Consider the following 57,671-nt stretch of genomic DNA (forward strand, 5'->3'; position numbering starts at 1 on the left):
GCAGGCCACGGGCGACAAGATCTCCCGCAAGAGCAGCATCGCCCAGTACGCGCTTCCGCCTGACCAGCAGGGTGGCGAGCAGGGCGGGGGTGCGGGCTGATGGGGTGGGATCTGGTCCCGGATGTCATCGAGGACAAGGTCGAGGACGGTGTCGAGGCACTCGGGAATGTCGTCGAGGCCGGGGGTAACAAGCTCGCGGAAGGGCTGGACAAGGTCGGCTGGGAGAGCGGAGCGGACTGGCTGCGTGACAAGTCCCGTTCGGCGGCGAACACGCTGGGCGCGGATGTCGCCGAGATGCAGCTGGACGAGACCGAGAACCCCAAGAAGCTGATCTATGGCAGTGCGAGCAAGATCCGCTCGACGGCGAGCCATCTGCGGGACTTCAAGAAGGCGTTCACGGATGTCGGGGATGGTCTGAAGCGGCTGGACTCGGCGCACTGGAAGGGCAAGGCGGCGGACGCGTTCCGCGAGGAGGTGGCGGTCGAGCCGAAGAAGTGGTTCAAGGCCGCCGACGCGTGCGAGAAGGCCGCCACCGCGATGGACACCTTCGCGGGCACGGTGGAGTGGGCGCAGACCCAGGCGCAGGAGGCCATCGACGCCTATAAGGCAGCGAAGAAGGCCTCGCAGGAGGCGAGAACGGCCTACAACGAGCAGGTCGACGCGTACAACGCCGCTATCAAGGACGGCAAGGACGCCTGTAAGCCGGGGAAGTTCACCGACCCGGGCCCGGGCAAGGCCAAGGCGGCGCAGGAGAAGCTGGACGAGGCCCGCCGCCAGCGCAACGAAGCGGCGGATACGGCCCGCACCGCGGTCAAGGCCGCCCGGGACGCCGCGCCGCCCAAGCCGTCGTACTTCGAGCAGGCGGAGGACGGCCTGACCGGCCTGAAACTCGACGCCACGCACTTCACGGCGGGCGTGATCAAGGGCGGCGCGGGGGTCATCGGCTTCGCGCGCAGCCTCAACCCGCTGGACCCGTACAACATCCTGCACCCGGCCGAGTACGCGACGGGCCTGAACAACACGGCGGCGGGGCTGGTCACCCTGGCCAGCGACCCCTTCGGCGCGGGCAAGCAGATGCTGGAGGGGTTCGCCAAGGACCCCGCCGAGGGCGCGGGCAGGCTCCTCCCCGAGGTGGTGGGTGCCAAGGGGATCGGCGCGGCGCGCAAGGGCGCCACGGCGGGCAAGTACGGTCGGCGTGGGCGGAGCGGCGCGCGCAAGTCCCTGGACAAGGACGGACCGAACGCCCACGGCACGCAGGACGCCAAGAAGACCACCGATGGCACAGACCCGGTCGATCTGGCGACAGGCAAGATGTTCCTGCCCCAGACGGACGTGACCCTGCCGGGCGTGCTTCCGCTGATCTTCCGTCGCCGGGTGGAGTCGGGCTACCCGGCGGGACGCTGGTTCGGCCCGTCGTGGTCGAGCACGGCGGACCAGCGACTGGAGGTCGACGCCGAAGGGGTCGTCTTCATCAGCGAGGACGGCCTGCTGCTGTCCTACCCCCACCCCGCACCCGACCTGCCCACGCTCCCGAACGCAGGCCCCCGCTGGCCGCTGGAGCGGGACGCACACGGCGACTACACCCTCACCGACCCGTCCACCGGCCACACCCGCCACTTCACCGGCCCGAACGACGAGGCTGACGGGGTCGCGCGGCTGGAGCAGATATCGGACCGCTCCGGCAACTTCATCACCTTTGAATACGACCCCGACGGCACCCCCCTCGGGATCATCCACTCGGCTGGCTACCACCTGAAGCTGACCACCCAGGACGGCCGGATCACCGCCCTCCACCTGGCAGGTGCCGCCTCCGACGGAACCGACCAGGAACTGCTCGGCTACGGCTACACCGAGGGCAACCTCACCGAGGTCATCAACTCCTCCGGTCTGCCGCTGAGGTTCGAGTACGACGACGAGCGCCGTGTCATCTCCTGGACCGACACCAACGACCGCCGTTACGACTACGTCTACGACAACCGCGACCGCTGCATTGCCGAAGGCGGCGAAGCGGGCCACATATCGATCCGCATCGACTACGACCGCATCGACCAGGCCACCGGCCACCGCATCACCACCGTCACCACCCCCGACGGCCACGCCACCCGCTACCTGGTCAATGACGCCGGCCAGATCGTCGCCGTCACCGACCCGCTCGGTCACACCACCCGCACCACCTACGACCGCCACGACCGCCCCCTGACTCATGCCGACCCGCTCGGACACATCACCGCCTACACGTACGACGAGGCAGGCCACCTCACAAAGATCACGGGCCCGGACGGCCATGAGACCAGCGCCGCGTACAACGCCCTGGGTCTGCCGACGTCCGTGACCGGCCCGGACGGCGCCACATGGAGCCAGACCTACGACGAGTCGGGCCACCGCACCAGCGTCACCGATCCGACCGGCCACACCACCCGCTACGCCTATGACGACCGTGGCCACTTGATCGCCATCACTGATGCGCTAGGGCAAACCACAGGCGTGATGTGTGACCCGGCGGGGCTACCGGTGGAGATCACCGATCCCCTCGGCGCCGCCACCCGCTACCAGCGTGACCCCTTCGGCCGACCGGTGGTCCTCACCGACCCCCTGGGCCACACCGCACACCTGCGGTGGACGGTCGAGGGCAAACTCGCTGCCCGCACCGGCCCGGACGGGACGACGGAGAGCTGGACGTACGACGGCGAGGGCAACTGCACGCGAAGCGTTGACGCGGCGGGTGGGGTGACCTCGTACGAGTACACTCACTTCGACCTGCTGGCCGCCCGAACCGGACCGGATGGCGTGCGCTATGAGTTCACGCATGACGCTCACCTGCGGCTGACCCAGGTCACCAACCCTCAGGGCCTGACCTGGTCGTACACCTATGACCCGGCCGGCCGCCTGGTCGCGGAGACGGACTTCGACGACCGCACCCTGACCTACACCCACGATGCGGCAGGCCGCCTCGCCGAGCACACCAATCCGCTCGGCCAGACGCTCCACTACGAGCACGACGCTGCGGGGCGCATTGTCAGCAAGGCTGCCGACGGTCGCGTCACCCGGTACACCTACGATCCGGCAGGCCGCCTCCTCCAGGCCACCGGCCCAGATTCAGAAGTGGTGTACCAGCGCGACCGTATGGGCCGCGTCAAGGCCGAAATGATCAACGGCCGGGTCCTCACCCACGCCTATGACGCCTTGGGACGCCGCATCCGTCGCACCACGCCCACCGGCGCCACCACCACGTACACCTTTGACGCGACAGGCAACCGCACCACACTCACCACCTCCGGCCATACCGTCGCCTTCGACTACGACGCCGCAGGCCGCGAGGTCACTCGTCGCATTGGGGACGAACTGTCCCTCTCCCATATGTGGGACCGGGCTGGCCGCCTCACCGAACAGGCCCTGACGGGACCGACCCTCGGACTGGTCCAGCGCCGCACCTACACCTACCGCGCCGACGGCTATGTCACCGCGATCGACGACCAACTCTCCGGCCGTCGCACTTTCGACCTTGATGGGGCAGGTCGGGTCACCACCGTTCAGGCGCTGGACTGGACCGAGAGGTATGCGTACGACGAGGCGGGCAACCAGACCCAGGCCAGCTGGCCCAGCGCCCATCCTGCTCAGGAAGCAACCGGCACCCGCACCTACATCGGCACCCAGATCACCGGCGCGGGCAACATCCGCTACGAGCATGATGCCGCGGGCCGCCTCACCCTCCGACAGAAGACCCGGCTGTCTACGAAGCCCGACACTTGGCGCTACACCTGGGATGCCGAAGACCGGCTTACTTCCGTCATCACTCCCGACGGCAGGTTGTGGCGCTACCTATACGACTCCTTCGGCCGTCGCACCGCCAAGCAGCGGCTGGGGGCGGACCGTGAAACTGTCCTGGAGCGGGTGGACTTCACCTGGGACGGCTCCACTCTCGTCGAACAGACCACCACCACAGCCGAACTCCCTTACCCGGTCACCCTCACCTGGGACCACGATGGCCTGCACCCCATCGCCCAGACGGAGCGCATCACCGAGGCCACCACCCAGCAGGAGATCGACCGGCGTTTCTTCGCCGTCGTCACGGACCTCGTCGGCACTCCCACGGAACTCATCGACGAGTCTGGCGGGATCGCCTGGCACACCCGCACTACCCTCTGGGGGGCGACCACCTGGGCCACCACCAGCACTACCTACACCCCTCTTCGCTTCCCTGGCCAGTACTACGACCCGGAAACTGGCCTCCATTACAACCACCACCGCTACTACGACCCCACCACCGCCCGCTACCTCACCCCTGACCCCCTAGGCCTTACTCCAGCCCCCAATCCCGCCACCTACATCCACAACCCTCACACCTGGACTGACCCCTTCGGACTTGCGCCTTGCCCTGCTGCCAGAGAAGGCGCTGGGAAGGGCCTGGAACGGCGAACATCGAATACGGGACCGTTCAGCGACCTTCCGATAGCGATGCAGAAGCGTGTCGTTAATCAGGTAGCGAAGGAGGCCGGGGTCGGACTCGAAGGTGTGAAAGTGAGAATTGACCGAGACCCGGATCTGATCGGCCGAGATCTATACGGACACACGGCACCAGACAGGACGATCACTCTGTATCCAGACGCCTTCTCGTCGAAGGAGAATTTGGTGAAGACCATCGGACACGAACGAATGCATGTCATGCAGATCGATCTATATGGCCCATCGAAGTCGCTTGAACAGGAACACGCTTGGGAGCGTGCTGCCTATGCCTCGGAATACCAGTTCTGGAACTATCACAATGGGACCCTGGCCAGTGAGTAACAGGGAGGCATGGCTAAAGACGCTCTTGCAGGTAAGTAATACAGGGTCAAGCGAGACCGCGTGTCCAAATTGCGGACGCCGGCGGATCGATTTTCGATATATTGCAAACTTGCAAACCCGTGTAGGCTATGCTCTGGTCTGGTGCGAATCGTGCTTGCATGGAGCTTCTGTGTCACGAGTAAAAGTGCCTGAGGGAATCGATGCACGTTCGTTCGATGATCCAGAGGCGCTAATCGGCATCCCTGAATTCGTGCGTTCTGACTGACGAGCCGGGTCACTCGGTTTGCGCCGAGTCACTCCGCGATGGGCCCGCCCGGGATTTCAGGGACGGCTGTCAGCGGGCAGTCAGACTGTATCGGGCAGTGCTGCCCCGCAGCTCGATTCGGATAAGCGGAGTTCCCTGGATTTCGACTCCCAAGTTGTTTCCGCCTTGGGTTATTCCAAGGTCTATGACCCGAACAGCGCTCTTCCTCTCTGCCAGGTCCGGGTAACTCTTGAGGAGTTCTGTCATGAGGGCATGGGCAACACGTCCCAAGACGTTCGATGGGTTGCGGGCGAGATAGGCAGGCAACGGCACGACATCGCCATCAACTTAGGTTCCTCCCTGCGGGTGGGAGTGAGCGAGTCAGTTGCTGTACAGGTGGTCGAATCGGCCTTTCTTGGCCGCGCGTATGAAGACGCCGAGAGTGGCGGGGGTGGTGGTGAGGGTGATGTCGGGGTCGTCGCTCTCGCGGATTTTGACGGCGTCGGGGGTGGGGGTGGCGACGTTTACGCAGCTGTTTCCCTCGCCGCAGTAGGAGGACGATTGCCAGTCAATCGGCAATCTGGCTACGTAGAGGCAGTTGGATCCTTCGTGGCTGTAGGACGACTTTCGCCAAGAGGTCAGGGCAGGCAAGGCCCCTCCTTGTCAGATGTTTTGTGCGATGTGGTGGATGAGGCTGCGGGATGCATCTTGCTTGAGCGCGTAGCTCTCGAACCGTTCCAGGACACTCCGGTATTTCATGAGATGTGCCTCCGCGTCGAGTAGTTGTGCGCCGAGATCTGTGTCAAGTGAGACGGTGTCGAGCTGAGGGGCGGAACCGCCGAAGTAGTCAATGGGCTGACCGGAACCGGGCAGGGGTCCCGCCCCGAATGGGATCACCAGCACATTGATGTTGTCCTGTTCGCCCATGTCGATGAGATGTTGAAGTTGAGCGCGGGCGACGGTGGGACCTCCGTACCCCAATCGCAGGGCCGCTTCGTGGATGATCGCTGTAAACGGTGTCGGCTCCGCCCCGTGAAGGATGCCCTGCCGTTTGATCCTGTATGACAGGCGGTGTTCTACCTCGTGTGGCGGGGGCGGTGGCACAGTGGAGTCGAACAGTGCGCGGGCGTGGTCCCTGGTCTGGAGCAACCCTGGGATATGAACCATGGTGGCGACACGCACGAACGTGGCGTGATACTCAAGCTCGGCCAGGTCGAGTAGCCCTGCCGGTAGCACTTCCCGGTCCTGCTCCCACCAGCCCCGGGTCTGTCTCCCGGTCAACTCCGTGAGCGCTTCGATCAGCTCCTGATCCCCGCAGTTGTACAGACTGGCCAGCGCCCGGACCCGGTCTGCGCTCACCGCGTAACGCCCTGCCTCGATGCTGCTGACGCGTGACTGGCTGGCGCCGAAGTGCGTACCGGCCTCGGTGGCGGACATGTCTGTGCGTTCGCGGAGCCTGCGCAACTCGGCGCCAAGGCGTCGTTGTCGCACGGTTGGTGGGCGGCTGGTCGAGGCCATGGGCGATCTCTCCATGATCGGTCGAGGCGTGCGTGTCACCCTAACGGGCGTACTTGGGCTCCATCTGCAAGAAGTGTGGGATGCAGCCCACAATTCACGCTACGGTGTGACGCAAGCCACTTCGGCTGGCGATGTCGCGCCACCGTATGTGCACGGCTTCGCCTTGGTCCAATTCCCCTCCGGATCGGGAGACTTCCATGGCCAATGAACCCCCGCTCGACATCGACAAAGAGCTGTGTGAACTCGCCCTGGACAACGCCCCGCGCGTCTTCGCCGTCACCGTCCAGTACGAGGCGGCCCCAGGCGAGCCGGACGGCGAGATCGCCGCCTGGGGACTGGCGTACGACGACGGAAGCGCCCACGTCGTCACCGTGGACGGCCGACACCGCCTCAGCCTCAAGTCACCCGAGCGGGCCACCTGGTGGTTCGGGCGCCGTGGCGACATCACAGCCCGGTTGCTCTGGTTCGCCGCGCCCTCCGTGCCCAGCTTCGAGGCGGCCGAGGCGGCCTGAGACGCACACGGGCCGCGCCACCCCCGCGGGGACGACGCGGCCCGTGCCGAGCGCAAACCAACTACGCCAGCAGCTCCACCTCCGCCAGCGTCGCCTTGCCGCCGTCCGGCACCAGCCGGTACTGCTCATACGACCCCGGCGAGCTGACCGAGAAGACCCGCGTCTGCTTGTCCCATGCGAAGGACTCGCCCGACCGCCGGTCCACGTCCGTCCACTTCTCGCCGTCGCGGGAGCCCTGGAGCACCCACCCCGATGGGGCCTTCGCCTTGTCCGCCGAGGACGTCAGCGTGTACTGGACCACCCGGGTGCGCTCGGCCAACGGAAGGTCCAGCGACTCGAACGACGCCTCCGTCTTCGACGTGTCGTCCAGCAGCGCGGAACCCCCGCTCGGCGGCACCGTCACATCGCGGCGCGGCGCAGGCACCTTGTCGTCCGTTGTAATCGACGAGGGCGCCGCGCCCTTCCCCGTGCCCCACTTGGAGGGTTTGGCGCCCATGTCGAACTCCAGCGTCCCGCCGCGCGCGAGCACGTCATGCGGCAACGCAGTCGAGCCCCACGGCTTGCCGTTGACCCTCAGCCCCTGGACGTACACATTCCGCGCGCTGTTCTTCGGCGCCTTGATGACCAGGTCGCGGCCGTTCTCCAGGTGCACCGTGGCCTTGGTGAACAGCGGCGAACCCACCGCGTACTCGGAGCCGCCCATGACCAGCGGGTAGAAGCCCAGGGCGCTGAAGACGTACCACCCGGACTGCTCGCCGTTGTCCTCGTCGCCGTGGTAGCCCTGGCCGATCTCGCTGCCGGTGTAGAGGCGGGAGAGGACCTCGCGGACCTTCTCCTGGGTCTTCCAGGGTTGGCCGGCCGCGTCGTACATGTATGCCGCGTGGTGGGCGACCTGGTTGCTGTGGCCGTACATGCCCATGCGGACGTCCCGGGCCTCGGTCATCTCGTGGATGACGCCGCCGTAGGAGCCGACGAAGTCGGGGGAGGCGGTCTCGGGGGTGGAGAAGTAGGTGTCGAGCTTCTTCGCGAGGCCGGAACGCCCGCCGTACAGGTTGGCGAGGCCCCGGCTGTCCTGGGGGGCGGTGAAGGCGTAGCCCCAGCCGTTGGTCTCGGTGTAGTCGTAGCCCCAGACCCGGGGGTCGTACTTCCCGGACTCGACGCGCCATTGGCCGTCCGCGTCCTTGCCCTGGAAGAAGCCCGCCTTGTCGTCGAAGAGCTTCACGTAGTTCTGGGCGCGGCGCAGGAAGTAGTCGGACTCCTCCTTGTAGCGGGCCTTCTTGGTCTTCGCGTAGAGCGCCTTGCCCATCTTCGCGAGGCCGAAGTCGTTGAGGTAGCCCTCCAGCGCCCAGGACAGGCCCTCGTGGGTGTCGGTGGTGGTGTAGCCGAGGAAGGGCGACCGGTCCATGCCCTTGCGGCCCACGCCGCCGGAGGTCGGGACGGTGGTGGCGTTCCTCAGAGCGGCCTCGTACGCGGCCTCGGCGTCGAAGTCGACGCCCTTGAGGTAGGCGTCGGCGAAGGCGACGTCCGAGCTGGTGCCGGTCATCAGGTCGGCGTAGCCGGGGGAGGACCAGCGGGAGATCCAGCCGCCGTCCTTGTACTGCTGGACGAAGCCGTCGACCATCTCACCGGCCCGCTTCGGGGTGAGCAGGGAGTACGCGGGCCAGGTGGTGCGGTAGGTGTCCCAGAAGCCGTTGTTGACGTAGACCCGGCCGTCGACGATTTTGGCGCCGGTGTGGGTCGGGGTGTTCTCGCCGGTCGGCTTGGAGAAGGCGCTCGCGTATTGGTATCGAGGCTTCTCGACGGTCCCCGTGTTCTCGAAAGCGGAATTGGGATACAGGTACAGCCGGTAGAGGCTGGAGTAGAGGGTGGTGAGCTGGTCGCGGGTCGCGCCCTCTACCTCGATCCGGCCCAGGATGTTGTCCCAGGCCGCCTGCGCGCGGGACTTGACCTGCGTAAATGAAGCCGATGTCGGGATCTCGCGGTCCAGGTTCGTCTTCGCCTGGTCGAGGCTGATCAGGGACGTGGCGATCCGCAGGGTGACCGTACGATCCGCGCCGGGCTTGAAGCGGAAGTATCCGGTGACGTCCTTGCCGCCCCCGCCCGACAGCTTGCCGCCCGCGCTGACGGGCGCGTCGAAGACGCCGTAGACGAACATGCGGCCCGCGCCCGTGCTGAGGCCGCTCTTGACGTCGGAGTAGCCGGTGACGACGCCGTTCTCGGCGTCCAGGGTCAGCCCGCCGTCGCCGTTGACGTTGTCGAAGATGACGCTGGCGTCGTCGCCGGGGTAGGTGAAGCGCAGCAGCGCGGCGTGGTCGGTGGGGGTGACCTCGGCCTTGAGGCCGTTCTCGAAGGTCACGCCGTAGTAGTGCGGCCGGGCGGTCTCGTTGCTGTGGCGGAAGGGGAGGGCGCGGGCGGTGCGCCCGGCGTCGGGCACGTCGGACGCGACCGAGGGCATGATCTGGAAGGTCTGCCGGTCGCCCATCCAGGGGCTCGGCTCATGGCTCGCGCTGAACGCCTGGACGGTGGGGAGGTTGTCGGCGTTGTTGCCGCGGGCGTACTCGTACAGCCAGCTGGTCGAGCCCGCGTTGGTCACCGGGGTCCAGAAGTTGAAGCCGTTGGGGACGGCGGTGGCCGGGAAGTTGTTGCCGCGGGAGAAGCTGCCGCTGGAGTTGGTGCCGCGGGTGGTGACCGCGTAGTCGGACAGATGCTTCAGGCGCTTCTCGGGGGCCTTGGGCGCAATGGAGATGTCGTCGACCCAGCCGCGGAACTTCGCGGCGCCCTTGGGCGAGTCGTACGCGACCAGGACGCGGTCGATCGTCTTGCCCGCCGCGACCGCGCCGATCCGCGACTCCTTGTGGTTCCACTGGTTGACGTACAGCGTCTTGGAGGCGCCCTGGCCCTGGGGGCTCAGTCGGGCGCCGTGCTGGTCGACCGCGCCGGGCAGGTCGCTCAGATAGGTGCCGTCGGTGAAGGCGAGGTCGACGGAGACATGGGTGGCCGGGTAGTTGAGGTCGGTCTCCGGCATCGAGGGGAAGATCCGGTACGAGAGCAGGGTGTCGCGGGTGACGGCCGTGTTCACGTCGAAGATCTTGTTGTACGAGTACGCCCGGCCGTCCGGCTTGTGCGTGCCCGCGTACAGCAGGGCGCGGGTGCCGGTGAAGCCGGCGTTCGCCTTGGCGGTGGGGGAGCCGGCCGGGCCGCGGTCGGCCTGGGTGCGCATATCGGCGGGGGCGGGCGGGGTGGTGTCGGCGGTCGCGAACTGCACCTCGGCCAGTTGCACGATGTCGTCGCCCGCGTTGCGGGAGATCTCCAGCCGGTAGTGCCGGTAGGCCGTCTCGTTGTCGAAGGTGAACTCGCGGGTCTGGAAGCGCGAGGCGAAGGACTGGTTCTCGCGGGTGTCGAGGGTCTTCCAGTCGGAGCCGTCGGCGGAGCCCTTGAGGGTCCAGTCGGCGGGGTCGCGGCCGGGGGCGTCGTTGGCTGAGGTGAGGGCGTAGCGAACGGCCTTGACCGGATCGCTGAGGTCGAATTCCAGCCAGGCGGTCTTCTCGAAGACGAGCCACTTGGTGCTGGACTCGCCGTCGGCGAGGTTCTCCTTCACCTCGCCGCCGCCGGTGTTCTCCCCGTTGGCCCGGATCGCGGTGACCTTGTCGGTGACATTACCGGGGATGCCGCTGCTGTATCCGCCGTCGACCCCGGAGGCCTTCTTCTCGCCGTCGGGGCCGGTCTCGACCGTGTTGCGCCAGTCCGGTTGTGGGTCGTTCGGTTCGAAGGACGACTCGAAGGGCGAGGCGAGGGCGGGGGCGGCGGGCTCACCGCGCGAGGCGGCCGCCGCCGCGCCTTGCGCCGTCAGGGTCAACACAACGGCCGCCACCAGGGCGGCCGGTCGTCGGGGTGCGTGCCATGGTCTGGGGCTGGGGCGTCTCAGTCGCATGCTCCGCGTCTCCACGAGCTAGACAACGTTGTCTGTTCCGTAGCGCAGAGTTAAGTAGGGAGGGGCCGCCCCGGTGGTGTCAAGGATGTGTAGGGGATTTCGGAGCCGGGTGAGCGAACGGGCCGGATGGGTGGGACCGGCCGCGGTGGGGGTGTGGCCGCTCCCTGGGGCCGCTCCCGCACCCGGGTCCTCATCGATGGCTCAGGCGGCGGTCTTGGACTTGGTGCCGAGGGAGACCCGGCACTTTGTGGCCTTCTTGGAGGAGTCCGCCTCGAGCGCGACCACCTTGACGGTCTTGCTGGCGTTTCCGGCCACCTCGGCGTCCGACTCGAAGGCCGTGGTCACCACTTCGCCCTTGCTGTCGACGAAGCCGACCATCAGCGTGTAGTAGGACGTGGTCGAGTCGGAGTTGGTTATCTTCACATTGGCGTACGGAATGCCGGTCGAGCCCCATCCGCAGTTGCCCATCTTGATGTCCGGGCTGACCAGTCCACCGCCGCCGGTCGGGGTGTCCGTGGGGTCCTCGGTCGGGTCCTCGGTGGGGGTGGGCGACTCGGTCGGCTCCACCGGCAGCTCGGCCATGCCCTTCCCGATCGCCGCGCCGCCCTTGGCGTCACCGGCGGAGGATCCGCCCCCGCCGCTGGAGCCGCACGCCGAAATCGACGCGAGTGTCGCGACCACGACAAGCGTGGAGGCGAAGGGGAATTGCTTCCGGACCACAGGGGCCGCCTTTCTTGTTGGTTCACGCGCACGGCGGCGTGCCGCACGGGCTGCGTCCCCTACGGTATGTCGGACAGGTCTCAACTCGGGAAAGACTGCGACCCAATGACCATTCGATCTTGCCCACTTGAGGCCAAGTGGACTATACCTGTCGCCCCGGGGGGAGGCCGTCATGCGGCCCCACGTCGCGCCCGCCTCTGCGGGCCTCCGTGCTCCCCGGAGCACACTCAGCAATACTCCGAATCACGCTTCAACTGACCCGCGGTGTCGGGCCCCTCGCCGGTGGCGAGTATGTACGGGAAACCGTTACACCGCCTGAGTCCTGACGAAGGCGAGGACTTGAGCATGGGATCCACCCCAGATTTCGGCCGTCGCGACCTGATCAAGCGGTCCGCGGCGCTCGGACTGGTAGCCGTGCCGTCCATCAGCATGCTGACTGCCTGTGCGAGCGGCGGTGACGACGACGGAAACAAGGTCGACAAGGGCAAGAAGAGCGACAAGAACCCGCTTGCCGTCAATGAGAGCGCCGCGCTCGACGTCGTCATTTTCGACGGTGGTTTCGGACAGAAGTACGCGAAGGACGCCGAGGCCGAGTACGCGAAGGCGTACCCGAAGACCGATGGCAAGATCAAGCACTCGGCCACCCAGAAGATCCAGACCGTGCTCCAGCCGCGGTTCAACGGTGGCACCCCGCCGGACCTGATCGACAACTCCGGCGCCGAGCAGATGGACTTCGGGACCCTGGTCGCCAAGAACCAGCTGACCGACCTGACGCCGCTGCTGGACGCCCCCTCCGTGGACGACCCCAGCAAGAAGGTGCGCGACACGCTGCGCCCCGGCGTCGTGGAGATGGGCCAGTTCGACGGCAAGCCGGTGTGGATCCTGTACTACGCCTACACCGTCTACGGCGTGTGGTACTCCAAGACCAACCTGGAGAAGCTGGACGCGGAGTACCCGGAGACCTGGGACGACATGCTCAAGGTCTGCGAGAAGGCGAAGAAGAAGGGCGTCGCCGGCTGGACCTACCCGGGCAAGTTCCCGTACTACATGCCGTTCAGCCTCTACCCCTTCATCGCGAAGATCGGCGGCCCCGAGACGCTGACCGCGATCGACAACCTGGAGCCGAACGCCTGGAAGCACCCGGCCGTCAAGGCCGCCTTCGAGGCGTACTACGAGCTCTACAAGAAGGGCTACATCCTCAAGGGCAGCCCGGGCCTGACCCACATCGAGTCGCAGACCGCGTGGACCGAGGGCAAGGCGCTGTTCATCCCGAACGGCTCCTGGGTCGAGAACGAGGCGAAGAAGACCACGCCCGACAACTTCCAGATGGCCGTCAGCGCGCCGTCCAGCCTGGACAGCGGCGACAAGATGCCGTTCGGCACCATCTGGGCCTCCGGCGGTGAGCCCTTCATCGTGCCGAAGGCGGCCAAGAACCCCGAGGGCGGCATGGAGCTGCTCCGCATCATGCTCGGCGAGAAGTCCACCAAGAACTTCGTCAAGCAGGTCTCCTCGCTCACCTCGCTCAACGGCGGCACCGACGGCCTGACCCTGCCCCCGGGCCTGGCGTCCGCCCAGGAAGCGCTGAAGAAGGCCGGGGACAACGTCGTCAACCCGCGTCTCCAGGACTGGTACGTGGCGCTCCAGAAGCAGCAGATCGGCGTGGGCGCGCTGGGCGAGATGATGGCGGGCCGGATGACCCCGGCCGAGGCGATCAAGAAGATCCAGAAGTTCGCCGACGACACGGCCAAGGACGACGCCGTCAAGAAGTACAAGCACGCCTGATGAGGTCCGAGCGTCACCAGCGGCCCTGTCCGCAGGGAAAGACCGAGGTCGGTAGAGATGCAGCACGATAAGCGCCAGTCGGCGGCGGCGACGGCCACGGCGGCGGTCGCGAAGGGCCCGGGCGTTGGGCAGCCAGTGGTCAAAACCCCGGGTGTCATGCCCCCGCGCGTCAAGCTGTCCACGCGGCAGAAGATTCAGCGCGCGTACCGGCAGTACGGATTCCCGCTGGGATTCCTGTCCGTGCCGGTGGTCGTTTATGCGATCTTCGTGATCTCGCCGTTCGTCCAGTCCATTTATTACTCGTTCACGGACTGGACCGGCCTGAGCTCCGACTTCAAGATGGTCGGGTTCAAGAACTACGACTGGATGCTGCACGACGACCTCTTCTGGAAAGCCGTCGGGCACAACCTGCTTCTGCTGCTGGTCGTGCCGCTGGTGACGCTCGGCCTGGGACTGTTCTTCGCCTTCATGCTCAATGTCGGCGGCCGCGGAAAGAAGAACGGGGCCGTCTCCGGGGTGGCCGGGTCGAGCTTCTACAAGATCGTGTACTTCTTCCCGCAGGTGCTCTCGATCGCCATCGTCGCCCTGCTGTTCCAGTTCACGTACAACCCGCGGAACGGCGCGCTCAACGCGCTTCTGGGGGGCATCGGGCTGGATGCGCTGGAGCAGGAGTGGCTGGCCGATCCGAAGCTCGCGCTGTGGTGCCTCATGGTCGTCATGGTCTGGTCCAACGTCGGCTTCTACGTCGTGCTGTTCTCCGCCGGAATGAGCGCCATTCCCAAGGACTTCTACGAGGCGGCGCTGTTGGACGGCGCCAACCGCATCACGACCTTCTTCAGGATCACCCTGCCGCTGCTGTGGGACACGGTCCAGTCCGGCTGGATCTATATGGGCATCCTCGCCTGCGACGCGTTCGCCGTGGTGCAGATCATGACCGTGGGGCCGGGGGGACCCGCGGACTCCACCCAGGTCCTGGGCTACATGGTCTACACCAAGACGTTCCGCGACGGGCAGGCCGGGCGTGCGACGGCCATAGGTGTCGCGATGCTGATCGTGACCCTGATCTTCGCGGTCATCGTGGGCAAACTCGGTCGGCGCGAACGGCTGGAGTACTGATGGCCAGGCCCGCTTCCGTACACCGGATCCGCCGTATCTCCGCCCATCTGGGGGTAGCACAGTGACCGCGCAAGCACAGCCCTCGGAGCTCCCGGGCGCCACCAAGGAAGCCCAGGCGCCGGGCGCGACGTCCCCGATGGGCAAGGTCCCGCCGGGCTCCGCGCCCGGGGGCCGGGCCGGCGGCGAGGGGAAGGTCCTCAACGTCTTCTCGCACGGCATGCTGGTGATCTGGGCGCTGCTGGTCACCCTGCCGCTGCTGTGGGCGGTGATGAGCTCGCTCAAGACCGACAAGGAGATCTTCACCTCTCCCTGGGGCCTGCCGTCCACACTGCACTTCGACAACTGGGCGCGGGCCTGGAACAAGTCGAACATCGGCGACTTCTTCCTCAACACCGTCCTGGTGGTGGGGTGCTCGCTGATCGGGACGATGCTGCTGGGGTCGATGGCGGCGTACATCCTGGCCCGCTTCGAATTCCCGGGCAAGCGTTTCATCTACTACTTGTTCGTGGGCGGAATGAGCTTCCCGGTCATTCTGGCGCTTGTCCCGCTGTTCTTCGTCATGCGGAACATGAGCCTGCTGAACACCTTTCACGGGCTGATTCTGGTCTATATCGCCTATTCGCTGCCGTTCACCGTCTTCTTCCTGACGTCCTTCTTCAAGACGCTGCCGACGTCGGTGGCCGAAGCGGCGCTGATCGACGGGGCCTCGCAGACCCGGACGTTCTTCCAGGTCATGCTGCCGATGGCCAAGCCGGGCCTGATCAGCGTCGGCATCTTCAACTTCCTCGGGCAGTGGAACCAGTACATGCTGCCGACCGTGCTCAACACGGAGGAGGACAAGCGGGTGCTGACGCAGGGCCTGGTGCAGCTGGCGGCCAGCCAGCAGTACAAGGGCGACTGGTCCGCGCTGTTCGCGGGGCTGGTGCTGGCGATGCTGCCGGTGCTCGGGGTGTACATCGTCTTCCAGCGTCAGGTGCAGGCCGGCCTGACGGCGGGGGCGCTCAAGTAGCAGCGCCGGGTAGCGCCACGACGCTGCCATAGCGGCGCGACACGGACCACGACCGGGCCCCGCCTTTCCGTTTGACGCGGAAGGGCGGGGCCCGGCTCTTACTCATTCGGCGATGATGTTGCCGTCAATCCCTCTCACCCGCGCGGTACGCGCCTGTAAGGTGCCCGTAGTTTCCCGGCGACAACCCGGGAGACAAGTCGCTGTTTCCGAACGGCAATTCCTCCATGACGGAATTGGGCGTCCGGTGGTGGAATTCCCGGCCGGGCGCCACACGGCGGCGAGGCTGACAACGGGGAGGAGCCGCGGTGTCCACGGGGCTGTGCGAGGGGGTCGCGAGCAGGATCGCCGATCCGGGCCGCGTCGTCGTCAAAGAGCAGGCCGGTCACACCTGGAGCTGGGATGGGCTGCTGGCGGCGGCCGAGGATCTGGCCGGGCAGCTGAGGCGGCGGGGGCCGCTGCGGCTGGCGGCGGTGCGGACCGGCCGGCCCGTGCTGACCCTCGTCGCGACGCTCGCCTGCGATCTGCTCGAAGTGCCCCTGATGCAACTGGACTCCGGCCAGAAGGAGGCGGAGTACGAGCGCGTCACCGCCGCCTTCGGGCCGCATCTGCTGCTGTCCGATCCCGGTTCCGACCCCAGTCCCGACCCTGGCTCCGGCTCTGAGCGCGATGCCGTGTGGGAGCGTCATGGGCTCTCGCTCGCCGTCTCCACGAGCGGGGGCGAAGGCGGCGGCACGGAGGACCCCGCCGCCTTGGGCTCCCGGCGTTCGGGGATCTTCCTCACCTCGGGCTCGACGGGCGAGCCCGCCGGCGTCGTACGGTCGGCGCGCGCACAGCTCGCCGACTCGCTGCGCTGCGCCGCCGCCGTGGGCTACGGCCCCGAGGCGCCCGTGGTGTGCGCGGCGCCGGTCTTCCACATGTACGGCCACACCGTGGGCCTGCTCGGCCCGCTGCTCGTCGGCGCGCCGGTGACGCTCTGCGGATCGCGCCTGGTGCCCTCGCAGCTCGCGGCCGCCGTCCGGGACAGCGGGGCGCGGGTCCTGGTCGCCCTGCCCTTCCACTACCGGCTCATGGCGGCCGACACGACATCGCGCTTCGACGGCCTGGAGCGCGCGGTGTCCGCCGGGGCCCCGCTCCCCGAAGGCGCCGCGGCGGCGGTGACGGAGGCCCACGACTTCGCGCTGCTGAACATCTACGGCTCCTCCGAGACCGGGATGATCGCCATCAAGCGGGTGGATCCCGACAAGGACCGCGCGGGGGACGTCGGGCGCCCGGTCCCGGGCGTCGTGGCGACCCTGCGGGAGACCGGCGACGAGGACGGCGCGGGCGAACTCCAGCTGGCCACGGACTCGCTGGCCGACGGCTACGCCCATGTGGACGGACTGCGCCCGCTGTCCATGAACGGGGACCTGCGGCGCACCGGGGACCTGGCGACGCTGGGCCCCGACGGTTCCATCAGGCTGGTCGGCCGGCTGGCCCGGATGATCAACGTCGGGGGGAAGAAGGTCAACCCGGTGGAGGTGGAGCGGGTGCTCGCCGAGCATCCCGCCGTCACCGAGGCGCAGGTCTTCGCGGCGGCGGACGGCGGCCGGGGCCAGGTGCCGGTGGCACGGGTGGCCGCCCCCGGGCCGGTGACGGCGGACGAGCTGATCGTCTGGTGCCAGGAGCGGCTGGCGGAGCACAAGATCCCCCGCCGGATCCAGGTGACCGCCGAACTGCCCCGCTCGACGACCGGCAAGGTCCTCCACCCGCGTTCGGCCGAGTCAGAGCACGAGAAGGAAGGAAGCGCGTGATGGACCGCGAGAGCCTGGTCGAGGAGATCGCCCAGCATGTCACCGTGGTGGTGCCCGCGCTGGCCGAGGCCCCGCCCGGCCCCGACGCCAACCTGCTGGAGATCGCCGACTTCGACTCGATGGCCATGCTGGAGCTGCTGGTCTGGCTCCAGGGGAACTACGGGATCGACGTCCCCGACGAGGAGGTCTCGCCGGAGAACCTCTCGACCGTCGGCCGGATGGCGGACTTCGTGCTGAGGCAGCGTTGACCGGCCCGCGGGAGACGGGCGTCGAGGTCGTCGAGGTCGTCGAGGTGAGCGGGGAGCGCACCGTACGGGCCCCGCTGACCTGGGGCCAGCAGTTCATCTACCGCGCTCTTCAGCGCCGGGCCGACCGGGCCCACTACGACTACAACCAGCGGGTGTCGCTGCCGGTGCCCGAGGGCCGCACGCTGCGCGAGGTGATCGGCGCGATACGGGCGCTGGTCACCGCCCACGAGAGCCTGCGCACCGTGTACCGGGACGGGACCGCCGACTCCACCCCGTACCAGGAGGTGCGCGGGGAGGGGCGGCTGACGGTCCGGGTGGTCCGGGGCGACGACCCGGCCGCGGCGCTGGACGCCCTGGCCGGGACGGACTTCGACCTGTCCCGGGAGTGGGGCATCCGGGCGGCGGTGCTGACGGGGCCCGACGGCGAGGCCCGCCATCTCGCGCTGTATGTGTCGCATGTGGCGGTGGACGGCTGGGCGATGGGGCTGGTCGTGCGCGAGTTGAAGGCTCACCTGGCCGATGGCGCCCTCGTATCCGCCGGGGCCGTACGCGCCGAGCCCGTACCGCAGCCCGCCGACCTCGCCGAGACCGAGCGGTCCGAGGCCGGGCGCACCATGGACCGCCGCGCCGACGCGTACCAGCGCTCGCTGCTGCGCCGTGCGCCCCGGAGCATGTTCCCCGAGCCCGCCGACCCCGCGGGGCCGCCGGAGTGGGCCCACGGGGAGTTCCGCTCGGGGCGGCTGGAGGAGGCGGCTCGGGAGGTGGCGGCGCGCTGCCGGGCCGGTGAGGAGACCGTGTATCTGGCGGCCGTCGGCACGCTGCTCGCGCGCCGCGCGGGCCTCTCCCACTGCGCGCTCACGACGATCTTCGCGAACCGGATCGGCGCCGCGCGGCAGGCGATGGTGACCCCGCTGGCCGCGGATGTGCTGCTGTGCTTCGATGTCTCGGGGCCCTCGTTCGACGACTGCGTCCGCGCCGCTCACCTCGCCAAGCTGCGCGGATACGCCCGCGCCCAGTACGACCCGGTCCGCCTGGGGCGGCTGGTGGCGGAGGTCGGCCGGGAGCGCGGCGAGCAGCTGGACCTGTCGGTGCTGCACAACGACCTCGGTGCCCTCACACCCCCCGAGGAGGGTGAGGGCGCGCGTGGCCCCAGCGGCGTGGAGACCTCCTTCCGCTGGGCCGAGCCGTTCCGGCTGCCCTCGGTCAAGCTCTACTGCGCCGTGCGCACCGCGGAGCACGGCGAGCGGGTGATCGCGATGGCCGCCGACACCCGGTATCTGCCCGCGTCGGACCTCCGCGAGCTGCTCTACGGCGTGGAGGAGCTGGTGGTGACGGAGCGACGGGGGCCGCAGGGCCCGGAAGGCCCGCAGGAAAGCGACGAGCGGCTGCCGGCCCATGTCTCGTGACACCGTCGGTGTGGTGATCGCCGCGATGAACTCCGCGGCGTTCATCGACCAGGCGCTCGGCTCCCTGGCCATGCAGACCACCCACGCCGACCAGGTGGTGGTGGTCGACGACCACTCGGATGACGACACCGTACGGCTCGTCGAGCGCTGGCGCGCCATCCTCCCGCTGACCCTGCTGCGCAACCGCGGCCCGCGCCGGCTGGGCGTGTGGGGCGCGCGGCGGGCCGCGATCGAGGTGCTGGAGACGGACCTGGTGCTCCAGCTGGACGGCGACGACCTCGTACTGCCGCACCATGTGGCCGCGATGAGCGAGACCTACGCGGCCTCGCCCGGCCTGATCAGCCCGCGCCCGCTCACCTGGACGGGCCAGGGCCCCTTCCGCCCCGCCACCTACACCAAGGGCGGGCTGCCGCTCCCGGGCGACCAGCTGGTCCAGCTGCTGGCGCAGAACTATGTGGTGGTGGGCTCGCTGTACGCGCGCGAGCTGTACGAGCGGATCGGCGGCTACCGCCAGGTGGCGTACGGCGAGGAGTGGGACCTGTGGCTGCGGCTGGTGGCGGCGGGCGCGCGGGTGAGCAAGCCGGACGAGCCGTCGTATGTCTACCGGGTGCGGGCCTCCAGCTACGCGGGCGGGTTCGCCCGGAACGAGGCGGAGACCGAGGTGCTGAACCGGTTCCTCGGGGGCAGCGACCACCCCGTCCACCGGCGGGCCGCGAAGGTGGCCCTGCTCCAGCGGACGGGCATCGCCGCGCTCGGTCCGCTCGCCCCGGTGGACGGCCCGCTGCCCGAGCCCGTACGGGCCTTCGCCGCCGGTCACGACCGCGCCCTGACACGGGCTCACCATGACCCGGACCTGGGCTGGGTCCTCTCCTTCGACTCCGGCGGCGCGGTGGCCGTGACCGACGACGCGGCGCGGGTGATCGTGCACGTGGTCGAGAAGGACGGGAACCACGAGGCCGTGGAGATCGCCGATCCGCTGATGCGGCGCGACGCGTCCTCGCTGCGCGACATCCTGCGGGGGGAGATATGAGCCGCGAGCGGGCGATCGAGGGGGCGATCGAGGCGGCGCTGGAGCGGGCCGCGCGGGTCCCGCGCCGCTTCCGGCGGTTCGAGGTGAGCGCCGGGACGGCGGCCCGGGTGCACCGGATCGGCGAGGCGCTGCTGGGCGAGGCGCTGGACCTCGGCCTCGCGTACGAAGGGAGCGGCGCGGACCGCCGCTTCGACGACTTCGACCTGAAGAACCTCGGTCTCGCGCTGCGCATCCCGTCCCCCGCCTGGCTCCAGGTGCGGCTGTCGGCCCAGCCCTTCAACACGGCCGTGGTCGCCACGACGACGTACCGGGCGCGGTTCCAGGGGCGGGAGGCCGGGGTGCGGGAAGCCGGGGTGCCGGAGGCCGGGGTGCTGGAGCCCTCGCCGCGGCTCGCCTCCGGCGTGCTGGACGGCACCCTGCGGCGGCTGGGGCCCGATGTCTTCGAGGCGGACCTCCGGGTGTCCGCCGGGGAGAACGCGGCCGACGCGGACCAGGGCGCTGCCGACTGCGCGCGCGAACTGGGCCCGCTGCCGGCGGAAGCCGCGCGGCTCGAATACCACCTCGTGCCCGACGAACTGTGCGACGACGCCGGGTTCGTGCGGGAGACCCGGCTGGCCGACTGCCGCGCGGGCACCACCTACCTGGTGCACGTCGCGGCGGCGGCCGGGATGCCCGTACGCCGGGCCGGCGGGCTGCTGCTGGCCGGTGCGTTTCCGCTGCCGCACCACTGGATCGAGGTGCGCCGCGGCGACCGCTGGCTGCCCGCCGATCCCCTCTATCTGACCATCCTGGCCGCATACGGGCTGGTCGACGCCGATCGCTGGCCGTCGCACCGGTCGGTGGTCGGGACGGTGTGGAAGATCTGCGACTCCTACGCCGGTCTGCGCTTCCTGACGGACGCCGACGGCCGGCGCGTGAAGACCTCCGTCAGGATTCTGCGGCGATGGCCCTGAGTGCTTTGCGGTCCGTCTTGCCGTGTCCGGTGAGGGGCAGCTCCGGAACCACCACACAGCGGGCGGGGATCTTGTACGGCTCGATCTCCTCCTTCAGCGCGGCCAGCACCTCGCCCGCGCCCAGCGAGCCCGCCACGCACAGCACCGCCTCCTCGCCGTCCCCCGACGGCGGCAGAACGGCCGCGCCGCGGACGCCCGGCACCCGGCGGGCGGCGGTCTCCACCTCCTCCGCGCTCACCCGGAACCCGCGCTGCTTGTACAGATCGTCGCGGCGCCCGGAGAAGTACAGATAGCCGTCCTCGTCCAGATGGCCGAAGTCCCCGGTGCACAGCTCGGGGAACAGCCCCTCGGCGCGCGGGAACCGCAGCGCGGTCTGCTCCGGCCGCCGCCAGTAACCCGCCATCACATGCGGGCCGCGCACCACGATCTCCCCGACGGTGCGCGGCGCCACCCGCCGCCCCCGGTCGTCCACGACGAAGACCTCCGTGCCGGGCAGCGCCCGGCCGCACGCGCCCGGCCTGCGCAGATCCTCGTCCGGCGGCATGATGGCCACGCGCTTGCACTCCGTCAGCCCGAACATGAGCTGGACCCGCAGCCCGGGCAGCGCGGCGCGCAGCCCGGCCAGCACCTCCGGGGGCATCGCCGAGCCGGTGTTGGTGAGCAGCCGCAGCCGCAGGCCGTCGGCGCCGTAGCGCGGCAGCATCCGGGCCAGGCCCTGGGCGAGCGACGGGACGACGGGCAGCACGGTGGCCCCGGAGCGCCGGAGGTTCTTCAGCAGGATCAGGCCCATGTCCGAGGCGCCGCCGAGCCATAGATGGGCGCCCGCGAGGGTGCTGAGGAAGAGCTGGTAGAGGCCGTAGTCGAAGGAGAGCGGCAGCGCGCCGTAGACGATGTCCTCGGCGGTGTACGCCAGTTCGCCGTGGATCGCTTGCGCCGCGAACAGCAGCTGGGCGTGGGTGGACACCACGGCCTTCGGCGGGCCGGTGGAGCCCGAGGTGTAGATGAGGCAGACGGGGTCCACGGACAGCGGGCCGGTCGTCCCGTACCTGTATTCGTCCGCGGGCTCCGGGGGGTCCTCGTCCAGGAGCGGTGGGCCGTCGTCCGCGGTGACCAGGAGGACGGCCTCGCTGTCCTCGCGGACATGGGCGAGGGCCGGGCCGCGCACCTGCTCGTGCAGCACGCAGAACGCCGCCCCCACCCGCGAACAGCCGTACACCAGGGCCGCCGTGGCCAGACCGGGCGGCAGGGGGTGCTTCCCGGCGGCGGCGGAGGACGGGAGAGCGAGCAGGACCCGGTCGCCGCGCCCGGCGCCCCGCGCGCGCAGCCACGCCGCCGCGCGCAACGAGGCCGTGCGCAGCCGGGCGTAGGCCCAGGTCACCCCGGCCTGGGTAAGCGCCGGGCGGGCCGGGTGGCGGCGGGCCGCCGTGTCCAGCAGGTCGTGCAGCACGGACGCCGGCCCGAACCCGGGGTCACCGGACGGCATGTCGCTCCGCCTCCTGAGCCAGCGCCTTGCGGTCGATCTTGCCGTTTCCGTTCAGCGGGAACCGGGTCACCCGCTGGAGGACGCGCGGAATCGCCGCCCGGGGGAGCAGCTTGCCGAGTTCCCCGACGACCGGGGCCCGCTCGGTGGCGGTCCCGGTGTAGAAGGCGTGCAGGGCATGGCTGTTGCCCGCGGGCACCGCCACCACCACCGCCTCGTCCACGCCCGGACAGCGCCGCAGCGCCCACTCCACCTCGGGGATCTCCACCCGTACGCCCCGGATCTGCACCTGGTGGTCGAGCCGGCCCGAGTACAGCAGGGTGCCGTCGGGGGCCGTGGCGACCAGGTCGCCGGTGCGGTACCAGCGCTCGCCGTCGAGTTCGAGGAAGCGCCCGGCGCCGTCCGCCGGGTCCAGGTAGCCCGCGAACATCTGCGGCCCGGTGACGCACAGTTCGCCCCGCTCCGGGTGGCGGTCGCCCTCCGCGTCGAGGAGCACGCCCCGCAGCCCGGGGTGGAGCCGGCCCATGGGCACGCCGCCGTGCGCCTCGGGGTGCCGGGCGTCCGCCGCGCGCCATGCGTGGGCGGTACAGCTCACGGTGAGTTCCGTGGGCCCGTACAGGTTCACCACGGTGGACCCGGGGGCGGCCCGCTGCCAGTCGGCCGCGTCGTGTTCCATGAGCGCCTCGCCGGCGAACAGGCTCCAGTGCAGCCCGGGCATGGCCCCGTCGGTGAGCCGCCGCGTCCTGCGGACGACGGAGATCGCGCTGGGGGCCGAGAACCAGACCGTAATGCCGAGCTCGTTCACCAGCGCGGGGAGATCGGCATAGCCGAAGCCGGGGACGTGGGCGACGCTCGCCCCCGCGCTCCAGGCGCAGAACAGATCGAAGATCAGCACGTCGAAGGTGACGTCGAAAGTCTGCGAGAAGACGTCCTGAGGCCCGAAGTCGTAGCGGTCTCGCACACACCGCAGATAGTGCTCCGCATTCCCGTGCGAGATGGGCACGCCTTTCGGGCGGCCGGTGGAGCCGGAGGTGAACATGATGTACGCGCGATCGTCGGGTTCCACGGACCATGGCTCGAACGGATCGGCCTCGTCCGCGTTTTCCCCGGGGCCATTTTCCTCAGGGTGCCGCGGCGTCTCCGGGGCGCTTTCGCCGCCCTCCGCGCCGAGCCCGGTATTCACGCCGCCGGAATTCACTCCTCCGGCATGCACAACGGGCGGCTGATCGGGCAGCCGGGCAATGATCCGCGCCCCCTGGTCGTCCGCGATGACCACGGCCGGACGGGCGGCCCGCAGCATGGCGTCGGTGCGCGCCGCGGGGAATTCCACATTCAGCGGCACCGCGGCGGCGCCCGCGTACAGCGCGGCCAACAGGCCGACGTACGCCACCTCGCCGCGCGCCGCGAGGACCCCGACCGCGGCCGGCCGGCCCCCGGCCGCGGCCACGACGGACGAGGCCAACGACCGTGCGGCGCGGTGTACTTCGGAATAGGTCCAGGTCCGCTTCCCCACCCGCAGCGCGATCCGGTCCGGGTGGGCCCGGGCCGAGGCCAGGAAGTGGCCGTGCAGGCCCTGTTGGGCGCCCGGGCCCGCCCCGTCAGCCATGTGTGCTCACGAACTCCGTGAGCGTTCCGACGGTGGCGAAATGCTCCAGTTCCAGGCTTTCCGTATCGAATTCGGCGCCGGTCTGGGTCTCGATGAGCATGAGCAGCTCGATAACCGAGGTGGAATCGAGACCGAGGTCCTCGAAGAGCCGGGTGCCGGAGTCGACATCGGTCAGCTCGCCGCGCCCCAATACTTGTCGCAGCGCTGCCAGAACGCTCTGCTCTGCGGAGGACTTTCGCATGGTCCGGATCGAAGTGGAAACGGCATCGGGTGTCAAGGTCTTGACGTGGATCTTGGTGACTCCTAGGGTCGTGCTCCACGATTGGCCATCACGGGACCGTGGGATATGGGGCTGGGGGATATGGCGGCAAAAGCTGCGGAATTGTCCTCTGTGGACCCCGGAGCCGAGCCCCTCACCGCCGCCCTCGACGTCTTGCGTACAGCCCGCGAGAGCGGCTTCTCGGCGGCTTTGGCCGACGCCGTGCGCCATCTGGATTTCACCGCCCCCTGCTCCGGCAGGGGCTTTTGTGTCCTTCCCGGCGGAATGGCCCCGCGCATGCGCGGCTGGCTGATGGCGGGGCGCGCGGTGCCCGGGGAGCGGGTCACGGTGCGGCCCGGCCCGCGCCATGAACTGGCCCAGCGCGAGGGGCTCGAGGTCGTCCGGGTCGCCCCTCGGGACGTTCCGGACGCCACCACAGCCGCCGCCACCGCCACCCCCGCCGCCGAGCCGGGGCCCGGGGCCCGGGACCGGCTCGCCCTCGCCGGGACGCTGTTCGGCGCGCTGCGCGCCGGGCTCGCCGAGGCGCTGCTGGAGCGGGCCGTGGCCCATGTGGCGGGGCGGCGCTCCGGCGACCGGCCGCTGATCGAGCGGCAGTTGGTGCGCGCGAAGATCGCGGACTGCACCGCCGCCGTCCGCGCCTGCGAGCTCCTGCTGACCACGTCCGGCGCCGATCCGCTCGCCGCCCACGAGCTGCACCGGCGCCTCGACGCGGCCGACGAGGCCCTGACGAACCTCTTCGGCGGCGCCGGCTATCTGGCCGGCCACCCCGTGCGCGCCCTGTATGTCTCGGCGTACGTCGGCAGCCTCTGGAGGCCGTCGCCGCGAGACCCCGAGTGGGAGCGGTCGTGACGTACCACGCCCTGGACGCCGCGGCCCTGGACACCGCGCACGAACCCCTGCGCGCCCGTGCGCGCGAGTTCGCCCCCGCCCTCCGGGAGGCCGCCCTCGCCATCGACGCCGACCCGGCCCGCATGGACGGCCACCTCGACAACCCCGCGTTCGGCCTCGTCCGTGCCCTGGGCATTCCGGAGCGGTTCCACGACGAGCGGGCCCGGGCCGAGGCGAAGGGCCTGCCGCGGGACTTCCTCGGCCAGATGATCTGCGCCATGGAGCTGGCGCGCGGCGACGCGGGCGCTCTGTTCTCCGCCCCCGGCCCCGCCCTCGCCGGGGTGGTGGTCCGTTCCATGGGCGACCCCGCGCAGCAGGCCGCGTTCTACGAACGGGTGGTCACCGGCACGACCTGGGCCTTCTGCGCCATCACCGAACCGCAGGCGGGCAGCGACGCCACCCGGATGAGCACCGCGCTCGCCCCCGCCGACCCCGCCGACCGCAGCGGCGACTGGCTGCTGAGCGGCGCGAAGAAGTACGTCGGGAACGGCTCGCGCGGCGGCGTCGGGGTGGTCTTCGCCCAGACCGGCACCTCGCCGCTGGGCGTGCGCGCCGTACTCCTGGACCTCCCGGCGCCCGGCGCGTACGGCGAGGCGCTCGACATGATCGGGCTGCGGGGCGCCCGCATCAGTGAAATGACCTTCGACGAGGTGCCGGTCGCGCGGGACCGGGTGCTCGGCGCCCATCTGCCCGCCACCCGCCGGGGGATGTGGGGCGCGGTCACCGCCTTCTACGGCGCGCGGGTGCAGATCGCCGCGACCGCCGTCGGGCTCGCCGCGGCCGTGCACGACTACGTACGCGCCGAGCGCCGGGCACCGGCCCCGGCCGAGCGGCGGGCGCTGGAGACGGCCGCGCTGCGGATCGCGGCCACCGCCCGGCTCGTCCACCGCACCGCGCGGCTCGTCGAGGCGGACCGGGGGCGCGGCGACGCCTCCGCCCTGTGCAAGCTGGAGGCGGTCCGCCTGGTCCGGGACGTCACCCACCGGCTGCCCGCCCTCCTGGGGCGCGGCGCGCTGCTGGACCACCCCCTGCTGGAGAAGTGGGCCCGCGACGCCGCCGCGCTGGAGATCATGGAGGGCACCAGCGACATCCAGCGGCTGCGGCTGGCCCAGGACTACGCCCGGTCGGGCGCCGTGCCCGCGGGCGGCGATACCGTGCCCGCGGGCGAGGACGGGTGACGCCGATGCGCCTGGGGCCCATCGGCACCTTCGTCCCGCACACCGCGCTCACGGTCGCGGACGTGACCGCGGAAGCCGGACTCCCGGACGCCAAGGCCCGCTTCTACCGCGACTACCTCGGCTTCCGCGACATCCCCCGAAGCCCCGGGCACTCGCTCGCCGACATGCTCACGGCGGCGGGCCGCGAGGCCCTGAGCGGCACGGACCCGCGCGGTGTGCGCCAGGTGCTGTACGCGCGCATCGGCGAGGACGCCGACCCGGCCGGGGACGACCCGACGGGCGCCCAACTGCTCGACAGCGTCCGCACCGCGCTGGGCCTCGACCACGCCCCGGCCTTCTCCGTCGGCCAGATGAACTGCGCCGCCGGGCTGTTCGCGCTCTTCCTGGCCGAACAGCTGCTGAGGCGCCCCGGAGGCGATCTGAGCCCCCAAAATGACGACAGCGGAAGCGTGCTGCTGCTCACCGGCGACCGGGTGGCGCGCCCGCGGCAGGGCGTCATCCCCGGGATCGCGGTCGTCGCCGACGCCGCCGCCGCGTGCGTGGTGGGGCCGCGGGTGCCCGGGGACCGGCTGCTCGGCTCCGCCTTCCGTACGTACGGGCGGTTCTACCGCAGCCTCGGCGGCGCGGACCCCGACCGGGAGCGGGAGTACACCCGCTTCTACGCGCCCGCCCTCGCCGCCGTGATCGAGGAGGCGCTGGGGGAGGCGGGGACCGGGCTCGACGGCGTGCGGTGGATCGTCCCGCACAACGTCAACCGCCTGTCCTGGAAAGGCGTGGCGAAGGAGCTGGGCATCCCCTTCTCCCAGGTCTTCCTCGACAACCTGCCGCGTCTGGGCCACGCCAACTGCTCCGACCCCTACCTCAACCTCGCCTCGCTGCGCGCCTCCGGGAGGCTCGGGCCGGGGGACACGTATGTGCTGGCCACCGTCGGCCTCGGCGCGACCTTCGGCGCGGCGGTCCTGGAGCGGGGGGACGAGCGGTGCGACGAGCGGGAGAACGGGCGGGGGAGCGAGCGGGAGTACGAGCCGGGAAACGGGAGAGGGAGGAGCCATGGAGAGCTTTGACGCCGTCCAGGGGATCCGGGCCGCGGAACTGGCGGACCACTACGGCACCCCGCTGTACGTCTACGACGGCGAGCTGCTGACGGGCGCGGTCCGCTCGCTCGCGGAGGCGCTGCCGCCCCCCGTGGAGATCTTCTACTCTCTGAAGGCCAACCCCAACAGCAGCGTCTGCTCCCTGCTGTTCGCGCACGGCACCCACGCCGAGGTCTCCTCGCTCGTCGAGCTGCGCACCGCCCGCACGGCCGGGGCCCGCCCCGAGAACATCATCTTCCTCGGCCCCGGCAAGACAACAGACGACATCCGCGCCTGCGTCCAGTGCCGCGTGTACGCCATCGTCTGCGAGTCCTGGCAGGAGCTGGAGCTCATCGAGGCGACGGCGCGGCAGGCGGGGCTGCGCCAGCGGGTGCTGCTGCGCGTCAATCCCTCGTTCGGCGCGGCGGGCTCGCGGCTGGCCATGGGCGGCAAGCCCCGGCAGTTCGGGATCGACGAGGAACAGCTTCTGGACGGAAAGGACCGGTTGAGCGCGCTCACCCACGCCACGCCGGTCGGTGTGCACGTCTATCTGGGCACCCGGATCCTCGACGCCGCGGCGATCGTGGAGAACACCGCCCAGGTGCTGGCGCTGGCCGAGCGCGTCGCGGCGGCCACGGGCATCGAGCCGGAGGCGATCGACATCGGCGGCGGGCTCGGGGTCGCGTACTTCGACGGCGAGCGCGACCTGGACCTCGACGCCCTGCGGGAGGGCCTGGCCCCCGTCGTGGGGGACTTCGCGCGCCGCCATCCGCGCACCCGGCTGCTGCTGGAGTCCGGCCGCTTCCTCACGGCACGCGCGGGCGCCTATCTCGTCCGGGTTCAGTATGTGAAGGAATCCCGCGGCACCTGGTTCGCGGTCACCGACGGCGGCACGCACCACCACATGGCGGCGGTCGGGGTCGGCTCGTACGCCCGGCGCAACTTCCCCGTCGCGGCGGTCGCGGGCGGCGGCACGGGGCCCGAGCGCCCCTGGCACATCACCGGCCCGCTGTGCACCCCGGACGACACCCTCGCCCGCGCCGTGCCCCTGCCCGACCTCGCGCCGGGCGACGTGCTGGCCGTGCTGCGGTCGGGCGCGTACGGGCCCACGGCGTCGCCCGGACTCTTCCTCAGCCATGGGTTCCCGGCCGAGGTGCTGGTCCACGAGGGCCGCCCGCTGCTGGTCCGCGACCGGGACACCGCCGATGACCTGCTGCGCAAGCAGCGACACCACCAGTTCGTTCAGTGAGCTCAGTACGTTCGGCAAGTGACGGGAGGCCCGGGATGGACCGCGCGCAAATGGTCGAGGCGATCGGCAGGTCGGTGGCCGCGATGGTGCCGTACGCCGACACTCCGGTCGACGAGGGCAAGCGGCTCTTCGAGGACCTGGGGCTCGACTCCACCAGCATCATCGAGCTGATGATCGACCTGGAGGACAACGCCGGGGTGGTCGTCGACACGGACGCCATCGAGCCGGACGTCTTCGAGACCGTCGGCTCGCTGGTCGACTTCCTCATGCGCAGCCTCCCGGCCGAGCGCTGAGAGATGGCGGACGGGGCGGGGCTGTGCTTGGGCGCGGCTTGGGGGCTGGACTTCCCGGCGCGGCCCGGCGAGCGCTCCTTCGTCGCGCTGGGCGGCGAGCTGCTGGCGGCGGCGCCCGCCGGCGACGGGCCGCTGCCGCGCCCGCTGGACTACCTGGTGGTGGCCCACGAGGCGTACGACGCGGCCCCGGCCGGGCTCGCGGCGGGCTACCTCGCCGACGCCTGCCCCGGCGAGCCGCGCGCCTTCTCCGTCGCCGACCAGGGGATCGGCGCCCCGTTCAGCGGCCTCAAGCTGCTCGACCGCATCCACCGGGGTGCGGGCCTGGGCGACGCCGCGCTGTTCGTGCTCGACCCGGCGGCCGGGGCGGCGCTGGCCCTCGGCGGGACGGGCGGCACGGGTGGCTGGCGCCTCGAGACGGTGGCGGAGGAGCGGGCCGGGGCGGCGGCGGACTGCCTGCCGCCGCTCCTGGAGCGGGGCGGCGCGTACGTTCTGGGCGACGGCCTGCGCGAGCAGGCGGGCGCGCTGGAAGCGGCGGGCGCGACGGTGTGGACGGCCACGGCGGGGCACGGGTGCGCCGGGGTGTGGCGGGTGCTGGGTGGGGCCCTTGCGGGTGCGGGGGAGGCGGGTGCGGTGCGGCTGGTGATCGCGGACTGGGACGGGGGGCTGGGGCGGCTGCACGTCGCGGTGTTCGTGGCGGGGTGACGCGCCTGCGGCGGGCCGGGCCCCTCCCCGCCCCTTCCCGATTCCTGGGGCTCCGCCCCAGACCCCGGTCCTCAATCGCCGGGCGGGCTGGCTGTGCTTTGCCCTCAAGCGCCGGGCAGGCTTGGTCCAGACCGTCCGGCGCAGCAGCCGCCGGCAGGCGACCAGGTGCTGGACAGCGCCCACCTTGCCGCCGCGCCCGTCGTACGCTGGCGCGATATCGAGATTGTGCGTCCAAGCCACGGGAAGCCTCAAGGCGTACCGGCGCGGCGGCGGGCATCGCCGGGAACCACCGGACGATCACTCACGGTCCGGCGTGTGCGCACTTTCGTGATCAAGGAGTCGCCACGGCTCTGTCAGGTCCGTCAAGGTCTTGACGGGGCACAACCGAGGCGGCTCAGCTTAGAGTTCACATGTTGGAGACAAGCCGGGCCTCACCAGCTGCGACCCGGTCGGCGGAGCGGCGGTCGTGCCGCCCGCGGAGGCAGGAGTGGATGGGCGTGGAGACTCCGGGATCGCAGTCGTCGCTGCACCGGGCCAACCTCGAGCGGGTGGTACGCGCGGTGCGCATGGCGGGTTCGCTCACGCAGGCGGAGATCGCCCGGACCACCGGGCTGTCCGCGGCCACCGTCTCCAACATCGTCCGCGAGCTGAAGGACGGCGGCACGGTCGAGGTCACGCCGACCTCGGCGGGCGGCCGCCGGGCCCGCAGCGTCTCGCTCAGCGGTGACGCGGGCATCGTGGTCGGCGTGGACTTCGGGCACACACACCTGCGCGTGGCCATCGGCAACCTGGCCCACCAGGTGCTGGCCGAGGAGTCCGAGCCGCTGGATGTGGACGCCTCTGCCTCCCAGGGCCTGGACCGGGCGGAGCACCTGGTCAGCAGGCTGATCACGGCGACCGGCATCAGCCAGGACAAGGTGGTGGGCGTCGGTCTCGGCGTGCCGGCCCCGATCGACGTCGAGACGGGCACGCTGGGCTCGACCGCGATCCTGCCGGGCTGGGCGGGCACCAATCCGCGGGACGACCTGGCCCAGCGCCTCGGCGTGCCGGTGCACGTGGACAACGATGCCAACCTCGGCGCGCTCGGCGAGCTGGTGTGGGGGGCCGGGCGCGGGGTCTCCGACCTCGCGTACATCAAGGTCGCCGACGGCGTCGGCGCGGGGCTGGTGATCAGCGGGAAGATCTACCGCGGCCCCGGCGGCACGGCCGGTGAGATCGGTCATATCACGCTGGACGAGTCGGGCCCGGTGTGCCGCTGCGGCAACCGCGGCTGTCTGGAGACGTTCACCGCGGCCCGGTATGTGCTGCCGCTGCTGTACTCCAGCCATGGCGTGGACCTGACCGTGGAGCGCATGGTGCAGCTGGCCCGGGACGGTGACCCCGGCTGCCGCCGGGTGATCGCGGACGTGGGCCGGCACGTGGGGAGCGGTGTCGCGAACCTCTGCAATCTGATCAACCCGAGCCGGGTGGTGCTGGGCGGCCACCTCGCCGAGGCGGGGGAGCTGGTGCTCGGGCCGATCCGGGAGTCGGTCGCGCGGTACGCGATCCCGAGCGCGGCCCGCCGGCTTTCGGTGATGCCCGGGGCGCTGGGCGGCCGGGCCGAGGTACTGGGGGCGCTCGCGCTGGTGCTGAGTGAGATGGGCGACTCGACGCTGCTCGACGGGGCGCTGTCGGCGGGCGCACCCGCCCTCACCTGAGTCACCGAGCGGGCCCGGAAGAGGGCCGAATCGGAACCGACCAGGGCCCGATTCGGGCCTGACCAGGGCCTGAACAGAACCACCGATCGCCGTTGAGCCGGGGCTCCGGGCACTGTACGTGCCCGGAGCCCCGGCTTTTCTGCCTGACTCGGCCCGCATCGGGCTGTGTTCACCCAGATAACGAATGGCACCGTTGCCATCTCGTTAAGGATTTACTTCTTGACGCCATGCGGGCGGCCGAGTTGACTGCCAGCCACCTCGGCCGCAATGACGCGGCCTCGTCAGGGAGGTCACCCCCACCATGAACGCAACGATGCGTCGCGTCGTCGTCGCCACGGCCGCCGTCTCCATGGCCGTCTCCCTCGCCGCTTGTGGCTCCGCCAAGGAAGCAGACAAGAGCAACGACGACAAAGAGAAAAAGAAGACCGGCCCGCTCACCATCGGCCTGCTCCTGCCGGAAGACCAGACCGCCAGATACGAGGCGATGGACCACCCCCTGATCGAGAAGGAGATCAAGGCGGGCTGTGCGGACTGCAAGATCGTGTATGCCAACGCCAAGTCGGACACCTCGGTGCAGCAGCAGCAGGTCGACTCGATGATCACCAAGAAGGTGGACGTGATCATCCTCGACTCGGTGGACTCCAGGGCCATCTCCAGCTCGGTCAAGAAGGCCGACGAGGCCGGAATCCCGGTCGTCGCCTACGACCGGCTCGCCGAGGGCCCGGTCTCCGGATACACCTCGTTCGACAACGAGACGGTCGGCAAGGTGCAGGGCGAGGCGCTGCTCAAGGCGCTCGGCAGCAAGGCCAAGTCCGGCAAGGTCGTCATGCTCAACGGCTGGGAGGCCGACCCGAACGCGGCCATGTTCAAGAAGGGCGCGCTGTCGGTTCTGGAGGGCAAGGTCGACATCGCCAAGAAGTACGACATCGACCGCTGGCTGGCGGATGAGGCCAACAAGGCCATGACCGGTGCGATCAACTCCCTTGGCAAGGACAAGATCATAGGTGTCTACTCGGCCAACGACACCATGGCGGGCGGTGCGATCGCCGCGCTCAAGCAGGGCGGCGTCGACCCGCTGCCCCCGGTCACCGGGCAGGACGCGGAACTCGCGGGCGTCCAGCGGGTCCTGGCGGGCACGCAGTACATGAGCGTGTACAAGCCCTACGGCCAGGAGGCGGCGGCCGCAGCGAAGATGGCCCTCGCGCTCGGCCGCGGTGAGAAGGTCCCCGCCGAGACCACGGCCGACAGCCCGACCAAGAAGGGGATCCCGGCGACGCTGATCCCGCCGGTGTCGATGACCAAGGACAACATCAAGGACACCGTGGTCAAGGACGGCCTGTACAAGGTCTCCGCCATCTGCACGGCCAAGTTCAAGGCCGCGTGCGACGAACTCGGCATCAAGTAGTGCGCCACCGGCCGCCCGTGGCTCACGGGCGGCCGCCCCTGCTGTCGACACCACCCCCCTGTCGAGGTGAGAGAGCGCTCTCCCACCTCCGCTACACCGCAGGGGTCCGCCCCTGCTCAGATCGGAGATGGCCATCGTGCCGAACGAACCCGTGTTGGCGTTGCGCGGGATCTCCAAGCGGTTCGGCGCCGTCCAGGCGCTGACGGACATACATCTGGAGGTCCGTGCCGGTGAAGTGGTCGCCCTGGTCGGCGACAACGGCGCCGGCAAGTCGACCCTCGTCAAGGCGATCGCCGGAGTCGGCCCCGCCGACGAGGGCGTCGTCGAGTGGGAGGGCAGGCCGGTCCAGGTCAGCCGCCCGCACGACGCCCAGGAGCTGGGCATCGCGACCGTGTACCAGGACCTCGCCCTGTGCGACAACATCGACGTGGTCGGCAATCTCTTCCTCGGCCGCGAGATCCTGCGCGCCGGGGTGCTCGACGAGGTCGAGATGGAGCGCCGCTCCCGCGAGCTGCTGGAGACCCTGTCCATCCGGATCCCCAGCGTGCGGATCCCCATCGCCTCGCTGTCCGGCGGCCAGCGGCAGACCGTCGCCATCGCCCGCTCGATGCTCGGCGAGCCCAAGCTGGTCATCCTCGACGAGCCGACCGCGGCCCTGGGCGTCGAGCAGACCGCGCAGGTCCTCGACCTGGTCGAGCGGCTGCGCGAGCGCGGCCTGGCGGTGATCCTCATCAGCCACAACATGGCCGACGTCAAGGCCGTGGCGGACCGGGTCGCGGTGCTGCGGCTCGGCCGTAACAACGGCACCTTCGATGTGCAGACCACCTCTCAAGAAGAGATCATCTCCGCCATCACCGGCGCCACGGAGAACGCCGTGACCCGCCGCAAGGCGCGTAACGCGGAGGTCGCCAAGTGACCACCAAGACCGACGAGACCAATGGCGGCGACACCGAGGACGCGGTCCCGGTCGCCAAGGACGCGGTCGCCGCGGTCGACCCCCGGCTGCTGGTGCGCCAGGAGGGCTTCAAGGGCTACCTCCAGGAGTTCGGCCGCAAGCTGCGCAGCGGTGAGCTGGGCGCGCTCCCCGTCATCGTGGGCATCGCCGTCATCTGGGTGGTCTACCAGGTGAAGGACGACGCCTTCCTCTCGCCCAAGAACCTCTCCGACCTGTCGATCCTGATCGTCGGCACCGGCCTGATCTCGGTCGGCATCGTCTTCGTGCTGCTGCTCGGTGAGATCGACCTGTCCGTCGGCTCGCTCAGCGGTCTGGCCGCGAGCACCATGGCGGTGCTCAACATCAGGCACGGCGTGCCCGAGGTGCTCGCCGTGGTCATCGCGCTGGCCCTCGGTGCCGCCCTGGGCGCGCTGCACGGCTTCTTCTTCGCCAAGATCGGCGTCCCGGCCTTCGTGGTCACCCTCGCCGGTCTGCTGGCCTGGAACGGGCTGATGCTCCAGGTGCTGGGCACCACCGGCACCCTCGACCTCGACGACGACGGCTTTGTGCAGACCCTGTCCAGCCACTACTTCTCACAGCTGATCGCCGCGTACGGGGCGGCCACGGCCGCCGTGGCCGCGTTCTTCCTGGCCCAGTTCCTGGGCGCGCGGCGCCGCAAGGCGGCCGGCATCCCCTCCCGGCCGCTGAGCGAGATTCTGGTGCGCACCGCGGTGCTGGCCGTCATCGCCTACGCCGCGGCCTGGCGGCTCAACGAGTACAAGGGCCTGCCGCTGGCGCTCGTGATCTTCGTGGTGGTGCTGCTCGCCCTCGACTTCGTGGTGCGCCGCACGTCGTACGGGCGCAAGGTGATCGCGCTGGGCGGCAACGTCGAGGCGTCCCGCCGCGCGGGCATCAATGTGGATCTGGTGCGGATCTCGGTGTACGCCCTGTCCGGGCTGATGGCGGCGTTCGGCGGAATCATGATCGCCTCCCGGATCGGTTCCGCGAGCCAGCAGGCCGGCACCGGCAATCTGCTCATGGAGGCGATCGCCGCCGCGGTCATCGGCGGCACCAGCCTCTTCGGCGGCCGCGGCTCGGTCTGGTCGGCGCTGCTGGGCATGCTGGTCATCGGCTCCATCGCGTCCGGCATGGCGCTGCTGGGCGTCGCCAACTCCGTGCAGTACATGATCACCGGTGCGGTGCTGCTGGCCGCGGTCGTGATCGACTCGGTGTCGCGGAGGACCCAGCGCTCGGCGGGGCGCGGCTGATCGGACCCGCGCCGTATCCGCTGTGCCCAACCTCACGTACCCGGCATCGCCTCGCGCAGGCGGTGCCGGGTACCGGTGTTCTGCCGCCGAACGCGTGACGTGGATCGCGGGGACCCGGCCATCGCCGGTGGGACGGAACATTAGACTCAGGCGGACCCGCAAGGCTCGACCAGCACAAGAGCAAAGACGCACGACGGCAAACTCGACAGCAAGGAGGCACGGGTGCTGCTGACCCACATCAGGGGACCGCGTGATCTGGACCGGCTCACTCCGGAGCAGCTGGACCAGCTGGCCGCGGAGATCCGCACCTTCCTCGTCGACGCCGTCTCCAAGACCGGTGGCCATCTGGGCCCCAACCTCGGTGTGGTGGAGCTCACCATCGCCCTGCACCGGGTCTTCGACTCGCCCCGGGACAAGGTGCTCCTGGACACCGGCCACCAGTCCTACGTCCATAAACTCCTCACCGGCCGCCAGGACTTCTCCAAGCTCAAGGGCAAGGGCGGGCTGTCCGGCTACCCCTCGCGTGCCGAGTCCGAGCACGACGTCATCGAGAACAGCCACGCCTCCACCGTGCTGGGCTGGGCCGAGGGCCTCGCCAAGGCCAATGAGCTGCTGGGCAAGCAGGACCGGGTGGTCGCGGTCATCGGTGACGGCGCGCTGACCGGCGGCATGGCCTGGGAGGCGCTGAACAACATCGCCGCCGCCAAGAACCGCCCGCTCGTCATCGTGGTGAACGACAACGAGTGGTCGTACTCGCCGACGATCGGCGGTCTGGCGAACCACCTGGCCACGCTCCGCACCACCGACGGCTATGAGCGCTTCCTCGCCCGCGGCAAGGACCTCCTGGAGCGCACTCCGGTCGTCGGCCGGCCGCTGTACGAGACGCTGCACGGCGCCAAGAAGGGGCTGAAGGACTTCATCGCCCCGCAGGGCATGTTCGAGGACCTGGGGCTGAAGTACGTCGGCCCGATCGACGGCCATGACATCGAGGCGCTGGAGTCCGCGTTCCAGCGGGCGAAGCGTTTCGGCGGCCCGGTCATCGTGCACTGCCTCACCGAGAAGGGCCGCGGCTACACCCCGGCCGAGCAGGACGAGACCGACCGCTTCCACGGCATCGGCCCGATCCACCCCGACACCGGGCTGCCGATCTCCGCGGGCGGTGCCGACTGGACCTCGGTCTTCGGCGAGGAGATGGTCAAGCTCGGCGAGGAGCGCGAGGACATCGTCGCGATCACCGCGGCGATGCTGCACCCGGTGGGCCTCACCGAGTTCGCCAAGCGCTTCCCGGAGCGGGTCTTCGACGTCGGCATCGCCGAGCAGCACGGAGCGGTCTCGGCCGCGGGCCTGGCGACCGGCGGGCTGCACCCGGTCTTCGCGGTGTACGCCACGTTCCTCAACCGCGCCTTCGACCAGGTCCTGATGGATGTGGCGCTGCACAAGTGCGGGGTGACCTTCGTCCTCGACCGGGCCGGGATCACCGGCACCGACGGCGCCTCGCACAACGGCATGTGGGACATGTCCATCCTCCAGGTCGTCCCGGGGCTGCGGATCGCCGCCCCGCGCGACGCCGACCAGGTCCGCGCCCAGCTGCGCGAGGCCGTGGAGGTGGACGACGCCCCGACGGTGGTGCGCTACTCCAAGGGTGCGGTCGGCCCGGCGGTCCGGGCGGTGGGCCGGATCGGCGGCATGGACGTGCTGCGCGAGCCCGCCCCGGCGGACGCGGACCGGCCGGATGTGCTGCTGGTCTCGGTCGGCGCGCTGGCGCCGATGTGTCTGGAGGTCGCCGACCTTCTCGACAAACAGGGCATTTCCGCCACGGTGGTGGACCCGCGCTGGGTCAAGCCGGTGGACGAGGAGCTGCCCGCGCTCGCCGAGCGCCACCGCGTGGTGGTCACCGTCGAGGACAACATCCGGGTGGGCGGTGTGGGCTCCGCCGTCGCGCAGGCGCTGCGCGACTCCGGGGTGGACATGCCGCTGCGCGACTTCGGCATCCCGCCGCGCTTCCTCCAGCACGCCTCCCGCAAGGAGGTCATGGCGGAGATCGGGCTGACCGCCCCGGACATCGCCCGCCAGATCACCGGCCTGGTCTCCAGGATCGGCGGACGATACGAAGACAAGTCCGTCGAGTCGGCCCCGGCGGCCGAGCCGGCGGGCACGGGCGCCGCGTCGCAGGCCTCCACCGCGGCCGAGCCCGTACGGGACTGACCTCCGCGCTTCCGGGCCGGGCCGGCCGGGGCCGCCGCGCGACACGCGCGGTGCTCCGACCGGCCCAGTGCTTTTCCCACCGCTCCGCCCCCATCGGGTGAATCGGCCATGCCCGAGAGTGTGCACACATCCCGCATGCCCGGTTGGCAGAACGATGGCGCGCACGGGCAGGCGTGGAGGTGGCGCGGTGAGCGTGAGAGAACCCAGCGGCGGGGGCGCCGGAGGCAGGGGCGCCGGAGGCAGGGGCCGGGGCGGTCTGTTCAGAACGAAGTCCGTCGAGCAGTCCATCCAGGACACCGAGGAGCCCGAGCACGCCCTGACCAGGACGCTCTCCGCCCTCGACCTGACCGTCTTCGGCGTCGGCGTGATCATCGGCACCGGCATCTTCGTGCTGACCGGGGCCGTGGCCAAGCAGCAGGCGGGGCCCGCGACCGCGCTGGCCTTCGTGGCCGCCGGGATCGCCTGCGCGCTGGCCGCGCTCTGCTACGCCGAGTTCGCCTCCACGGTGCCGGTGGCCGGGTCCGCGTACACCTTCTCGTACGCCTCGCTGGGCGAGCTGCCCGCCTGGATCATCGGCTGGGACCTGGTCCTGGAATTCGCCCTGGCCACCGCCGTGGTGGCGGTCGGCTGGTCCGGCTATGTGCGCTCGCTGCTCGACAACGCCGGATGGCAGCTGCCGGCCGTGCTGTCCGGCCCCGATGTGGCGCACGGCTTCACCTTCGACATCCTCGCGGCTCTGCTGGTGCTGCTGCTCACCGGGATCCTGGTGCTGGGCATGAAGCTGTCCGCGCGCGTCACGACGGTCGTGGTGGCGATCAAGGTGACCGTGGTGCTGCTGGTCATCATCGCCGGATCCTTCTTCATCAAGGCCGAGAACTACCACCCCTTCATCCCCGAGCCCCAGGTCACGGCCGCCACGTCCGGGCTCAAGGCCCCGCTGATCCAGCTGATGTCCGGGTATCAGCCGACGGCCTACGGGGTGCAGGGCATCTTCACCGCCGCCGCCGTGGTCTTCTTCGCCTTCATCGGCTTCGACATCGTGGCCACCACGGCCGAGGAGACCAGAAACCCGCAGCGCGACATGCCGCGCGGCATCCTCGGCTCGCTCCTCATCTGCACCGTGCTCTATGTCGCGGTGTCCGTGGTGGTCACCGGCATGCAGAAGTACACCCAGCTGTCGGTGGACGCCCCGCTGGCCGACGCCTTCAAGGCCACCGGACACCCTTTCTACGCGGGGCTCATCAGCTTCGGCGCGGTGATCGGGCTCACCACCGTGTGTCTGATCCTGCTGCTCGGGCAGACCCGGGTCTTCTTCGCGATGAGCCGCGACGGGCTGCTGCCCAGGGTCTTCTCCAAGGTGCACCCGAGGTACGCCACGCCGTACCGCTCGACGATCCTGCTCGGTGTGGTCATCGCCGTCGTCGCCGGGTTCACCAGCATCTCCCAGCTGGCGGCGCTGGTGAACATCGGCACGCTCTTCGCCTTCGTCGTGGTCGCGCTCGGCGTCATCGTCCTGCGCCGCACCCGCCCCGACCTGCCCCGCGCCTTCCGCGCCCCCTGGGTGCCGGTGCTGCCGATCGCCTCGGTCGCCGCCTCGCTGTGGCTGATGCTGAACCTCCCCGCGGAGACCTGGGTGCGGTTCGCGGTGTGGATGGCGATCGGCTTCGTCGTCTACTTCCTCTACGGTCGCGGCCACAGCAGGCTGGCGGCCCGCCCGGAGCGGCGCTGAGGCGCCGCCCAGGCCGGGCCGCCGTGGGCTATGCGGTGAGGCGCTCCTGGAGGTCGGCCACCACGGTGTCCGCCGCCATCACGCCGAGGCCGAGGTACCAGGTCTCGTCCGGGACGTCGGACGCGTGGCCGTTCTTGACCGCCTTGAGGTTCTTCCACAGCGGGTTGCCCTGCGCCTTGGTGCGGTCCGTGGCCTTCGGGTCGCCGTAGACGCCGGTGAAGATGTAGTCGGCGTCGGCCTGGTCGATGTTCTCGGCGCTGATCTCGGCGGCGAGGTCCTCGATGTCCTGGTTCTTCGGCCGCGGAATGTGCGCGTCCTTCAGGATCGTGCCGATGAACGAGGCGTTCGCGTAGAGGCGGGTCACCCCGTCGGGCATGAAGCGCACCATCGAGACGGTCGGCTTCTTGTCGCCGAGCTTCTCGTCCAGCGCCTTGATCTTCTTGTCGTAGTCGGCGAGCTTCGCCTTGGCCTCGGCGGTCTTGTCCAGGGCCGAGGCGTTGAGGAGGTAGTTCTGCTTCCAGGTGAAGCCGGGGCGGATGGAGAAGACGGTCGGCGCGATCTTCGACAGCTCGTCGTACTTGTCGGCGGCGCGCAGCTGGCTGCCGAGGATCAGATCGGGCTTGAGCCCGGCGATCGCCTCGAGGTTGAGGTTGTTGATGGTGCCCACGTTCTTCGGGCTGCCCGCCTCCTTCTTCAGGTAGGACGGCAGCTCCGGAGAGCCTTCGGTGGGCGCCAGGCCGACCGGCTTGATGCCGAGCGACACCACGTTGTCGAGCTCGCCGACGTCCAGCACCACCACCCGCTTCGGCTGGGCCTTGAGCTCGGTCTTGCCCATGGCGTGGTCGATGGTGCGCGGCCACTGGCCGGGCCCCGCGTCGGTGCCCATGGCGGCGGTCTTCTCGGCCGCGCTCGCGAAGTCCTTGCCGTCCTTGGACACGGACTTCTTGTCGCCCTGCCCGCCGCTCCCTTCCTTGTCGCCGTCGGAGGAGCTGCCGCAGGCCGCGAGGGACAGCGCGGCGGCGAAGGCGAGGGCGACGGCGGCGGTACCGCGGCGTCGAGAGGACATGGCAGGGCTCCTGTCACAGGCAGTTCTTAGGCGAGGCTTACCTTATGTTGCGTGCGGGCGCGGCGGTAGCACCACCCCTGTCACCACCGGCCCCGGCCGCCGCCCACGGGGCGCCCGGGACCACCAGCGGGTCGCCCGTCACCGGGTCCGGCACGACGACCGAGGCGAGCCCGAAGACCTCCTGGACCAGATCGGCCGTGACGATGTCGCCCGGCGGGCCCTGCGCCACGATCCGGCCGCCCCGCATGGCGATCAGGTGGTCGGCGTAGCGCGCCGCCTGGTTCAGGTCGTGCAGCACCGCGACCACGGTGCGGCCGCGGTCCTGGTTGAGCTGCCGGACCAGGTCGAGCACCTCCACCTGGTGGGCGATGTCCAGGTAGGTCGTCGGCTCGTCGAGCAGCAGCAGATCGGTGTCCTGGGCCAGGGCCATGGCGATCCACACCCGCTGCCGCTGACCGCCGGAGAGCTCGTCCACCGGCCGCTCCGCGAGCTCGGCGGTCCCGGTGCGCTCCATCGCCTCGCCGACGGCCCGCTCGTCGTCCTCCGACCACTGCTGCCACCACTTCTGGTGCGGCTGCCGCCCCCGCGAGACCAGATCCGCCACCGTGATCCCCTCCGGCGGCACGGGGGTCTGCGGCAACAGCCCGATGGCCTGGGCGATCCGCTTGGTGGGCAGGCGGGACAGCTCGGTGCCGTCCAGCAGCACGGCGCCGCCGCGCGGCTTGAGCAGCCGGCCCAGCGCGCGCAGCAGGGTGGACTTGCCGCAGGCGTTGGGGCCGACGATCACCGTGACCTTCCCGTGCGGGATCTCCAGGTCGAGGCCGTCGACGACCGTGCGGTCCTCGTACGCGAGGGTCAGCTCCCGCGCGGTCAGGCGGTTGTCGGTCACGCGGTGCCTCCGGAACGGCTACGGGTGCGGATGAGCAGCCACATCAGATACGGGGCGCCCACCAGGGCGGTGAACACCCCGACCGGCAGCTCGGTCGGGGAGAAGAGCCGGCGGGCCAGCAGATCCGCGACGACCACGACCAGCGCCCCGGTCAGCGCGGAACACAGCAGCGGGGGCTGCTCGGTGCGGGCGACCCGGCGCGCGATCTGCGGGGCCAGCAGCGCCACGAAGTCGACCGGGCCCGCGGCGCCGGTGGCGACGGACGCGAGCACCACCCCGAGGGCGCTCAGCCCCAGCCGGACCCGGTCCAGCCGGATGCCGAGCGCGGTGGCCGTGTCGTCGTCCAGCGACACCCCGCGCCGTGCGCGGGCCGCCCACAGCAGCGGCACCACCAGGAGCAGCAGCACGGTCGCCAGCGGCGCGGCCTGGTCGTAACCGCGGCCGTTGAGCGAGCCGGTGAGCCAGACCTTGGCCTGCTGGGCCACCAGATAGTCGCCCTTGGTGAGGAACAGCCGGGACAGCGAGCCCAGGGCCACCGAGATGCCGATGCCGATGAGGACGAAGCGGGAGGCGCTCAGCCCCTTGCGCCAGGCGAAGACGTAGACCAGCGCGGCGGCCGCGAGACCGCCGCCGATCGACACATACGGCAGGGCGGTGTACGAGGTGAGGCCGAAGGTCATGGCGGCGACCGTGGCGGCGCCCGCGCCGTGCGTCACCCCGATGACGTCGGGGCTGGCGAGCGGGTTGCGGGCCATGGTCTGGATCAGCGCGCCGGACAGCCCGAAGGCCACGCCGACCAGCAGCCCGGTCACCAGGCGCGGCAGCCGCAGGGTGCCCACCACCAGCTCGTCCGGGCTCGGCTGCCCCAGCAGCACCCGGACCACTTCGGAGGGCGGGACGAACGACTCGCCGACGCACAGCGAAGCCACGACGGCCGCGGCCAGCGCGGCGGCGAGGACGACGGCCGCCACGACGGCCCTGCGGTGGACGAGGAAGCTGCCCCGCCCGGCCCTGACCACGCGGTACCCGGCGGCGCGGGTGGTGGAGCTCACGCGTCCTCCCCCCGCTCAGTCCCGGCGCGCTCCGACGCGCGGGCTTCCCTCGTCACTGCTCGCTCCTCCGTCGCTGCGCGGCTCCTCAGTCCAGCCCGCGCAGCGCGCCAAGACACGCTCACGCTGCCGCCACCGCCTTCCTGCGGACCAGGGCGATCAGGAACGGCACGCCCGCCAGGGCGGTCATCACGGACACCGGCACCTCCGAGGGCGGGAAGACGATACGGCCGATGACGTCCGAGGTGAGGATCATCACCGGGCCGAGCAGCGCGGCCATGGGCAGCAGCCAGCGGTGGGCGGTGCCGACGAGGGCGCGGGCGATATGCGGAACGGCCAGGCCGGTGAAGGCGATGGGCCCGGCGGCGGCAACCGCGACGCCGGTCAGCACGGTCGCCCCCACGGTGCCGGTCATACGCAGCAGCGCGACATTGCGGCCGAGCCCCCGGGCGACGTCGTCGCCGAGAGCCAGCGCGTCGAGCCCGCGGGCCATGGCCAGCACCAGCAGCAGCCCGGCGGCCAGGAACGGCCAGGTCTGTCCGACGATCGTGGCGTCCCGCCCGCTGAGCGAGCCCACGTCCCAGAAGCGGAACTCGTCCAGGACCCGGGCGTTGGTGGTGACGATCGCGGAGACCACCGAGGCGATGAAGGCGTTCATCGCGGCACCGGCCAGGGCGAGTTTGACCGGGGACGCGCCCCCGCGGCCGCTGCTGGCCACCGCGTAGGCGCAGACCGCCGCGAGCGCCGCGCCCGCGAACGCGAACCACACATATCCGGTCAGCGGGTGCACCCCGAAGAACGCGATCGCACAGACCACGCCCAGCGAGGCGCCCTGGCTGATGCCCAGGATCCCGGGCTCGGCGATCGGGTTGCGGGTGATCCCCTGGAGCACGGTGCCGGCCACGGCGAGGGCGACGCCGACCATGATGCCGATGACGGTGCGCGGCACCCGCAGGGCCCGTACGACTTGGGCGTTGTCGCTGGTGCCGCCGTGCACCAGGGCGTCGTAGACCTCGCTGAGGGCGATCTGGCGGCTGCCGACCGCGAGGCTGAGCGCCACGGCGGCCAGGAGCAGCAACGCCGCCGCGGTTATCCAGCCGACGCGACGGCGCGCGACTCCCGACATTCGCCTTCTCTCTTCCGTCTCTCTCTTCCGTACGCAAAGCCTTCTCGCCCCGCCGGGCCGAAATCTGCCCTTAGCCAAGGCTTGCCTAAGAGTACGTGGGGCGGGCGGGCGGCTCAGTCGGCGGGGCGGACCGCGCGCGGGCCCGTGACCTCCGCCCCGAGCGCCCGCACCCGCGTCCGCAGCTCCCGGTCGGCGGTCACCACCAGGCACGGCCGGCCCGGCTCGCGGTCCGCCACCACCTCCACGATCCGGTCGTCGCCGCTGCCCGGCGCCGACGCCACCCGCACCCCCGGCACGGGCGCGATGTCGCGTGCGGCGCCCTCGACCACGAGCACGAGGTCCACGGGCGGCTGTTCGGCCCACTCCGGCACGCCGGGGCGCGGCTCCAGCCCGCGCTCGGCGAGCGTGGCGAGCCGGTCCCGCAGCCGCTCGGCCGCGCCGCGCCGGTCCCGCCACCAGCCGTCGGGCACCGAACCGATCACATTCGCCGCGTCCACGACAACAAAGCCTTTCATCAGCCAGGCAAATTACTATGGGTGGTGGCGCGTCAGCACATCTGGCGCGCCGGCCCCGCGGGGCCCACCCGGGGGATCGACGTCACGGAAGGTTGCAGCGGGCCATGGCGTTGCGGTTGCTCCGCGGCAAGGACGGCAGGCTCACGGCCTACGCGCCGGTGGCGGGCGGCGTCGCCCGCTGGACCGAGGAGCGGCCCGGCGGCCCGCGGTGGACCGGGCCGCGGCTGATCAAGGTGCCCGGCCTGACCGCGCTGACCGTGACCCAGGGCGCGGACGGCTATGTCCATCTCGTGGGCCTGCGGCACCGTCAGGGCGGCGCCGACGGCCCGGACGTGGACGTCGTACACGCCACGCAGTTCCAGACCGGCCGCCCCCTGACGGCCTGGCACTCGCTCGGCACCCCGCACCCCAAGGACCGCCGCAAGGCACAGCGGACCGGCGCTCCGGCCGCGGCCGTGGACTCCTCGGGCGCCGTGCACGTCTTCGTGCGCAACGCCGGGAGCGGGGTGAGCGCGCGGCGCCAGGACGCCAAGGGCAAGTGGGGCGGGTGGACCGACCTCAAGGGCGCCGATGTGCTGGACGGCCTGTCCGCCACCGCGACCGCCGAAGGACGCGTCGAACTGCTCGCGCCCGCCGAACGCGGCGCGCTGCGCTGGCACCAGCCCGAGCCCGGCGCCGCCTACGAACGCGCCGACGACATCCCCGCCGCCCCCGAGGCCGGCTCCGCCTCCGGGCTCGCCACCGGCCGCGACACGGTCACGCACTACTGGCGCGACGCGGAGGGGCGCGGGGTGCTGGCCTGGCGGCCCGGGGCGGACGAGGCGGCGCCCCTGGGCGGCGAGACCGGCGCCGGGCCCGTCGCGGCCCTCCGTACGACCGTGGACGGCCACGACTGCACGGTGCTGGCCCACCGCGACGCCAAGAGCGGGCGGCTCGCCGTCGCCGCGCACCTGACGGAGAACGAGGCGGCGGGGGTCTGGTGGACGCCCTCGGGCGAGCCGGGCACGGGCCGGCCCGCGCTGGCGCTGGACGGCCGGGGACTGGTCGTCCTCGCCGCCCTCGCGGACGACGGCGCCCTGCTCGCGGCCCGTCAGAAGACGGACGAGCCGGGGCTGGCCCTGCGCGCGTGGGGGCGGGTGGGGGATTAGGGCGCGCCGCCCGCGCGGCTCACCTCCCGGCTCACGAGGACGCCGGCCGCCACCCGAAGGCGTGCACCCCGCGCGCCACTTCGACCTCTCGGTTCGCGGCGTTCTGTGCGACCAGCGTCCCCGTGTGGTATCCGCCCGACACCTCGACCGCCGGGGTGCCGAGCAGAGACGCCGTCTTCCCCGAGGCATGGACGTCGCGCGCCAGGATGGGCCGCTTCTCCCGCGTCTCGACCCACCGGACGTTCGTGGCGCGGTACACCCGCGTCTCACCCCAGCGGGGAATCCGCCGGCCGTCCGACGCGTACTGGTCGTCACTGCCGCAGCCGGGCTCCGAACGGAAGGCCGCGTACGCCTGGCCGTCGCGGTCGAACCAGGCCGAGACCATCCACAGGTTGCCGTCCCGGGAGGGCAGGTCCAGCCGGTCCACCCGTCCGCTGCGCTGGTCGACGAGCGCGACGTTGGAGTACTCCGCGCAGGCGCTGAGGTGTTGGTACCAGGGCACGGCGAGCCGGTCCCGCCGCGGACTGGCCGCCGCGACCTCGGGCCCGAGCCCGCTGCCGTAGAACGACTGGGCGGGCCGGGCCCTGCCCTCGCGGGTGACCTGGTAGAACGAGCCCACTCCGGGGAAGTTGCCACCGCCGTTCTCGAAGTACGAGACGGTCAGCTCACCCCGGGGTGCGGCGCCGAGGAGGTCGAGGCGGCCGCAGTAGGTCGGGCTGAAGCACTCGTCGGGCCTGGGCAGGCCCGTCACGGGCAGTGCCCGCCGCGCGCCGCCCCGGGGCGGGTAGCTCCACAGCATGGGCTGGTTCGGGTCCGTCGCGCCGTCGGAGACCAGTTCGTCCTCGCGGAAGGCGATCGTCGAGCAGCCGGAGCAGTCCCAGCTACGGACGCGGGGCGTGACGAAAGGCTGTCCACGGACCCGGCGCACCAGAAACAGTTTCCGGCCCGCGTCCTCGCCCCGCTCGGCCAGCCAGGCGAGGGAGGTGCCGTCGGACGACCAGGTGAGCTGCCGTACGCGGTATCCGCTGGGGATGGGGGCGAGTGCCTTGCTTCTGCCGTCGGTCCACACATTGACGCTGTCGGCGGTCGCGTAGGCGAGTTCGGGTGTCGCCTGTTTCCGCTGGAGGGCCTTCGCCCGGTCGATGACCGCGGACATGATTTCTGGCGCGGTCTTGACGCTGGTGTGACTGCACTCACCGAAGAGCACCGCTCGCACCGAGATGAGGGTGTCCGTGCAGGTGAGCACGTGAGGCGCGCCGGACTTGTGGGCATACGCGGTCGCCGAGGAGAGCGGCACCACTCCGTCCCCTATGGAGACGGGTTTGGAGCGCGACCCCAGTTTCATGATTTCGAGGCCCAGACGGATGTCCCCGGCCATGGCACGGACCGGCAGCTCCTCGGGCCAAGCCGGGAGCTTTCGGATTTCCGGCGAGTTCTCCTTGAGAGCCACGCCCTGCGGCGAGCGGAGCACCTCAACCGTCTCGCAAATGGTCGAGGCCAGGCCCTTGGCGAGTCCGAAACAGGCGGAGACCACCTGTTTCAGGGCCAGTTCCTGTAGTGAACCTCGGGGACCGGGAAGTCCGTCCAGGAAAGAGGCCACGGGAGAGCCTCGGAAGGGCGTGCCGATGGTGATCACCTCCGACACCTCCTGCCATATCCTGCCGCCGGGTTTGCGACTGGGCTGTGAAACCGCGTATTGCGTGGCCAGACCGCCCATCGAGTGGGCCACCACCATGACCTTGTAGCCGGAGGCGTCGGCGAGACATTCGATCGCGGTCCCCAAGGCGGGACCGATCCGTCGGTCCGTCACCCAGGCCGGCTGCGCCTGCTTGTAGTCGAAGGTCCACGCGGTGACGTGGGGCAGCTTTGCGACCTTCCGGGGGAACCAGCCTTCCGGATCGTCTCCCGGCCCGTCCCAGGTGTCGGCGCCCGCGTTGATGCCGTGGACGAAGAGGACGGGCATGGAGTTCGCGACGGTCTCGGTGTCGCTGACCTGCCCGAGCCCGCCGCCGACGCAACTGCGCGGCTCGGCGGTAGCGGTGGGCACCGCCCCGAGCAGGGTGAGCAGGAGCATCAGGGCGGCGCAGGGGACGAGGGCCCGGCAGCGGGTGGCGAGGCTCATGGGAGGACCTCCGCGAGGATGATCCGCCAGGCCCCGCCGCTGCGGGCGAATCCCAGCAGCACCCGCTGCGCAGGCTTTCCCGGCTCCTCCAGGGTGGCTTGGGCGTTGGCGATGCCGTCCTCCTCATGCCAGGTGCCGTCTTTCAGAGGGAGCTTGGCGTTCCTGGCGGTGAGCCGTCCCTCGGGCAGGGTCCGCTCCAACTCGGGCGCGAGCGCCACTCGCTGTGTCTTCTCGTCCTCGGCCACCAGGTCCCGCGCGACCCGGGCGGCCTCGGCCGGGACCGGGCCGCCGGGTTCGTATCTCAGCTCCTGCGCCGGAGGTTTCTCCGCCGAGGTGTCGCTCCGGTAGGCATGGACGGCCGCGATCGTCGCGGCGATGAGCAGCACGACACCGGCCGCGATCGTTAGTTTGCGCATGTCAGCCGCTCATCCGATGGGGTTCAGATCGCCGATCGTCCAGGCATTCACCTCGGACAGCGGCACCCGCAGAAGCCCGTATTCATCGATGGGGACGTGGGGGCCACCCGTGACGATCCGCGCCCAGGTCAGATGTATATGACTGGTCTCCGGCTCATGCCGCAGCATGTCTGCGGCGAAGTCCTTGGCGAATTCGGTCAGCGAACTCTTCTCGGACAGCAGGTTCATGTGCTGCCTGAGCCATTCATCGCGGGGGAGTATGGAGCCGGTGATGATGACTCCGCCCACCATGAGGGTGATGGGAAGCGGGGTTTCGTAGTCTTCGTCATCGGTCCGGAGGACGAGCTTTTCCAGAAGTGCGTCGTTGGACATCGTGAAATGCTCCAGGATTTCGGTCGTGTGGGATCGGCTAGCCGCGGCCGTCGCAGGCCTTGCAGTCACCGCTGCCGCGGCAGCTGTCGCACTTCCATACGCCCCGGAATCCGGAGCCGCCGCAGGTGGTGCACTTCCCGTCGCCCTTGCATCGTCGGCACATGGTGGAGTCCCTTCGGTTCCGATCTGTTCCGGCGGTGCGGACCGCGCCGCCGGAAACCACCGTGCACCGGTTTGGCCGGGCGGGCCCGGGGTGCAACGGGGCGACCCGTTGCACTGCCATGTGCACCGTCCTGACCTGGGGTCTCTCGCGTTGCAGTGCAACCGGAGGCGGTGCGGTACGGCATCAACTAGCCCGCGATGAAGCGGGGTTATATGGTGAATGGTATTCACTACGGGGGGTTTGATGGTGGAACGGACCGGGCTCTTCAAGGACTTGGCACACGCCCTGGTCCAGGCCCTCGACGCATGGGCGGCCACCGTCGGCCAGGTGACCGACTCCGCGCGGCGCCCCACCCGCGCGGGCCTTGTCGCGGAACTCGAAAAAGAGCGCCTGGAGTTCGAGCGCGCTGGCCGGAGCCGGAAGAAAATCGATCTGCCTCTGCTGTCGTACTGGCTCAAGGGCCGCGATCAATTGCTGCCCGGCAGCAAGAAGAACCGGCTGCCCAGCCAGGAGGATTGCGAAGCCGTCACCCGGGCGCTTTCACAGAAGGCGCCGCACAGCGCTCGGGAATTGCCCACAATCGGCATGGAGATCGCGGATCTCGCGCGGCGGCTGAAAGAGGCGGCCGGTCCCGGTTGGAGGGACGAAGTCCTCGCCAGCCTCGCCCCGGCCACGGTCGCCCCCGCCACGCACGCCGATCCCGAAACGTATGCCGTTACGGCGGAGCCACGGCGGAAGTGGAAAGGGTGGCAATTCGCCGCGGTGACGGCGATCGCCCTCGGCTTGATCACCGGCACCATGGCACTGCGCAGCGGCGCCTCGGAGGACGATGGTTCGCCCGGCGGTGACGCCGCGCAGGCGGCGGAGCTGAAAGGCGGCGACCACCGCTGCGGCCGGACGCGCGCGGTGGGCGCCGTGTCATGGCGGCCCTGCACCCGCCTCGACAAGGACTCCCTGTCTTTCGTCGTCCAGCTCACCAACTCCTCGCCCCGGGCGACGACGGTGAAGGTCAGGATCGGCTACGTCCAGGCCGGGGCCGCGCACGACTGCCCCGCGCCATGGGGCACCGCACAGGAAGTCACCGTCCCGGCCGGCGCCACCAGGACCAGCCCTCTCGACGGCTGCGCCGCCCCCGTCGTCCCCGCCCAGGCGTTCCAGGCCAAGGCCTTCGTGGCCGGGAAAGGCGCCTCCGCGTGGGGCTTTCGGGAGTACTCGCCGACGGTGCACATTCAGGCCGACGGCCGTCGCCTCTGGGCGGGCCAGGTATGAGTAGAGTCGGTGACTGGTGCTGTGGCTGGCGCCCCTGCGGGCCGACCATGGCCGCCTCCCTACACGGTTCAGGAAGGAGCCGTGGATGAGCATGTGGCCGCGCCGTCCAAGCTGCTGCGCAGCACCTGTGCAAGTACTGCGGGATCCGCGTCGACTGGCTCGACTACTACGTCAAACGCAGTGGAGATCGGCGTTGCGGCCATGGGCGTAGAGCGATATCGGATCGCGTGACGTGGTCGCGAGCTGGCAAGCTGCCTTCATGGATCACGCGGAGATACTGCTCATCGGAGGGCGTGCCGGTGTCGGCAAGACGACGGTGGCCTGGGAGGTTTCGGCACGGCTGCGAGCCGTGGCGGTCTCTCACGCAGTCATCGAGGGTGACTTCATGGGGCAGGTGCATCCGGCCCCAGACGGGGATCCGCACCGCTCGGAGATCACCGAGAGCAATCTGACTGCCGTATGGGGGAACTTTGCCCAGCGCGGTTACCGCCGCCTGATCTATACGAACACGCTGAGTGTGCTGCCCGAGACGACGGGCATGTTTGAGCGTGCCATGGGGGCAGGCGTGCGGATCGTGCGAGTTCTCCTCACCGCATCCGACACCACCGTCGGCGAGCGGTTGGCGGGCCGGGAACTCGGCTCGGAACTGGAGCAGGAGCTGAAGGCGAGCGCCCGCAAGGCACGGCTCTTGGATGAGCGGGTAGCTGCCGACACTGTGCGGGTGGTGACGGACGGGCGGCCCGTCGTGGACATCGCCCGTGAGGTGGTGGCCGCTACCGGCTGGGGCGGTTAGCACTCCGCCGGCACATCGTGGTCTTCATGTGCGGGCCTCGGCTTGTCGCCGGTAATGGCTGGTGCGTGATCGCTCCTGATGACGGCGGCGCCAGTCGGCGAGCGCTACCCGCGTCCGATCTGCCCTCCGCAAGGGTCAGGTGGCGGCGAACTCCCCGCGCTTGACCGCGGAGACGAACGATGACCAGCCGTCCCGCGAGAAGACCAACGCCGGGCCCTGGGGGTTCTTGCTGTCGCGGACAGGGACCGCGCGGGGGAGTAGGCTGGCGGCGATCCGGTGAGCACGCACCCCCGTCTGCTGCCGTGGTCCGGTCCGAGTGGCCAGCCCTGCCATCTCGTGTCGGACGAGGGCGGCAACGGCTATCTGTCCCGCATGGCTGACGAGATCGAAGCAGTACAGCTCGGCATGGGGAACCAACTGCTCGGCCACGCGGGTGAACTGCTGGCTGACCGGAAGGCGGGTGCCGGGGAACTCCGTGATCTGGCACACCGGTTGTGTGAAGCGCTGCGCGATGCCTTGAGGGTCGCCGACAGCCGGGGCAGACGCCTTCCCGCGCCCGCCGACATGGACGAGTCGGACGATTGAGAACGCGAGCGCCGGACGGGCGAGTGGCCCGTCCGGCGCTCGGAACACAACGCGCTACGCGGGGACGCTTGCCAGGCCCGGGGCCAGGAAGCGCTGGCCGACCACCCGCTCCGAGATGCCCTCGCGGTCCAGGTACGGGGTGATGCCGCCCAGGTGGAAGGGCCAGCCCGCGCCGGTGATCAGGCACAGGTCGATGTCCTGCGCCTCGGCGACGACGCCCTCGTCCAGCATGAGGCCGATCTCCTGCGCCACCGTCTCCAGCACCCGCGCCCGCACCTGCTCCTCGGTGAGGACCGAGTCGCCCTGCTCGAGCAGCGCGGCGACCTCCGGGTCCAGCTCCGGCTTTCCGGAGTCGTGGACGTAGAAGCCGCGCTTGCCGGCCTCGACCACGCGCCGCAGGTTCTCCGAGACCGTGAAGCGGTCCGGGAACGCCTGGTGCAGGGTCTCCGAGACATGCAGACCGATGGCCGGGCCGACCAGCTCCAGCAGCACCAGGGGCGACATCGGCAGGCCCAGCGGCTCGACGGCGCGCTCGGCGACGTCCACCGGGGTGCCCTCGTCGATGACGTTCTGGATCTCGCCCATGAAGCGGGTCAGGATCCGGTTGACGACGAACGCCGGGGCGTCCTTGACCAGGACGGCCGTCTTCTTGAGCTTCTTGGCCACGCCGAAGGCGGTGGCCAGCGAGGCGTCGTCGGTCTTCTCGCCGCGGACGATCTCCAGCAGCGGCAGGATCGCGACGGGGTTGAAGAAGTGGAAGCCGACGACCCGCTCCGGGTGCTGGAGCTTGGACGCCATCTCGCTCACCGACAGCGAGGAGGTGTTGGTGGCCAGGATGGCGTGCTCCGGCACGACCGCCTCGACCTCGGCGAACACCTGCTGCTTGACGCCCATCTCCTCGAAGACGGCCTCGATGACGAAGTCGGCGTCCGAGAAGGCCTCGGCCTTGTCGAGCGAGCCGGTCACCGCGGCCTTGAGGCGGTTGGCCTTGTCCTGGTTGACGCGGCCCTTGAGCAGCAGCTTGTCGATCTCGTCATGGACGTAGCCCACGCCCTTGTCGACGCGCTCCTGGTCGATGTCGGTCAGCACGACCGGCACCTCCAGGCGGCGCGCGAACAGCAGCGCCAGCTGCGAGGCCATCAGGCCCGCGCCGACCACGCCGACCTTGGTGACCGGGCGGGCCAGGGACTTGTCCGGGGCGCCGGCCGGGCGCTTGGCGCGCTTCTGGACCAGGTTGAAGGCGTAGATGCCGCTGCGCAGCTCGCCGCCCATGATGAGGTCGGCGAGGGCACCGTCCTCGGCGTCGAAGCCCTGGCCGAGATCGCCGTTCTTGGCGGCGGCGATGATGTCCAGCGCCCGGTACGCGGCCGGGGCCGCCCCGTGTACCTTGCTGTCGGCGATGGCCCGGCCGCGGGCGACGGCCGCGTCCCAGCCCTCGCCGCGGTCCACCTCGGGACGTACGACCTTGGTCTGGCCGCTCAGCACGGACGCGGTCCACAGCAGCGACTGCTCCAGGAAGTCCGCGCCCTCGAAGATCGCGTCGGCGATCCCGAGCTCGTAGACCTGCTTGCCCTTGAGCTGCCGGTTCTGGTTGAGCGAGTTCTCGATGATCACCGTGACCGCGCGGTCCGCGCCGATCAGGTTGGGCAGCAGGGTGCAGCCGCCCCAGCCGGGGACCAGGCCCAGGAAGACCTCGGGGAGGGAGAAGGCGGGCAGCGCGGCCGAGACCGTGCGGTACGTGCAGTGCAGGCCGACCTCGACGCCGCCGCCCATCGCCGCGCCGTTGTAGTACGCGAAGGTGGGCACGGCGAGGCCCGCCAGCCGCTTGAAGACGTCGTGGCCGCCCTTGCCGATGGCCAGCGCGTCCGCATGCTGCTTCAGCAGCTCCACGCCCTTGAGGTCGGCGCCGACGGCGAAGATGAACGGCTTGCCGGTCACGCCGACGCCGACGATCGCGCCCTCGGCGGCCTCCTTCTCGACCTGGTCGAGCGCGGCGTTCAGATTCGCCAGCGAGGCGGGGCCGAAGGTGGTGGGCTTGGTGTGGTCCAGGCCGTTGTCGAGTGTGATGAGGGCGAAGCGGCCAGCGCCACCGGGCAGGTCCAGATGGCGGACGTGCGCCTGCGTCACGACCTCGTCCGGGAACAGCTCGGCCGCGCCCTTGAGAAGCTCTTCGGTAGTGGTCACGCCGCTCACTTGTTCCCCTCGAAGTGCGGGTTCTCCCAGATCACGGTGCCGCCCATGCCGAAGCCGATGCACATGGTGGTGATGCCGTAGCGGACCTCGGGCTGCTCCTCGAACTGCCGGGCCAGCTGCGTCATCAGCCGCACCCCGGAGGAGGCGAGCGGGTGCCCGAAGGCGATCGCGCCGCCGTACTGGTTGACGCGCGGATCGTCGTCGTCGATGCCGTAGTGGTCCAGGAAGGACAGCACCTGCACGGCGAAGGCCTCGTTGATCTCGAAGAGGCCGATGTCCTCGATCGTCAGCCCCGCCTTGGCGAGGGCCTTCTTGGTCGCCGGGACCGGGCCGTAGCCCATCACCTCCGGCTCGACGCCCGCGAAGGCGTAGCCGACCAGCCGCATCTTCACCGGCAGGCCCAGTTCCCGGGCCACGTCCTCGGCGGCGACCAGCGAGGCGGTCGCGCCGTCGTTGAGCCCCGCGGAGTTGCCCGCGGTGACCCGGCCATGCGGGCGGAACGGGGTCTTCAGGGCGGCCAGGCCCTCCAGCGTGGTGCCGGGGCGCATCGGCTCGTCGGCGGTCGCCAGGCCCCAGCCCAGCTCACCGCCGTCCGGGCTGGTGCGCCGTACCGAGATCGGCACCAGGTCCTGCTGGATCTTGCCGTTGGCGTAGGCCTTGGCGGCCTTCTCCTGGCTGCGCACCGCGAACTCGTCGGCGCGCTGCTTGGAGATGTGCGGCAGCCGGTCGTGGAGGTTCTCCGCGGTCATGCCCATGAACAGGGCCGACTCGTCGACGAGCTTCTCCGAGACGAACCGCGGGTTCGGGTCGACGCCCTCGCCCATCGGGTGGCGGCCCATGTGCTCCACCCCGGCCGCGACGACCACGTCGTACGCGCCGAAGGCGATGGAGCCCGCGGTCGTCGTCACGGCGGTCATCGCGCCGGCGCACATCCGGTCGATGGCGTAGCCGGGCACGGACTGGGGCAGCCCGGCCAGGATGCCCGCGGTGCGGCCGATGGTCAGGCCCTGGTCGCCGATCTGCGTGGTCGCGGCGACGGCCACCTCGTCGATGCGCTCCGGCGGCAGGTCCGGGTTGCGGCGCAGCAGCTCCCGGATGCACTTGACGACCAGGTCGTCGGCGCGGGTCTCGTGGTAGATGCCCTTGGGACCCGCCTTGCCGAACGGGGTCCGGACGCCGTCGACGAAGACGACGTCCCTAGCGGTACGAGGCACGTTGGCTCTCCTCCAGGTGCGCGGGATGGCACTGCTGCGGGCACGCCCGGCAAGGGGCGTGCCTCCACACCCTCATGCTACTTATGAGTAACCACGGTGCCCAGTCCCCGCTCCGGGAGGGGTGAAGGTCACACCCGGGAATTCGCCTTCCCGTCCGAACCGAGCCTTAAAGGGGGGCGCGTCATGTCACGCCGCCGTGCCCAGAGCCGTCAGCAGGATCGGGGTGGTCTGCTCGATCTGCCAGGGCCGGGCGCCGTAGCCGTGCAGGACGGCCTTGACGGACTCGGCGGTCAGCTCGGCCGGGGGCTCCCAGCACAGCCGCCGGACCGTGTCCGGGGCGATCAGGTTCTCCTGAGGCAGGTTCAGCTGCTCGGCCAGCGCGGTCACCGCCGTACGAGCCGCTGAAAGGCGGGCCGCCGCGGCCGGGTCCTTGTCGGCCCAGGCGCGCGGGGGCGGCGGGCCGGCCACCGGCTGGCCCGGCTGGGGGAGCTCGGACTCCGGCAGGGCCCGCGCCCGGTCCACCGCGGCCTGCCACTGCTCCAGCTGACGGCGGCCCATGCGGTGGCCGAAGCCGCTCAGCGCGCCCAGGGCGCGCACGGTCGTCGGCAGGGTCAGCGCGGCCTCGATGATGGCCGCGTCGCCCAGCACCTTGCCCGGTGAGACGTCACGGCGCTGCGCGATCTTGTCCCGGGCGGTCCACAGCTCGCGCACCACGGCCATCTGCCGGCGCCGCCGGACCTTGTGCATCCCCGACGTACGCCGCCAGGGGTCCTTGCGGGGCGGGGCGGGCGGGGCCGCGGCGATGGCGGCGAACTCCTGGTGCGCCCAGTCCAGCTTGCCCTGCCGCGCCAGCTCCTCCTCCAGCGCGTCGCGCAGGTCGACCAGCAGCTCGACGTCGAGCGCGGCGTAGTGCAGCCACGGATCGGGCAGCGGGCGGGTGGACCAGTCGACGGCGGAGTGGCCCTTCTCCAGGGCGTATCCGAGGATGTTCTCGACCATGGCGCCCAGGCCCACCCGGGCGAACCCGGCCAGCCGGCCCGCCAGTTCGGTGTCGAAGAGGCGGCCGGGCAGCATGCCTATGTCCCGCAGGCATGGCAGGTCCTGGGTGGCGGCGTGCAGCACCCATTCGGCGTCGGCGATCGCGTCGCCCAGGCCGGACAGGTCGGGGCAGCCGACGGGGTCGATCAGGGCGGTCCCCGCGCCGGAGCGGCGCAGCTGGACCAGATAGGCCCGCTGCCCGTAGCGGTACCCGGACGCGCGCTCGGCGTCCACGGCGACCGGGCCGCGGCCCGCCGCGAACGCGGCGACGACCTCGGCGAGCGCGTCCGGGTCGGCGGTGACGGGCGGGATGCCCTCACGCGGCTCCAGCAAGGGGACCGGCGCCGAGGGGAGGTCGTCCGGGGGAGCGCCCCCGGTGGTTCGCAGTGTCGTCTCTGCTGCGGTCTCTTGGGCGTCGGTCACCTGTCAAGGGTAGCTGTGCGTACCGGGTACGCATGGCGCCCGCCGACGGAACGTTCCGTCGGCGGGCGCCGGGCGTTGGGTGGACGGTGTGCGCCTGGGCGGGAGCCAGGGGTGGTGCGGGTGGTGTGCGGAAGGTCTGACGCGGCTCGTAGGGGGCTGGTGTGCGGCTTACGGGGGCCCCGTGCGGGGCCCTGCGGGGGGTTCGAGGGGACGGGTGGGGTGGCTCAGTGGATGATCCCGGTGCGCAGCGCGACCGCGACCATGCCGGCCCGGTCGCCGGTGCCCAGTTTGCGGGCGATGCGGGCGAGGTGGCTCTTGACGGTGAGCGCCGACAGGCCCATCGAGACGCCGATGGCCTTGTTGGACTGGCCCTCCGCAACCAGCCGCAGCACCTCGACCTCGCGTCCCGACAGCTCGCGGTAGCCGCCCGGGTGTCCGGGGGCGCCCGGCGGGCGGCGGTGCATCCGGGCGGCGGCGCCGAGGGGGGCGGCGCCGGGGCGGCCCGGGATGCCCAGGTTGGTGCGGGTGCCGGTGACGACGTAGCCCTTGACGCCACCGGCCAGGGCGTTGCGGACGGCACCGATGTCGTCGGCCGCGGAGAGGGCCAGGCCGTTCGGCCAGCCCGCGGCGCGGGTCTCGGACAGCAGCGTGAGGCCGGAGCCGTCGGGGAGGTGGACGTCGGCGACGCAGATGTCGCGCGGGTTGGCGATCCGGGGACGGGCCTCCGCGACGGACGACGCCTCGATGACGTCGCGCACCCCGAGGGCCCACAGGTGACGGGTGACGGTGGAACGTACGCGGGGGTCGGCGACGACGACCATGGCCGTCGGCTTGTTCGGGCGGTAGGCGACCAGGCTGGAAGGTTGCTCGAGGAGAACAGACACCAGGCCTCCTGGGGGAAGTGGTGGGACGGGTCACCACGTCCTTCGGCACCGATACGGCCCGGCTTTAGGGAATGATCACGATTTGGTGAGTAACAATTCGGGCAATTAGGACGACTGATCGATCAAGCCTGATCAGCGAGTGCTAGGTCCCGCCTCCCCGATCCCTGCGACGGTGACGCCCCCAGCTACCGCGGGGAGGTGCCCCCGCCAGCGGTAGCTGGGGGCGCGTGCGATCGCAAGGCGGAGGGTCGCCCTCCGGGGGTGCCCCCAGCCTTCGGTCGGGAGGTACCCCCGCCCGGCCGAAGGCTGGGGCGGGCCTACTCGGGCGGGCCCGACAACGCAGCGCGGGGGCGCGTGCCAGGCGTCGCGGGCCCGCGGGGATCGGGGAGGCGGGGCCTAACGCGGCTGAGGGCCGCGCCGCTGCGGGAGCGATACGACGCCCGCCTCGGCGGCCCCGGCCGGCGGCAGGCCCGCGATCTGGCACAGCAGATCGCACCAGGCCGCCAGGTGCGCCGCGGTGTCGGGTGCCCCGGCCGCCCCGTCGCCCGGGGCGCCGCCCCGGTCAGGACGGCGGTGCTCCGTCCGCCCCGGCTCCGCCGCCGGCCGCTCGGCCGGGGTCCAGGAGGCGCGGATCTCGATCCGGGTCGAGGGCTCGCGCTCCCCTATCCCGCCGAAGTAGTGCGAGCTCGCCCGGGTCACCGTGCCGCTGGGCTGCCGGTACGAGACCCCGCGCGCCTCCAGCGCGCCGGTCAGCCACGACCAGCACACCTCGGGCAGCAGCGGATCCGCCGCCATCTCCGGCTCCAGGTCCGCGTGGACCAGGGTGACCAGGCGGAACGTACCGTGCCAGGAGTCGTGCCCGGCCGGGTCGTGCAGCAGGATCAGCCTCCCCTCGGCCAGCTCCTCGTCGTCATCGTCGACGGCGTTCGCCGGGCTCGCCGTGACCGCCGCCTCGAGCGCGTACGAGAACGGGGCCAGCCGCCGCGGCGGCGGCGTCGGGGAGAGCTCCACCTCGGGCCGCGGCCGCACGGCGCACAGCCCGGCCACGGCATGCCGGAAGGCGGCCGGGGCCCCTTCCCCGCCCGCCGCGTCCGCCCCGTCGGCGCTCTCGGCGCCGTCAGCACCGTTCGAGAGGTGTCCTTGAACCGCTGCCATGCTCGGAAGACTAGGCGCATCGGGGGCCTCAACCGGGGAAGAACACCCGGGTTGGCGGGTCACTCGTTCGGCCCGTGCGAAGATTTGGGTCATGAGCGCCAACGAGGGGCCCTCGGGCCAGCAGCAGACGGGCCGCACCGCGGCGAGCGCCACAGCCGACTCGGCCTTCCTGCGCGCCTGCCGACGTGAGCCGGTTTCGCACACTCCGGTGTGGTTCATG

Annotated in this window: 47 protein-coding genes and 1 pseudogene (2 of these 48 only partly in view); 27 read left to right on the forward strand and 21 right to left on the reverse strand. The window is 70.8% G+C overall.

Going from position 1 to position 57,671, the window contains the following annotated elements:
• Window positions 1–100: the final stretch of a hypothetical protein gene (locus ACH4S9_RS23185; RefSeq protein ID WP_398373726.1), read on the forward strand. 482 nt of this gene lie to the left of the window's left edge; the window shows 100 of its 582 coding nt (coding positions 483–582); the start codon falls outside the window, past its left edge; it ends in the stop codon at window positions 98–100.
• Window positions 100–4,785 (forward strand): putative T7SS-secreted protein, encoded by a 4,686-nt coding sequence (locus tag ACH4S9_RS23190; RefSeq protein WP_398373727.1) that lies wholly within the window; start codon window positions 100–102, stop codon window positions 4,783–4,785. The genes ACH4S9_RS23185 and ACH4S9_RS23190 overlap by 1 nt, the downstream gene beginning before the upstream one ends.
• Window positions 4,786–5,410: 625 nt before the next feature.
• Here the strand turns inward: ACH4S9_RS23190 and ACH4S9_RS23195 are convergent.
• A complete protein-coding gene (locus ACH4S9_RS23195; protein ID WP_385348271.1) occupies window positions 5,411–5,608 on the reverse strand; it encodes a DUF397 domain-containing protein in 198 nt (65 codons plus the stop codon).
• A gap of 84 nt (window positions 5,609–5,692) precedes the next feature.
• On the reverse strand, window positions 5,693–6,547 hold the full coding sequence (locus tag ACH4S9_RS23200) for a helix-turn-helix domain-containing protein (protein WP_385348268.1): 855 nt from the start codon (window positions 6,545–6,547) through the stop codon (window positions 5,693–5,695).
• 197 nt (window positions 6,548–6,744) lie between these two features.
• Here ACH4S9_RS23200 and ACH4S9_RS23205 point away from each other — a divergent pair, with 197 nt between their 5' ends.
• A complete protein-coding gene (locus tag ACH4S9_RS23205) occupies window positions 6,745–7,059 on the forward strand; it encodes a hypothetical protein (protein ID WP_385348265.1) in 315 nt (104 codons plus the stop codon).
• Window positions 7,060–7,120: 61 nt separating this feature from the next.
• On the opposite strand, the gene ACH4S9_RS23210 is transcribed toward ACH4S9_RS23205, so the two are convergent.
• Both ACH4S9_RS23210 and ACH4S9_RS23215 read right to left on the reverse strand, forming a co-directional pair.
• Window positions 7,121–10,990 carry a GH92 family glycosyl hydrolase gene (locus ACH4S9_RS23210; protein WP_398373728.1) on the reverse strand — a complete coding sequence of 1,290 codons (3,870 nt, stop codon included), beginning with the start codon at window positions 10,988–10,990 and terminating at the stop codon, window positions 7,121–7,123.
• A gap of 201 nt (window positions 10,991–11,191) precedes the next feature.
• Window positions 11,192–11,710 carry a hypothetical protein gene (locus tag ACH4S9_RS23215; RefSeq protein WP_311723659.1) on the reverse strand — a complete coding sequence of 173 codons (519 nt, stop codon included), beginning with the start codon at window positions 11,708–11,710 and terminating at the stop codon, window positions 11,192–11,194.
• A gap of 345 nt (window positions 11,711–12,055) precedes the next feature.
• On the opposite strand from ACH4S9_RS23215, the gene ngcE reads away from it, so the two are divergent.
• The 8 genes from ngcE (at window position 12,056) to ACH4S9_RS23255 (ending at window position 21,044) form a co-directional block, all read left to right on the forward strand.
• Window positions 12,056–13,492 (forward strand): N-acetylglucosamine/diacetylchitobiose ABC transporter substrate-binding protein, encoded by a 1,437-nt coding sequence (gene ngcE / locus ACH4S9_RS23220; RefSeq protein ID WP_311723658.1) that lies wholly within the window; start codon window positions 12,056–12,058, stop codon window positions 13,490–13,492.
• A gap of 156 nt (window positions 13,493–13,648) precedes the next feature.
• On the forward strand, window positions 13,649–14,608 hold the full coding sequence (locus ACH4S9_RS23225) for a sugar ABC transporter permease (protein ID WP_311723876.1): 960 nt from the start codon (window positions 13,649–13,651) through the stop codon (window positions 14,606–14,608).
• A 136-nt stretch (window positions 14,609–14,744) separates the two neighbouring features.
• Complete coding sequence (locus tag ACH4S9_RS23230) at window positions 14,745–15,617, forward strand: carbohydrate ABC transporter permease (protein WP_311723875.1); 873 nt, start codon at window positions 14,745–14,747, stop codon at window positions 15,615–15,617.
• A gap of 305 nt (window positions 15,618–15,922) precedes the next feature.
• Complete coding sequence (locus tag ACH4S9_RS23235; protein WP_398373729.1) at window positions 15,923–17,407, forward strand: class I adenylate-forming enzyme family protein; 1,485 nt, start codon at window positions 15,923–15,925, stop codon at window positions 17,405–17,407.
• Window positions 17,407–17,655 (forward strand): acyl carrier protein, encoded by a 249-nt coding sequence (locus tag ACH4S9_RS23240; protein WP_398373730.1) that lies wholly within the window; start codon window positions 17,407–17,409, stop codon window positions 17,653–17,655. The genes ACH4S9_RS23235 and ACH4S9_RS23240 overlap by 1 nt, the downstream gene beginning before the upstream one ends.
• Window positions 17,652–19,061 (forward strand): condensation domain-containing protein, encoded by a 1,410-nt coding sequence (locus tag ACH4S9_RS23245; RefSeq protein WP_398373731.1) that lies wholly within the window; start codon window positions 17,652–17,654, stop codon window positions 19,059–19,061. Before ACH4S9_RS23240 ends, ACH4S9_RS23245 begins: the two co-directional genes overlap by 4 nt.
• Window positions 19,051–20,091, forward strand: coding sequence for a glycosyltransferase (locus ACH4S9_RS23250; RefSeq protein ID WP_398373732.1), 1,041 nt, complete (start codon window positions 19,051–19,053; stop codon window positions 20,089–20,091). The genes ACH4S9_RS23245 and ACH4S9_RS23250 overlap by 11 nt, the downstream gene beginning before the upstream one ends.
• The gene (locus tag ACH4S9_RS23255) at window positions 20,088–21,044 is read left to right on the forward strand and encodes a hypothetical protein (RefSeq protein ID WP_398373733.1); all 957 of its coding nucleotides are present in this window, start codon (window positions 20,088–20,090) and stop codon (window positions 21,042–21,044) included. The genes ACH4S9_RS23250 and ACH4S9_RS23255 overlap by 4 nt, the downstream gene beginning before the upstream one ends.
• Here ACH4S9_RS23255 and ACH4S9_RS23260 read toward each other — a convergent pair.
• Genes ACH4S9_RS23260 through ACH4S9_RS23270 form a run of 3 tightly spaced genes read right to left on the reverse strand, consistent with a single transcriptional unit; the run spans window position 21,019 to window position 24,371 of the window.
• On the reverse strand, window positions 21,019–22,527 hold the full coding sequence (locus ACH4S9_RS23260) for a class I adenylate-forming enzyme family protein (RefSeq protein WP_398373734.1): 1,509 nt from the start codon (window positions 22,525–22,527) through the stop codon (window positions 21,019–21,021). The two genes, ACH4S9_RS23255 and ACH4S9_RS23260, sit on opposite strands and share 26 nt — an antisense overlap.
• A complete protein-coding gene (locus tag ACH4S9_RS23265; RefSeq protein ID WP_385348243.1) occupies window positions 22,514–24,130 on the reverse strand; it encodes an AMP-binding protein in 1,617 nt (538 codons plus the stop codon). Before ACH4S9_RS23265 ends, ACH4S9_RS23260 begins: the two co-directional genes overlap by 14 nt.
• A complete protein-coding gene (locus tag ACH4S9_RS23270; RefSeq protein WP_311723650.1) occupies window positions 24,123–24,371 on the reverse strand; it encodes an acyl carrier protein in 249 nt (82 codons plus the stop codon). The genes ACH4S9_RS23265 and ACH4S9_RS23270 overlap by 8 nt, the downstream gene beginning before the upstream one ends.
• Window positions 24,372–24,521: 150 nt before the next feature.
• Between ACH4S9_RS23270 and ACH4S9_RS23275 the strand changes: the two genes are divergently transcribed.
• From ACH4S9_RS23275 to ACH4S9_RS23330, 12 genes are all read left to right on the forward strand, one after another.
• Window positions 24,522–25,259 (forward strand): acyl-CoA dehydrogenase family protein, encoded by a 738-nt coding sequence (locus tag ACH4S9_RS23275; RefSeq protein WP_398374000.1) that lies wholly within the window; start codon window positions 24,522–24,524, stop codon window positions 25,257–25,259.
• Window positions 25,256–26,476 carry an acyl-CoA dehydrogenase family protein gene (locus tag ACH4S9_RS23280; RefSeq protein ID WP_358847771.1) on the forward strand — a complete coding sequence of 407 codons (1,221 nt, stop codon included), beginning with the start codon at window positions 25,256–25,258 and terminating at the stop codon, window positions 26,474–26,476. The genes ACH4S9_RS23275 and ACH4S9_RS23280 overlap by 4 nt, the downstream gene beginning before the upstream one ends.
• Before the next feature lie 5 nt (window positions 26,477–26,481).
• Window positions 26,482–27,540 (forward strand): 3-oxoacyl-[acyl-carrier-protein] synthase III C-terminal domain-containing protein, encoded by a 1,059-nt coding sequence (locus tag ACH4S9_RS23285; protein ID WP_398373735.1) that lies wholly within the window; start codon window positions 26,482–26,484, stop codon window positions 27,538–27,540.
• Window positions 27,527–28,798, forward strand: a complete 1,272-nt coding sequence (locus ACH4S9_RS23290) for a type III PLP-dependent enzyme (RefSeq protein WP_398373736.1) — start codon at window positions 27,527–27,529, stop codon at window positions 28,796–28,798. The genes ACH4S9_RS23285 and ACH4S9_RS23290 overlap by 14 nt, the downstream gene beginning before the upstream one ends.
• A gap of 35 nt (window positions 28,799–28,833) precedes the next feature.
• A complete protein-coding gene (locus ACH4S9_RS23295; RefSeq protein ID WP_311723646.1) occupies window positions 28,834–29,091 on the forward strand; it encodes a phosphopantetheine-binding protein in 258 nt (85 codons plus the stop codon).
• A 3-nt stretch (window positions 29,092–29,094) separates the two neighbouring features.
• Entirely contained in the window at window positions 29,095–29,793 is a 699-nt protein-coding gene (locus ACH4S9_RS23300) for a hypothetical protein (RefSeq protein WP_398373737.1), read from the forward strand.
• 497 nt (window positions 29,794–30,290) lie between these two features.
• A complete protein-coding gene (locus ACH4S9_RS23305; RefSeq protein ID WP_398373738.1) occupies window positions 30,291–31,490 on the forward strand; it encodes an ROK family protein in 1,200 nt (399 codons plus the stop codon).
• 301 nt (window positions 31,491–31,791) lie between these two features.
• Window positions 31,792–32,895 carry a substrate-binding domain-containing protein gene (locus tag ACH4S9_RS23310; protein WP_385348231.1) on the forward strand — a complete coding sequence of 368 codons (1,104 nt, stop codon included), beginning with the start codon at window positions 31,792–31,794 and terminating at the stop codon, window positions 32,893–32,895.
• Window positions 32,896–33,022: 127 nt separating this feature from the next.
• The gene (locus ACH4S9_RS23315) at window positions 33,023–33,811 is read left to right on the forward strand and encodes an ATP-binding cassette domain-containing protein (RefSeq protein WP_311723642.1); all 789 of its coding nucleotides are present in this window, start codon (window positions 33,023–33,025) and stop codon (window positions 33,809–33,811) included.
• Complete coding sequence (locus tag ACH4S9_RS23320) at window positions 33,808–35,097, forward strand: sugar ABC transporter permease (protein WP_398373739.1); 1,290 nt, start codon at window positions 33,808–33,810, stop codon at window positions 35,095–35,097. Before ACH4S9_RS23315 ends, ACH4S9_RS23320 begins: the two co-directional genes overlap by 4 nt.
• Window positions 35,098–35,319: 222 nt before the next feature.
• Window positions 35,320–37,302, forward strand: a complete 1,983-nt coding sequence (dxs, locus tag ACH4S9_RS23325; protein WP_311723640.1) for a 1-deoxy-D-xylulose-5-phosphate synthase — start codon at window positions 35,320–35,322, stop codon at window positions 37,300–37,302.
• Window positions 37,303–37,558: 256 nt separating this feature from the next.
• Window positions 37,559–39,031, forward strand: coding sequence for an amino acid permease (locus ACH4S9_RS23330; protein ID WP_398374001.1), 1,473 nt, complete (start codon window positions 37,559–37,561; stop codon window positions 39,029–39,031).
• A 28-nt stretch (window positions 39,032–39,059) separates the two neighbouring features.
• Here ACH4S9_RS23330 and ACH4S9_RS23335 read toward each other — a convergent pair whose 3' ends face one another.
• From ACH4S9_RS23335 to ACH4S9_RS23355, 5 genes are all read right to left on the reverse strand, one after another.
• Window positions 39,060–40,097: an ABC transporter substrate-binding protein gene (locus ACH4S9_RS23335; RefSeq protein WP_398373740.1), complete on the reverse strand. Its 1,038-nt coding sequence runs from the start codon at window positions 40,095–40,097 to the stop codon at window positions 39,060–39,062.
• Between the two features lie 37 nt (window positions 40,098–40,134).
• Window positions 40,135–40,986, reverse strand: coding sequence for an ABC transporter ATP-binding protein (locus ACH4S9_RS23340; protein WP_311723637.1), 852 nt, complete (start codon window positions 40,984–40,986; stop codon window positions 40,135–40,137).
• Complete coding sequence (locus ACH4S9_RS23345) at window positions 40,983–42,038, reverse strand: iron chelate uptake ABC transporter family permease subunit (RefSeq protein WP_358847781.1); 1,056 nt, start codon at window positions 42,036–42,038, stop codon at window positions 40,983–40,985. The genes ACH4S9_RS23340 and ACH4S9_RS23345 overlap by 4 nt, the downstream gene beginning before the upstream one ends.
• Before the next feature lie 118 nt (window positions 42,039–42,156).
• Window positions 42,157–43,161 carry a FecCD family ABC transporter permease gene (locus ACH4S9_RS23350; protein WP_398373741.1) on the reverse strand — a complete coding sequence of 335 codons (1,005 nt, stop codon included), beginning with the start codon at window positions 43,159–43,161 and terminating at the stop codon, window positions 42,157–42,159.
• Window positions 43,162–43,274: 113 nt separating this feature from the next.
• Entirely contained in the window at window positions 43,275–43,676 is a 402-nt protein-coding gene (locus ACH4S9_RS23355; protein WP_311723634.1) for an NTP pyrophosphohydrolase, read from the reverse strand.
• Between the two features lie 104 nt (window positions 43,677–43,780).
• Between ACH4S9_RS23355 and ACH4S9_RS23360 the strand changes: the two genes are divergently transcribed.
• Window positions 43,781–44,824: a hypothetical protein gene (locus tag ACH4S9_RS23360; RefSeq protein WP_398373742.1), complete on the forward strand. Its 1,044-nt coding sequence runs from the start codon at window positions 43,781–43,783 to the stop codon at window positions 44,822–44,824.
• 31 nt (window positions 44,825–44,855) lie between these two features.
• On the opposite strand, the gene ACH4S9_RS23365 is transcribed toward ACH4S9_RS23360, so the two are convergent.
• From ACH4S9_RS23365 to ACH4S9_RS23375, 3 genes are read right to left on the reverse strand one after another with little or no spacing between them, the layout of a single operon-like run.
• Window positions 44,856–46,946 (reverse strand): esterase/lipase family protein, encoded by a 2,091-nt coding sequence (locus ACH4S9_RS23365; RefSeq protein ID WP_398373743.1) that lies wholly within the window; start codon window positions 46,944–46,946, stop codon window positions 44,856–44,858.
• A complete protein-coding gene (locus tag ACH4S9_RS23370) occupies window positions 46,943–47,362 on the reverse strand; it encodes a hypothetical protein (RefSeq protein WP_398373744.1) in 420 nt (139 codons plus the stop codon). The genes ACH4S9_RS23365 and ACH4S9_RS23370 overlap by 4 nt, the downstream gene beginning before the upstream one ends.
• A gap of 9 nt (window positions 47,363–47,371) precedes the next feature.
• Window positions 47,372–47,734, reverse strand: a complete 363-nt coding sequence (locus ACH4S9_RS23375) for a hypothetical protein (RefSeq protein ID WP_311723630.1) — start codon at window positions 47,732–47,734, stop codon at window positions 47,372–47,374.
• A gap of 409 nt (window positions 47,735–48,143) precedes the next feature.
• On the opposite strand from ACH4S9_RS23375, the gene ACH4S9_RS23380 reads away from it, so the two are divergent.
• Window positions 48,144–49,166: a hypothetical protein gene (locus tag ACH4S9_RS23380; protein WP_398373745.1), complete on the forward strand. Its 1,023-nt coding sequence runs from the start codon at window positions 48,144–48,146 to the stop codon at window positions 49,164–49,166.
• Between the two features lie 259 nt (window positions 49,167–49,425).
• Window positions 49,426–49,959, forward strand: a complete 534-nt coding sequence (locus tag ACH4S9_RS23385; RefSeq protein ID WP_398373746.1) for an AAA family ATPase — start codon at window positions 49,426–49,428, stop codon at window positions 49,957–49,959.
• A 135-nt stretch (window positions 49,960–50,094) separates the two neighbouring features.
• Here the strand turns inward: ACH4S9_RS23385 and ACH4S9_RS23390 are convergent.
• The 6 genes and pseudogenes from ACH4S9_RS23390 to ACH4S9_RS23415 all read right to left on the reverse strand — a co-directional run.
• Window positions 50,095–50,208, reverse strand: a pseudogene (locus tag ACH4S9_RS23390) (DUF397 domain-containing protein); the annotation flags it as partial.
• Between the two features lie 390 nt (window positions 50,209–50,598).
• The gene (locus tag ACH4S9_RS23395; RefSeq protein ID WP_361187124.1) at window positions 50,599–52,728 is read right to left on the reverse strand and encodes a 3-hydroxyacyl-CoA dehydrogenase NAD-binding domain-containing protein; all 2,130 of its coding nucleotides are present in this window, start codon (window positions 52,726–52,728) and stop codon (window positions 50,599–50,601) included.
• A gap of 5 nt (window positions 52,729–52,733) precedes the next feature.
• Window positions 52,734–53,951 carry an acetyl-CoA C-acyltransferase gene (locus ACH4S9_RS23400; protein WP_311723622.1) on the reverse strand — a complete coding sequence of 406 codons (1,218 nt, stop codon included), beginning with the start codon at window positions 53,949–53,951 and terminating at the stop codon, window positions 52,734–52,736.
• A 186-nt stretch (window positions 53,952–54,137) separates the two neighbouring features.
• Window positions 54,138–55,412 carry a ribonuclease D gene (locus ACH4S9_RS23405; RefSeq protein WP_311723621.1) on the reverse strand — a complete coding sequence of 425 codons (1,275 nt, stop codon included), beginning with the start codon at window positions 55,410–55,412 and terminating at the stop codon, window positions 54,138–54,140.
• Between the two features lie 224 nt (window positions 55,413–55,636).
• Complete coding sequence (locus tag ACH4S9_RS23410; protein WP_311723620.1) at window positions 55,637–56,296, reverse strand: response regulator transcription factor; 660 nt, start codon at window positions 56,294–56,296, stop codon at window positions 55,637–55,639.
• 396 nt (window positions 56,297–56,692) lie between these two features.
• A complete protein-coding gene (locus ACH4S9_RS23415; RefSeq protein ID WP_358846165.1) occupies window positions 56,693–57,451 on the reverse strand; it encodes a DUF3000 domain-containing protein in 759 nt (252 codons plus the stop codon).
• Window positions 57,452–57,542: 91 nt separating this feature from the next.
• Here ACH4S9_RS23415 and hemE point away from each other — a divergent pair, with 91 nt between their 5' ends.
• Window positions 57,543–57,671, forward strand: the 5' end (the start) of a protein-coding gene (hemE, locus tag ACH4S9_RS23420; protein WP_311723618.1) for a uroporphyrinogen decarboxylase. 957 nt of this gene lie beyond the right edge of the window; the window shows 129 of its 1,086 coding nt (coding positions 1–129); it begins with the start codon at window positions 57,543–57,545; its stop codon lies off the right edge, out of view.

It is taken from the genome of Streptomyces sp. NPDC021225 (genome assembly GCF_044332865.1).
In the GTDB taxonomy this organism is placed as follows: domain Bacteria; phylum Actinomycetota; class Actinomycetes; order Streptomycetales; family Streptomycetaceae; genus Streptomyces.

Excerpts from the sequence above, each read along its gene's own strand:
- ACH4S9_RS23255 (WP_398373733.1), top strand. The coding sequence starts at position 20,088 with ATGAGCCGCGAGCGGGCGATCGAGGGGGCGATCGAGGCGGCGCTGGAG.
- ACH4S9_RS23205 (WP_385348265.1), top strand. The coding sequence starts at position 6,745 with ATGGCCAATGAACCCCCGCTCGACATCGACAAAGAGCTGTGTGAACTC.
- ACH4S9_RS23265 (WP_385348243.1), bottom strand. The coding sequence starts at position 24,130 with ATGGCTGACGGGGCGGGCCCGGGCGCCCAACAGGGCCTGCACGGCCAC.
- ACH4S9_RS23260 (WP_398373734.1), bottom strand. The coding sequence starts at position 22,527 with ATGCCGTCCGGTGACCCCGGGTTCGGGCCGGCGTCCGTGCTGCACGAC.
- ACH4S9_RS23270 (WP_311723650.1), bottom strand. The coding sequence starts at position 24,371 with ATGCGAAAGTCCTCCGCAGAGCAGAGCGTTCTGGCAGCGCTGCGACAA.
- ACH4S9_RS23210 (WP_398373728.1), bottom strand. The coding sequence starts at position 10,990 with ATGCGACTGAGACGCCCCAGCCCCAGACCATGGCACGCACCCCGACGA.
- ACH4S9_RS23230 (WP_311723875.1), top strand. The coding sequence starts at position 14,745 with ATGGGCAAGGTCCCGCCGGGCTCCGCGCCCGGGGGCCGGGCCGGCGGC.
- ACH4S9_RS23370 (WP_398373744.1), bottom strand. The coding sequence starts at position 47,362 with ATGCGCAAACTAACGATCGCGGCCGGTGTCGTGCTGCTCATCGCCGCG.
- ACH4S9_RS23290 (WP_398373736.1), top strand. The coding sequence starts at position 27,527 with ATGGAGAGCTTTGACGCCGTCCAGGGGATCCGGGCCGCGGAACTGGCG.
- ACH4S9_RS23355 (WP_311723634.1), bottom strand. The coding sequence starts at position 43,676 with ATGAAAGGCTTTGTTGTCGTGGACGCGGCGAATGTGATCGGTTCGGTG.
- ACH4S9_RS23240 (WP_398373730.1), top strand. The coding sequence starts at position 17,407 with ATGGACCGCGAGAGCCTGGTCGAGGAGATCGCCCAGCATGTCACCGTG.
- ACH4S9_RS23200 (WP_385348268.1), bottom strand. The coding sequence starts at position 6,547 with ATGGCCTCGACCAGCCGCCCACCAACCGTGCGACAACGACGCCTTGGC.
- ngcE (WP_311723658.1), top strand. The coding sequence starts at position 12,056 with ATGGGATCCACCCCAGATTTCGGCCGTCGCGACCTGATCAAGCGGTCC.
- ACH4S9_RS23310 (WP_385348231.1), top strand. The coding sequence starts at position 31,792 with ATGAACGCAACGATGCGTCGCGTCGTCGTCGCCACGGCCGCCGTCTCC.
- ACH4S9_RS23415 (WP_358846165.1), bottom strand. The coding sequence starts at position 57,451 with ATGGCAGCGGTTCAAGGACACCTCTCGAACGGTGCTGACGGCGCCGAG.
- ACH4S9_RS23360 (WP_398373742.1), top strand. The coding sequence starts at position 43,781 with ATGGCGTTGCGGTTGCTCCGCGGCAAGGACGGCAGGCTCACGGCCTAC.
- ACH4S9_RS23315 (WP_311723642.1), top strand. The coding sequence starts at position 33,023 with ATGGCCATCGTGCCGAACGAACCCGTGTTGGCGTTGCGCGGGATCTCC.
- ACH4S9_RS23250 (WP_398373732.1), top strand. The coding sequence starts at position 19,051 with ATGTCTCGTGACACCGTCGGTGTGGTGATCGCCGCGATGAACTCCGCG.
- ACH4S9_RS23375 (WP_311723630.1), bottom strand. The coding sequence starts at position 47,734 with ATGTCCAACGACGCACTTCTGGAAAAGCTCGTCCTCCGGACCGATGAC.
- ACH4S9_RS23285 (WP_398373735.1), top strand. The coding sequence starts at position 26,482 with ATGCGCCTGGGGCCCATCGGCACCTTCGTCCCGCACACCGCGCTCACG.
- ACH4S9_RS23365 (WP_398373743.1), bottom strand. The coding sequence starts at position 46,946 with ATGAGCCTCGCCACCCGCTGCCGGGCCCTCGTCCCCTGCGCCGCCCTG.
- ACH4S9_RS23350 (WP_398373741.1), bottom strand. The coding sequence starts at position 43,161 with ATGTCGGGAGTCGCGCGCCGTCGCGTCGGCTGGATAACCGCGGCGGCG.
- ACH4S9_RS23225 (WP_311723876.1), top strand. The coding sequence starts at position 13,649 with ATGCCCCCGCGCGTCAAGCTGTCCACGCGGCAGAAGATTCAGCGCGCG.
- ACH4S9_RS23190 (WP_398373727.1), top strand. The coding sequence starts at position 100 with ATGGGGTGGGATCTGGTCCCGGATGTCATCGAGGACAAGGTCGAGGAC.
- ACH4S9_RS23295 (WP_311723646.1), top strand. The coding sequence starts at position 28,834 with ATGGACCGCGCGCAAATGGTCGAGGCGATCGGCAGGTCGGTGGCCGCG.
- ACH4S9_RS23385 (WP_398373746.1), top strand. The coding sequence starts at position 49,426 with ATGGATCACGCGGAGATACTGCTCATCGGAGGGCGTGCCGGTGTCGGC.
- ACH4S9_RS23335 (WP_398373740.1), bottom strand. The coding sequence starts at position 40,097 with ATGTCCTCTCGACGCCGCGGTACCGCCGCCGTCGCCCTCGCCTTCGCC.
- ACH4S9_RS23300 (WP_398373737.1), top strand. The coding sequence starts at position 29,095 with ATGGCGGACGGGGCGGGGCTGTGCTTGGGCGCGGCTTGGGGGCTGGAC.